The organism is Paenibacillus sp. cl123, from assembly GCF_900101595.1.
Taxonomy (GTDB): Bacteria; Bacillota; Bacilli; order Paenibacillales; family NBRC-103111; genus Paenibacillus_G.
Window position 1 is genome coordinate 474,575 of sequence record NZ_FMYY01000003.1, and the last position, 57,083, is coordinate 531,657.

Annotated in this window: 56 protein-coding genes and 1 tRNA gene (1 of these 57 cut by a window edge); 37 read left to right on the forward strand and 20 right to left on the reverse strand. The window is 55.4% G+C overall.

From position 1 onward, the window contains the following. Positions 1-61: the end of a hypothetical protein gene (locus BLR08_RS08805; RefSeq protein WP_072328801.1), read on the forward strand. 170 nt of this gene lie to the left of the window's left edge; only the last 61 of its 231 coding nucleotides appear in the window; its start codon lies off the left edge, out of view; it ends in the stop codon at positions 59-61. A gap of 125 nt (positions 62-186) precedes the next feature. Here BLR08_RS08805 and BLR08_RS08810 read toward each other — a convergent pair whose 3' ends face one another. Continuing rightward, positions 187-486: a hypothetical protein gene (locus tag BLR08_RS08810; protein ID WP_143014348.1), complete on the reverse strand. Its 300-nt coding sequence runs from the start codon at positions 484-486 to the stop codon at positions 187-189. Positions 487-864: 378 nt separating this feature from the next. Between BLR08_RS08810 and BLR08_RS08815 the strand changes: the two genes are divergently transcribed. Next, positions 865-1,401, forward strand: coding sequence for a hypothetical protein (locus BLR08_RS08815; RefSeq protein ID WP_072328803.1), 537 nt, complete (start codon positions 865-867; stop codon positions 1,399-1,401). Positions 1,402-1,696: 295 nt separating this feature from the next. Here the strand turns inward: BLR08_RS08815 and BLR08_RS08820 are convergent. Further along, positions 1,697-1,769: transfer RNA gene (locus BLR08_RS08820), tRNA-Val, on the reverse strand. Positions 1,770-2,461: 692 nt separating this feature from the next. Here BLR08_RS08820 and BLR08_RS08825 point away from each other — a divergent pair. Next, entirely contained in the window at positions 2,462-3,406 is a 945-nt protein-coding gene (locus BLR08_RS08825; RefSeq protein ID WP_256257451.1) for a hypothetical protein, read from the forward strand. Here BLR08_RS08825 and BLR08_RS08830 read toward each other — a convergent pair. Both BLR08_RS08830 and BLR08_RS08835 read right to left on the reverse strand, forming a co-directional pair. Continuing rightward, a complete protein-coding gene (locus tag BLR08_RS08830) occupies positions 3,386-3,832 on the reverse strand; it encodes a PilZ domain-containing protein (RefSeq protein WP_072328804.1) in 447 nt (148 codons plus the stop codon). The two genes, BLR08_RS08825 and BLR08_RS08830, sit on opposite strands and share 21 nt — an antisense overlap. A gap of 125 nt (positions 3,833-3,957) precedes the next feature. Beyond that, positions 3,958-4,185, reverse strand: coding sequence for a hypothetical protein (locus BLR08_RS08835; RefSeq protein WP_072328805.1), 228 nt, complete (start codon positions 4,183-4,185; stop codon positions 3,958-3,960). 194 nt (positions 4,186-4,379) lie between these two features. Between BLR08_RS08835 and BLR08_RS08840 the strand changes: the two genes are divergently transcribed. Beyond that, on the forward strand, positions 4,380-4,673 hold the full coding sequence (locus BLR08_RS08840; RefSeq protein ID WP_072328806.1) for a DUF1811 family protein: 294 nt from the start codon (positions 4,380-4,382) through the stop codon (positions 4,671-4,673). On the opposite strand, the gene BLR08_RS08845 is transcribed toward BLR08_RS08840, so the two are convergent. Further along, entirely contained in the window at positions 4,670-5,386 is a 717-nt protein-coding gene (locus BLR08_RS08845; RefSeq protein ID WP_072328807.1) for a Crp/Fnr family transcriptional regulator, read from the reverse strand. The genes BLR08_RS08840 and BLR08_RS08845 overlap by 4 nt on opposite strands. 191 nt (positions 5,387-5,577) lie before the next feature. On the opposite strand from BLR08_RS08845, the gene BLR08_RS08850 reads away from it, so the two are divergent. Together BLR08_RS08850 and BLR08_RS08855 are read left to right on the forward strand one after the other, a co-directional pair. Continuing rightward, positions 5,578-6,246: a molybdenum cofactor guanylyltransferase gene (locus BLR08_RS08850; RefSeq protein ID WP_072328808.1), complete on the forward strand. Its 669-nt coding sequence runs from the start codon at positions 5,578-5,580 to the stop codon at positions 6,244-6,246. Between the two features lie 42 nt (positions 6,247-6,288). Beyond that, on the forward strand, positions 6,289-6,804 hold the full coding sequence (locus BLR08_RS08855) for a divergent PAP2 family protein (RefSeq protein ID WP_072328809.1): 516 nt from the start codon (positions 6,289-6,291) through the stop codon (positions 6,802-6,804). Here the strand turns inward: BLR08_RS08855 and BLR08_RS08860 are convergent. From BLR08_RS08860 to BLR08_RS08870, 3 genes are all read right to left on the reverse strand, one after another. After that, complete coding sequence (locus BLR08_RS08860) at positions 6,773-8,407, reverse strand: ATP-binding protein (protein ID WP_072328810.1); 1,635 nt, start codon at positions 8,405-8,407, stop codon at positions 6,773-6,775. The two genes, BLR08_RS08855 and BLR08_RS08860, sit on opposite strands and share 32 nt — an antisense overlap. A 205-nt stretch (positions 8,408-8,612) precedes the next feature. After that, positions 8,613-8,849 carry a DUF3892 domain-containing protein gene (locus BLR08_RS08865; protein ID WP_072328811.1) on the reverse strand — a complete coding sequence of 79 codons (237 nt, stop codon included), beginning with the start codon at positions 8,847-8,849 and terminating at the stop codon, positions 8,613-8,615. 49 nt (positions 8,850-8,898) lie between these two features. Further along, positions 8,899-9,657, reverse strand: a complete 759-nt coding sequence (locus BLR08_RS08870) for an MBL fold metallo-hydrolase (RefSeq protein ID WP_072328812.1) — start codon at positions 9,655-9,657, stop codon at positions 8,899-8,901. A gap of 319 nt (positions 9,658-9,976) precedes the next feature. On the opposite strand from BLR08_RS08870, the gene BLR08_RS08875 reads away from it, so the two are divergent. Together BLR08_RS08875 and BLR08_RS08880 are read left to right on the forward strand one after the other, a co-directional pair. Next, on the forward strand, positions 9,977-10,591 hold the full coding sequence (locus tag BLR08_RS08875; protein ID WP_072328813.1) for a stalk domain-containing protein: 615 nt from the start codon (positions 9,977-9,979) through the stop codon (positions 10,589-10,591). A 97-nt stretch (positions 10,592-10,688) separates the two neighbouring features. Then, a complete protein-coding gene (locus BLR08_RS08880) occupies positions 10,689-10,979 on the forward strand; it encodes a DUF1292 domain-containing protein (protein ID WP_072328814.1) in 291 nt (96 codons plus the stop codon). A gap of 77 nt (positions 10,980-11,056) precedes the next feature. On the opposite strand, the gene BLR08_RS08885 is transcribed toward BLR08_RS08880, so the two are convergent. Then, positions 11,057-11,476: a DUF1885 family protein gene (locus BLR08_RS08885; RefSeq protein ID WP_072328815.1), complete on the reverse strand. Its 420-nt coding sequence runs from the start codon at positions 11,474-11,476 to the stop codon at positions 11,057-11,059. Between the two features lie 134 nt (positions 11,477-11,610). Between BLR08_RS08885 and BLR08_RS08890 the strand changes: the two genes are divergently transcribed. Then, positions 11,611-12,447: a Cof-type HAD-IIB family hydrolase gene (locus tag BLR08_RS08890; protein ID WP_083536780.1), complete on the forward strand. Its 837-nt coding sequence runs from the start codon at positions 11,611-11,613 to the stop codon at positions 12,445-12,447. Between the two features lie 192 nt (positions 12,448-12,639). Here BLR08_RS08890 and BLR08_RS08895 read toward each other — a convergent pair whose 3' ends face one another. After that, positions 12,640-14,109: an aminotransferase class I/II-fold pyridoxal phosphate-dependent enzyme gene (locus tag BLR08_RS08895; protein WP_176835463.1), complete on the reverse strand. Its 1,470-nt coding sequence runs from the start codon at positions 14,107-14,109 to the stop codon at positions 12,640-12,642. 235 nt (positions 14,110-14,344) lie between these two features. On the opposite strand from BLR08_RS08895, the gene BLR08_RS08900 reads away from it, so the two are divergent. Continuing rightward, complete coding sequence (locus tag BLR08_RS08900; protein WP_072328818.1) at positions 14,345-15,526, forward strand: MFS transporter; 1,182 nt, start codon at positions 14,345-14,347, stop codon at positions 15,524-15,526. Positions 15,527-15,618: 92 nt separating this feature from the next. Here the strand turns inward: BLR08_RS08900 and BLR08_RS08905 are convergent, their stop codons facing one another. The 3 genes from BLR08_RS08905 to BLR08_RS08910 all read right to left on the reverse strand — a co-directional run bounded on the left by BLR08_RS08905 (position 15,619) and on the right by BLR08_RS08910 (position 17,517). Beyond that, positions 15,619-16,407 (reverse strand): hypothetical protein, encoded by a 789-nt coding sequence (locus BLR08_RS08905; RefSeq protein WP_072328819.1) that lies wholly within the window; start codon positions 16,405-16,407, stop codon positions 15,619-15,621. A gap of 165 nt (positions 16,408-16,572) precedes the next feature. Next, complete coding sequence (locus BLR08_RS31075) at positions 16,573-16,737, reverse strand: hypothetical protein (RefSeq protein ID WP_176835464.1); 165 nt, start codon at positions 16,735-16,737, stop codon at positions 16,573-16,575. A 156-nt stretch (positions 16,738-16,893) separates the two neighbouring features. Then, entirely contained in the window at positions 16,894-17,517 is a 624-nt protein-coding gene (locus BLR08_RS08910) for a YktB family protein (protein WP_072328820.1), read from the reverse strand. A gap of 202 nt (positions 17,518-17,719) precedes the next feature. On the opposite strand from BLR08_RS08910, the gene BLR08_RS08915 reads away from it, so the two are divergent. The 8 genes from BLR08_RS08915 to BLR08_RS08950 all read left to right on the forward strand — a co-directional run bounded on the left by BLR08_RS08915 (position 17,720) and on the right by BLR08_RS08950 (position 29,586). Then, positions 17,720-18,682 (forward strand): ABC transporter permease, encoded by a 963-nt coding sequence (locus BLR08_RS08915; RefSeq protein WP_072328821.1) that lies wholly within the window; start codon positions 17,720-17,722, stop codon positions 18,680-18,682. Positions 18,683-18,712: 30 nt separating this feature from the next. Next, positions 18,713-19,594 carry a carbohydrate ABC transporter permease gene (locus BLR08_RS08920; RefSeq protein ID WP_072328822.1) on the forward strand — a complete coding sequence of 294 codons (882 nt, stop codon included), beginning with the start codon at positions 18,713-18,715 and terminating at the stop codon, positions 19,592-19,594. 180 nt (positions 19,595-19,774) lie between these two features. Continuing rightward, positions 19,775-21,343, forward strand: a complete 1,569-nt coding sequence (locus BLR08_RS08925; RefSeq protein WP_072328823.1) for an extracellular solute-binding protein — start codon at positions 19,775-19,777, stop codon at positions 21,341-21,343. Positions 21,344-21,447: 104 nt separating this feature from the next. Beyond that, positions 21,448-22,488 (forward strand): response regulator transcription factor, encoded by a 1,041-nt coding sequence (locus BLR08_RS08930; RefSeq protein ID WP_072328824.1) that lies wholly within the window; start codon positions 21,448-21,450, stop codon positions 22,486-22,488. After that, entirely contained in the window at positions 22,485-24,341 is a 1,857-nt protein-coding gene (locus BLR08_RS08935) for a sensor histidine kinase (RefSeq protein WP_072328825.1), read from the forward strand. Before BLR08_RS08930 ends, BLR08_RS08935 begins: the two co-directional genes overlap by 4 nt. Positions 24,342-24,364: 23 nt before the next feature. Next, positions 24,365-25,132 (forward strand): SDR family NAD(P)-dependent oxidoreductase, encoded by a 768-nt coding sequence (locus tag BLR08_RS08940; protein ID WP_072328826.1) that lies wholly within the window; start codon positions 24,365-24,367, stop codon positions 25,130-25,132. Beyond that, positions 25,129-27,249 (forward strand): heparinase II/III domain-containing protein, encoded by a 2,121-nt coding sequence (locus tag BLR08_RS08945; protein WP_072328827.1) that lies wholly within the window; start codon positions 25,129-25,131, stop codon positions 27,247-27,249. Before BLR08_RS08940 ends, BLR08_RS08945 begins: the two co-directional genes overlap by 4 nt. A 30-nt stretch (positions 27,250-27,279) precedes the next feature. Then, positions 27,280-29,586, forward strand: coding sequence for a DUF4962 domain-containing protein (locus tag BLR08_RS08950; protein WP_072328828.1), 2,307 nt, complete (start codon positions 27,280-27,282; stop codon positions 29,584-29,586). A 409-nt stretch (positions 29,587-29,995) separates the two neighbouring features. Here BLR08_RS08950 and BLR08_RS08955 read toward each other — a convergent pair whose 3' ends face one another. From BLR08_RS08955 to BLR08_RS08965, 3 genes are read right to left on the reverse strand one after another with little or no spacing between them, the layout of a single operon-like run. After that, a complete protein-coding gene (locus BLR08_RS08955) occupies positions 29,996-31,063 on the reverse strand; it encodes an ABC transporter substrate-binding protein (RefSeq protein WP_072328829.1) in 1,068 nt (355 codons plus the stop codon). Positions 31,064-31,104: 41 nt separating this feature from the next. Beyond that, positions 31,105-31,872, reverse strand: a complete 768-nt coding sequence (locus tag BLR08_RS08960; protein ID WP_256257453.1) for an ABC transporter permease — start codon at positions 31,870-31,872, stop codon at positions 31,105-31,107. After that, positions 31,805-32,644, reverse strand: a complete 840-nt coding sequence (locus BLR08_RS08965; RefSeq protein ID WP_072328830.1) for an ABC transporter ATP-binding protein — start codon at positions 32,642-32,644, stop codon at positions 31,805-31,807. Before BLR08_RS08965 ends, BLR08_RS08960 begins: the two co-directional genes overlap by 68 nt. 193 nt (positions 32,645-32,837) lie before the next feature. Here BLR08_RS08965 and BLR08_RS08970 point away from each other — a divergent pair, with 193 nt between their 5' ends. Beyond that, positions 32,838-33,722: a stalk domain-containing protein gene (locus BLR08_RS08970; RefSeq protein WP_072328831.1), complete on the forward strand. Its 885-nt coding sequence runs from the start codon at positions 32,838-32,840 to the stop codon at positions 33,720-33,722. A 10-nt stretch (positions 33,723-33,732) separates the two neighbouring features. Here BLR08_RS08970 and BLR08_RS08975 read toward each other — a convergent pair whose 3' ends face one another. Together BLR08_RS08975 and BLR08_RS08980 are read right to left on the reverse strand one after the other, a co-directional pair. Continuing rightward, positions 33,733-34,482: a response regulator transcription factor gene (locus BLR08_RS08975; RefSeq protein WP_072328896.1), complete on the reverse strand. Its 750-nt coding sequence runs from the start codon at positions 34,480-34,482 to the stop codon at positions 33,733-33,735. A gap of 45 nt (positions 34,483-34,527) precedes the next feature. After that, positions 34,528-35,658 carry a sensor histidine kinase gene (locus BLR08_RS08980; protein ID WP_072328832.1) on the reverse strand — a complete coding sequence of 377 codons (1,131 nt, stop codon included), beginning with the start codon at positions 35,656-35,658 and terminating at the stop codon, positions 34,528-34,530. Positions 35,659-35,821: 163 nt separating this feature from the next. Between BLR08_RS08980 and BLR08_RS08985 the strand changes: the two genes are divergently transcribed. The 10 genes from BLR08_RS08985 (at position 35,822) to gndA (ending at position 47,073) form a co-directional block, all read left to right on the forward strand. Then, positions 35,822-36,757, forward strand: a complete 936-nt coding sequence (locus tag BLR08_RS08985) for an ABC transporter ATP-binding protein (RefSeq protein WP_072328833.1) — start codon at positions 35,822-35,824, stop codon at positions 36,755-36,757. Positions 36,758-36,771: 14 nt separating this feature from the next. Continuing rightward, positions 36,772-37,944, forward strand: a complete 1,173-nt coding sequence (locus BLR08_RS08990) for an ABC transporter permease (protein WP_072328834.1) — start codon at positions 36,772-36,774, stop codon at positions 37,942-37,944. Then, complete coding sequence (locus BLR08_RS08995) at positions 37,937-39,091, forward strand: ABC transporter permease (protein ID WP_072328835.1); 1,155 nt, start codon at positions 37,937-37,939, stop codon at positions 39,089-39,091. The genes BLR08_RS08990 and BLR08_RS08995 overlap by 8 nt, the downstream gene beginning before the upstream one ends. Positions 39,092-39,164: 73 nt before the next feature. After that, entirely contained in the window at positions 39,165-39,536 is a 372-nt protein-coding gene (locus tag BLR08_RS09000; RefSeq protein WP_256257466.1) for a glyoxalase superfamily protein, read from the forward strand. 567 nt (positions 39,537-40,103) lie between these two features. Then, positions 40,104-40,700, forward strand: a complete 597-nt coding sequence (locus tag BLR08_RS09010) for a hypothetical protein (protein ID WP_072328838.1) — start codon at positions 40,104-40,106, stop codon at positions 40,698-40,700. A 189-nt stretch (positions 40,701-40,889) separates the two neighbouring features. Further along, positions 40,890-41,906, forward strand: coding sequence for a LacI family DNA-binding transcriptional regulator (locus tag BLR08_RS09015; protein ID WP_072328839.1), 1,017 nt, complete (start codon positions 40,890-40,892; stop codon positions 41,904-41,906). A gap of 2 nt (positions 41,907-41,908) precedes the next feature. Beyond that, positions 41,909-43,177, forward strand: a complete 1,269-nt coding sequence (locus BLR08_RS09020; protein WP_072328840.1) for a nickel pincer cofactor-dependent isomerase, group 22 — start codon at positions 41,909-41,911, stop codon at positions 43,175-43,177. A 14-nt stretch (positions 43,178-43,191) separates the two neighbouring features. Next, the gene (locus tag BLR08_RS09025; protein WP_072328841.1) at positions 43,192-44,736 is read left to right on the forward strand and encodes a gluconokinase; all 1,545 of its coding nucleotides are present in this window, start codon (positions 43,192-43,194) and stop codon (positions 44,734-44,736) included. A gap of 24 nt (positions 44,737-44,760) precedes the next feature. Beyond that, on the forward strand, positions 44,761-45,528 hold the full coding sequence (locus tag BLR08_RS09030; RefSeq protein ID WP_176835471.1) for an SDR family oxidoreductase: 768 nt from the start codon (positions 44,761-44,763) through the stop codon (positions 45,526-45,528). 129 nt (positions 45,529-45,657) lie between these two features. After that, positions 45,658-47,073, forward strand: a complete 1,416-nt coding sequence (gndA, locus tag BLR08_RS09035) for an NADP-dependent phosphogluconate dehydrogenase (RefSeq protein WP_072328843.1) — start codon at positions 45,658-45,660, stop codon at positions 47,071-47,073. Here the strand turns inward: gndA and BLR08_RS09040 are convergent. Continuing rightward, positions 47,070-47,414, reverse strand: a complete 345-nt coding sequence (locus tag BLR08_RS09040) for a hypothetical protein (protein ID WP_072328844.1) — start codon at positions 47,412-47,414, stop codon at positions 47,070-47,072. The genes gndA and BLR08_RS09040 overlap by 4 nt on opposite strands. 175 nt (positions 47,415-47,589) lie before the next feature. Between BLR08_RS09040 and BLR08_RS09045 the strand changes: the two genes are divergently transcribed. Then, complete coding sequence (locus tag BLR08_RS09045) at positions 47,590-48,105, forward strand: shikimate kinase (protein ID WP_090585975.1); 516 nt, start codon at positions 47,590-47,592, stop codon at positions 48,103-48,105. Positions 48,106-48,267: 162 nt separating this feature from the next. On the opposite strand, the gene BLR08_RS09050 is transcribed toward BLR08_RS09045, so the two are convergent. Next, positions 48,268-48,561 carry a rhodanese-like domain-containing protein gene (locus tag BLR08_RS09050; RefSeq protein WP_072328845.1) on the reverse strand — a complete coding sequence of 98 codons (294 nt, stop codon included), beginning with the start codon at positions 48,559-48,561 and terminating at the stop codon, positions 48,268-48,270. A gap of 252 nt (positions 48,562-48,813) precedes the next feature. Between BLR08_RS09050 and aroA the strand changes: the two genes are divergently transcribed. The 7 genes from aroA to ptsP all read left to right on the forward strand — a co-directional run bounded on the left by aroA (position 48,814) and on the right by ptsP (position 57,033). Continuing rightward, the gene (gene aroA, locus BLR08_RS09055) at positions 48,814-50,109 is read left to right on the forward strand and encodes a 3-phosphoshikimate 1-carboxyvinyltransferase (RefSeq protein ID WP_072328846.1); all 1,296 of its coding nucleotides are present in this window, start codon (positions 48,814-48,816) and stop codon (positions 50,107-50,109) included. A gap of 90 nt (positions 50,110-50,199) precedes the next feature. After that, positions 50,200-51,057, forward strand: coding sequence for a C39 family peptidase (locus BLR08_RS09060; protein ID WP_176835465.1), 858 nt, complete (start codon positions 50,200-50,202; stop codon positions 51,055-51,057). 51 nt (positions 51,058-51,108) lie between these two features. Beyond that, positions 51,109-51,546, forward strand: a complete 438-nt coding sequence (locus BLR08_RS09065) for a CoA-binding protein (protein ID WP_072328847.1) — start codon at positions 51,109-51,111, stop codon at positions 51,544-51,546. After that, positions 51,543-52,190 (forward strand): thiamine phosphate synthase, encoded by a 648-nt coding sequence (gene thiE, locus BLR08_RS09070; protein ID WP_256257454.1) that lies wholly within the window; start codon positions 51,543-51,545, stop codon positions 52,188-52,190. The genes BLR08_RS09065 and thiE overlap by 4 nt, the downstream gene beginning before the upstream one ends. Before the next feature lie 145 nt (positions 52,191-52,335). Further along, complete coding sequence (locus BLR08_RS09075) at positions 52,336-53,097, forward strand: hypothetical protein (RefSeq protein ID WP_072328848.1); 762 nt, start codon at positions 52,336-52,338, stop codon at positions 53,095-53,097. Between the two features lie 146 nt (positions 53,098-53,243). Further along, positions 53,244-55,142 carry a glucose PTS transporter subunit IIA gene (locus tag BLR08_RS09080; protein WP_072328849.1) on the forward strand — a complete coding sequence of 633 codons (1,899 nt, stop codon included), beginning with the start codon at positions 53,244-53,246 and terminating at the stop codon, positions 55,140-55,142. Further along, positions 55,135-57,033: a phosphoenolpyruvate--protein phosphotransferase gene (gene ptsP / locus BLR08_RS09085; protein WP_083536788.1), complete on the forward strand. Its 1,899-nt coding sequence runs from the start codon at positions 55,135-55,137 to the stop codon at positions 57,031-57,033. Before BLR08_RS09080 ends, ptsP begins: the two co-directional genes overlap by 8 nt. The last annotated feature ends 50 nt before the right edge of the window (positions 57,034-57,083 follow it).

Consider the following 57,083-nt stretch of genomic DNA (forward strand, 5'->3'; position numbering starts at 1 on the left):
GGATGCGCCGGAGAAGGACAATGCTGGAGTTGTGAAGAGACGCCAAGAAGGAAGTCGTTGATGTATGGGGCAATGAGAAAGCCCCTTCGGGCAGGAAGGGGCTTAAGGAGTATCAGAGGTCGTCTGGTGTTCGACACCGAATGTTTCAGGAACAGGTTGTGCTTATGCTTATACTCCATGCAGGTGTTAGGGAGAAGGAATGATCTGCACGGTCGTATAGGCTTGCCAGTAATCTTCATAGGTAATAAAGGAGTCCTTCACGACGCCGTCTACTATAAATTGCCCTCCGCTGGTTAATGAGAGGCTGGAGAAGTTTACATAGTCCGGATACCCTTCGTATACTTGATCCACCGTTTTTAAGTACAGAGTTTGCGTGCGGAAGGGAGCCGGATTCGGGTCTCTGCTAGTGCTGGCAATCGGAACGGCGTCAAAGGTAGTTCCATCGATAGTAACCTCATATATGGAGCCGTATTCATTTTCATACATAAAGAAGTCGCTCGTGTATGTACTGAATAGGGGGCCGTACAAAAAAACGGCTCTGTCGATTCGAAGAAGACTTGATTGCTCGGCACTGAAGACAGGGACAACAGTCATCAAACACATCAACATAAGCAATCCTGCGGAAATAAGTATTCTTCTCATCCAATCACTCCCAATTTTGGATACGGTACGTATCCATCATAAGCGAGTTGAGGGGAAAGAAATAGGTACTACCATACCATTTTTTGTAAGGTGGTCTGTGCTACAGCTTCCCGAGATGTTCGAGCGTTGCATGGATCAGATGGATCAATAACTCTCACAAAGGTATTCTCATCTTTACAACCTGATATATAATGGTTGGAAATACCAATAAAGGATGTCAATATGAGAAACTTCATGGTTGGGATTGTCGTAGGAGCAGGAATTGCGAGTTTCGGCACGGTATATGCAAATGAAATCGTCAGTATCATAGGCAAAGAGGTTCAAGGCACCTTCCCGATCACAGTAAATGGTCAGAGATTGGCGACTGACGCCGCTATCATCGACGGCACAAGTTACATCTCAGTGAGAGCAGCGGGAGAAGCATTGGATTTGGAAGTGAGTTTCGATCCAAAAACCGGAATCGACATGAAGAATACGATTGAAGCGATGGAGACAATTAGGGTGATTCTGCCTAACCAGAAAACAGATGCGCCTGTGCGGTCGCTTGAAGAACTAGAACGGCTGATTGGGGATGAAAAAAGATCTATCGAGAGCCAGATGGAGATTATGGAATTTATCAAGAGGAGTCTTAACGACCTATACGCAGACAAGAAATCAGTCGAACAAGCCATCAACATTTATAAGGATCAGATTGCTGCCGCGGAGCAGCGGTTGGCTGATCTGGAGCGCCGGAAGACAGAATTGGAAGGTGGAAAATGAGTTTCATTTCGTTGAGAGATAGAAACACTTTATAGCTGTTATGGTATTCATTTTGCCGATAATCGAAATATGGTTAATCGGCAACAAGATCGGGGAGCATTATATTCAATAGGCCGCGTGAAAAAAGTCTTATCTTTCAATGGATTTATTCTTACTTTGCTTAACAGCGGACGCTTTCGGAAAATGTTTAATTCGGAGAAGTTAGGATAACCATTCGCGCCCAATGACGGAAGGACTATGTTGAGAGGCTTGGGGAAAAAGAAAAGAAGCCTTATGTATCAAGGCTTCTCGGTTATGACCTGTAGTGGGCTCGAACCACTGACCCCCACCCTGTCAAGATGGTGCTCTCCCAGCTGAGCTAACAAGTCATATTGATATTCCACTTCTTATCGAATTCTCATAATAAGTTAAGAAGGTATTTATAATATTAGCAAGAACCTAAAAAAATGTCAAGGATAACTTCCTAGAAAAGACAATAAAAAAGCTATTGATAGCCTATACACTCAAGCAGCTGCAACGCGAATATAGGGAGGGTGCCTGTGATATCATGTCCTTACCGCTAGACGTCCGGTGAACAAGAGGCCGGAGAGCCGATTGGGAGTTGAAACAGCGAGTGGAAGCGCCAATCGGCCGCAGGCCGCGCTTTGTTCACCGGACTTCTAAATCCATTCCAATTGGACACAAAGCCCTGGCCACACGCCAGTTTTTTTTCATGCTTTTCCTTGCTATCCGAATTCATGAAAAATCAAACTCAACCGATATAAAAATATAAGACATCATTTCGGTTGGCGGTGCAGGGGATGGAGAACAGTTTCGGATTCGGTTTTGTCGTGGGAGCATTTGTGAGTATTGTATTATGGATATCGTTGATCGGCTGGATACAGCTGTTGCTGAAGTAAAGCGGCTAATGAGCCGTCGTACATCTACACGTGGAATAAATCAGCATTGGCATGACATGTCCATCAGATGCCCTTGATGCACGCATAGGTTCCTCCCTCTCATCTATGATATAATCAATCCATGAAGATAGGCGATGCAGATCAGATAGGAGATGACCCGGATGAAGGATTGGCGGTGGACCATGCAGCAGCAATCTCCGGATGCGAATGAAGAAGACCAGCAAGCAGAAGAGAAACTGGATTGGGGAGAGCAGGAATACGGAACTCACCGGTATCATGTGCGCAGATTAGTGGAGGACTCGATCGCGCTGCTTCCTCTGCCGGAGAAAGCTGTGGTACTGGGGGCAGGCAATCACGGCGATGTCGACCTGCCGGGGATGGCCAAATATTTTCAGCAGGTGACGGTGCTGGATACGGAAGACAACATGCTGGAGGAATGGCTGGAGGCGGGAGGGGGAGCTGTTCGGAATCGCGTACGTTCGCTCTCGCGGGTAGACTACACATGCCTGGATCAAATTTCGTTCTATGAGAAGTTTGAGGAGCTGCTGCTGAGCGAAGCGTCCGCAGCAGAGATTGCCGCTTTTATTCGGGATGCGGGATTCCAGGTACATGGTCACGAAGCTGTGCCTCATTTGAAAAAATCGTTTTCTTATGTCGTCTCCTCGGGCGTGCATACCCAGTTATTTTATCCGGATGCGCTGCTGCAGTTTCATAGCTATATGGGACGGTACGCAGAGACGGATGTCCGGCAAATTTTGGAGGCTCTGGCGTATTTGCGGAATTCGCTTGTTACAGACTACAACAAACTGCTGCTTTCGCTGCTTAAGCCGGCCGGCCGGTTGGCTGTGTGGACCGATGTCATCGTGCTTGATGCGGAGAAGAGCTGGATTGCGGAGGAGTTGTATGAAAACAAGACGGACGCGGAGAGGACAAGCTTTTTGTTCGAGGCGTTCGGCAAATATGGGATGGAGGCCGCCGTGCTGGGGCTGAAGGATCTGTATGATAAAATAAAACCCGATCAGCAGCTGTTTCGCAGCTGGATCGGGCAAGCGGATTCGGGCAAACGATATTTGAGCGTCGGCCTCTCAGGCCAAGCACGCGGTTAGAGGGAAAAACCTCGCCGCTTCCTCCGGCGTTAGAAAGCTGCAGCTGGTCATCGGCGTTACCTTGCGAAGTCTGATGGCCAGTTGGTTCAAAGTTCCGGCCAGATCGGCCGTGTCGGTGTCGTCGAGCGAAAATTGAAGGCTGTACTCGCAGTGACCGGGCTCCGGCAGCGAGGAGCGAACGATGACGCCGTAAGGACGAAGCTCCTTGCCCATACATAGAAATTTAAGCTCAGCCAGCAAATTATGATCATCCGGAAGAGGCGCATGCGTATAGAAGCGGGCGCCTCCTGCGCTTATGTCGATAATAGCGGCCTTGTGCAGCTTCGGATGTTGATCTATGTGATCGGTTCCTATAATTTTCAAGTCGGCGCCTAATGGCTGCGGCAAGTTAATGCGAAAAAAACTTCTTTTGTTATCCAAGCTCATGTAGACAACCTCTGCATCTAAATGTTAGGAAAGAGTGAAGCTCGCGTTGCTCATGTCTACTATAGCGTAATTGCTTCCGTAAGGCAATCGAAATCGGCTGCTTGGCCGGACATGCTAAAGCCGCTCTAGTAGAGCGGCAATTCGATGCTGACATTCGGATTTTTACTATGCAGGACGGCATTGTTGCCGATTACCTCAATACGGTCGATCAAGGCAAGGTCGGATTGTTCAGCGGAGGCCGTTTGGGAAGAGGTGCGCTCCAGTAAGTTGATCAACTGGGGAATCGCTTTCTGATCGCTTGAAATAAAGCTTACGGGAATTTTCTGATTCTGAAAGAGCAGTTCCGTTGTCATTCGGGATATTCCTCCTTATAATGATCGGATACCCTCATTATACCATTTGTTACTGTTTATATCGACTAAAATAATGTTACATAACCTGACAAGCAAATTCGGAAGGCGACATCATTTCGACAAAAAATGCCGAAGGGCTGCTGGAAGGGAAGGCTAAGCCAGTCCAATCCGGGCCAAGACAAGGAGAATGAAGAATGAAGAAGCTGTACAGTCAAATGACCGAAGCGGAGCTGCAGGAGGAGATGCGTCTGGCAAGAGCAGAGCTGGAACGGGCTGAATTTCCCAGTCAGCGCGCAGTGGCGGAGCGCAAGCTGGTTACCGCTGGGGCGTATCTGCTCAATCCGGCGGATTACGGCCCTGGCTTATACAAGGTGGATGGCGTCCAGATTCCCTTTGAAGTGGCCTATATCAACGGCATTATGGCCTGGGGCAAGCTCGGTGACGGTACGGAAGCCAGCTTCCCCATTTCCATGCTTACGCGGTTTTAGATTCGGCACATATCTTTGGGGCAATTTTCGCATTGGCAGATCGTTTTGAGCTCATCCAGCTTCTTGATGATGATCAGACTGCCGTTCATCGCCAAAATCCCGGAGGTTTTCAAATCGCCGAGCATGCGGTTCACGCTTTCGCGGGTTGCGCCGATCATGTCGGCCAGCTCGCTGTTCGTGAATTTCTTGGTGATCAGAATTTCGTCTCCCTGCTCCTTGCCATACGTGTTGCACAGACGGATCAAGGTGGAGCATAACGCTCCCGGCTTGCCGAACATCATGAGATCGCGGAACTTCGTTTGCGTCATCCGGTGCATCAAGCCCATCCACTTCATGAACTCGACGGCCAGATCGCCGTGCTGCCATAAAAGTACCTCCAGATCCTTCTGCTGAATAACCCCCACGATGCTGTCCTCAGTTACCTCTGCATTAAAGCTGTTCACGGAATGAACGAAAGGATCGACCTGCCCGAACAAATCCCCTTTATTATACACGTATAAAATATAGCTTTTGCCCTCGTCATTGCTTTTCGTCAGCCGGATGCGGCCCTGCTTCAGAAAATACAGCCGGTCTGCCGGGTCGCCCTCCCAAAACAGGTGGCTGCCGGCCTCCGCTTTCATATCGTACATAATCTCCTGAATCTTAAGCAAGTTGCTTTCGGAGAAGCATTCCGTATTCGCGACGTGCAGCTCAGGCTGCTCCGCATATTTCATGATGGATTCCTCCGTTCCTATACCATACTAACGCTTGCTGCTTCTACATTAACGCATATACGACCCGCGGGATGTGATGTGCGTCACAGGCAACAGGGAAGATTGCTCAAACTGTGATCTAACTAACATGCAAAACGCTTTCGGAGGTGTATAGTTGGGCTAGAATTCACCTTTGACGGAGGAAGTGAGTCATGATGCTGACCGGAGTTATTTTGGCGGGAGGCACGAAACGAACGATACGCGGAAGTTCTGCGGATCTGCTGCCGCTCGCCTCGGAGACGGTGCTGGAACGTCAGATTGGGGAAATGAGCAAGCTTTGCGGAGAAATGATTATCGTGACAGGGGAGCCAAGGCTTTACTTGGAGCATGTCCCGCGCTCCGTCAGGATTATTACTGATTTTTACCCGAATCGCGGTCCTCTCGGAGGGTTGCACGCCGCGTTGGCTTTATCGAAGTATGCCTACTTGTGGGTGACGGGGAGCGCGATGCCATTCGTGTCCGCTGAGCTCGCGCGGCTGCTCTTGGAGCATGCCCAGCTGTTTCAGGATGAGGCGGTGCTGCCGGAAGTGAAGGAGACGCCGTTTCCTTTGCACGGCATATACAGTCAATCTTGCTTGGAGAAGCTGGATCCATTGATGGAAGGTAACACTGCGGTTCTCAAGTGGGAGGCTTTGCTTGGGAGGATCAGCTACCAGATCATGTCTGCGGAGAGAATAAGGAGTCTGGCGGAAATTCCCGAGGGCTTCGACCTGCGCATCAAAAACGAAGAGCAGTATGCGCAAGCGCTTCAATTGTGCCCGTTCCCCGGATCTGCGATCCATAATTATTGGCAGCGGGGTAAGGAGCTGACCCTCGAATAGATCCCATACGTCCGGCTCATGCTAACGGAAGAGGTGATGTGCATGAACCGGGCGTTATGGACGTCCTTAATAGGAATTGGTGCAGCACAATTGCTGAAATTGACGCCGCGTATGGGGGAGCCGCAAGCCTGGGCCTGGCCCGATCTGACGGCGACGGGCGGCATGCCCAGCTCCCATGCTGCAGGCGTCGTCTCTTTGGCGTCGTACTTGGGCTTGAAGCACGGCTTCCGGTCGGATTCCTTCGCAGTGGCTTCGCTGCTGGGACTGATCGTGATGTACGATGCGATGGGCATACGCCATCATGCCGGGCTCATTGCCACCGAGGTGAATGGCTTGGAGGAGACGGTAGCGAATTTGACGAAAGATCATCCGCAGCATCAGCACGAGCGAAGCGACAAGCTGCTGGAGGAACGATTGGGTCATATGCCGATAGAAGTGTTGTGCGGAGCTCTGCTTGGCGCCGCTGTCGGTTGGATCAGCTATGCAACCGAGCCGTCAGCGTCCCGACGAGGCGCATGGACGAACCTTATACGGAAATGGTCGTTCTCTCTTCCTTGATTCCCGTCTCATGTCCGCGGTCGATGCTTACCGCGGGCATAGTGATGGTAAACTTGGTTCCGGAGCCGATGAAGCTTTCTACCTCGATCGTCCCTTCATGATCCTGGACGATTTTATGGCAGATCGACAGCCCGAGGCCGGTTCCGGAATCTTTGGTCGTATAGAACGGAATGAATATTTTGTCCAGCTCCGCCTCAGGAATACCTTTCCCCGTATCGCAAATTTCGATGACAGCCTTGCCGTTCTGCCCATTGAGATGAATGTCGATAAATCCTTGCTCTGTCATGGCCTCAAGCGCATTTTTGGATAGATTGAGCAGAAGCTGCAGCATCTTGTCCTGATCCATCAGCATCCGGATATCCTGATTATCGTGAATAAACTGAATTTTATGTCCAAGTCTGGTTGCCTCCGGCTCCAGCAAGGAGATAACGCGATTGATGCAACTGTGGATGGATTGTATCCGGTATTGGGTCACATGCGGCTTGGAAAATTGCAGAAATTCAGCTGTCAGCATACTCATTCGGTTGATCTCATCCATAATGAATTCATACCACGGCTTAATGTTGTAATTGCCCGCCCGCGAAAGCTGCAGAAAGCCTTTGACGGTTGTAAGCGGATTGCGAATTTCATGAGCCATCCCCGATGCAAGCTCCCCGACCACTCTCAGCTTCTCGCTTCGCAGCATATGCTCTTCCCGCTTCATCCAACTGTCCCGCTTCATAATATATAGCCGATGCTCTGCCGTTGACATCAGATCGTCCTTGGTTTGTCCGTCTTCGGGAAAGCAGGCCGTGCCGAAATTAATTTCAATCCCTGTCAGCTTGGGGAATTCCGCCGCCAGGAGCTGGGTGATGGTGCCAAGCGTTTGCTTGGTATTCTGCGATTCCATGACAATGGCGAACTCGTCTCCGCCGTAGCGGCTGATCAGAGAGCTTTCGGGAAACATAATACGCAGCAGCTGGGCCGCCTGCTTCAGAATGTCGTTTACCCCCTGGAAGCCATTGGTTGTATTTAGAGATTTCAGATCCTTGCAGTCGGCGAGTACAAGCACGATCGGTTTGCGCTCGGCGACAATTTTCTCCATCCGAAGATGGAACTCCTGGAAGTTGTACAGCCCGGTCAAGGGATCATGCGTGCTGAGATGCTTTTTTTCATGGGCGAGCAGCTGTTTCTGACGTTCCACATCCTCGAGCAGCTTGCCGAACATAAAGGCAATGATGAAGCAGCTTGCAGACGCGAACATTTGCTGGACGAGCATGGATATGTTCGGGGGATGATAAGTCAACGAGAGGATCAGGTAGGCAGCAGACAACAGAGCGCTCCATATCGCCGCAGTCCGGAGCTTGGGCATCACGCGGTACAATTGGCCCATGTGAAGCAAATACAGAGGCAGACACCAATCGGAAGCGCTGACCGCGTGAAACGGCATCAGCAGAATGACAGGGGCGACATAATATCCAGGTATAGAGCGGGGGACGAGGAGGCTTATCATGTAAAGCAAGGCCGCCGCAGCGAGCAGCGGAGTGTTTAATGCAGAGTCGTTCACCAGGGACCACACGCCGACCAGAGCACAGTAAATCAAGAAGATAGAGTGACCTTTCATGACTCGGGCTACAACTCCCATTGCAATAATTATTTGTACGTATGTAAAGAAATTCTGTGCCCGCCGGTAAAATCCTCCTAGACTCTCCCAATTTATCCGGATTTTCTTCTCGGCGGAAGCTTAGCTTCCATCTCTTGCTGGAGCGTCTGCATACAGCAAAAACCCGGCTGGATAGCCGGGTCAGGCAAGCAGGATTCGGGTTGTATCAGAATCCGGGTAAATTATCCAAATTGTTGGTAGGGTCGCCGTCTGCGTTGGAGCGCAGATGCTCGTCTCCATCACGGCCGCGGAATACGTTGACGCCTGAAATTTGTCCGTTTTTGGCCATATGCTGAGCTTCCACATAGTCGACGACCAGCCCTGAAGTCAGCTTCAGTTCCACGATATCGCCATCCCCGTTTTTGCGTACGGCTACGACCTGCTCTTGTTGTTGTTCAGCCATAGTTGAATCGCCTCCTTATGCAGCTTAGGATGCGCTTTCTACAGGCTTCTTATTCCACGGGAGAAGGAGGGGAGAAGCTATAGGTCTTGAACTGTTCGACGAACGACATCAGACCCGTGCGGCCGGCGAATTCGGGCATCCGGTCGGAGTAATGCATCAGCAGTACTTTCCGCTGCAGCTCCTCCGGCAAAGTAAGCAGCTCCTCCAGCGTGGCATGAACGATTCCCGGCGGCTGCAGCTGGCAATCGTGGAGAAAGAAGGAGCATCCCTTCGCGTGCAGTTCCACCAGCAACTCCCGGTTGAAGATACAATCCGCACTATAGAAAATGTAGCCGTTCAGCAGCAGCGAAAAGCTGGGTTTTCCCTGTATATGTATATTGGGAATCAGTGTGACAGTCAGATCCTGCCTAATATGCACAGGCTGTCCCGGCTCGAGAGGAACTACGTCAAAATAGTCGCTTAAGGCGGTGATGCCTTCGGCCCGATTCTCCAAGCCGCCCCGGAGGGAATGCTCCCAGAGATCGTTCACTAGAGGGAGCGGCACATACAGGCGGATACGCCTCTTGTGCGTGTATTTATTCTGAAAGGCAAATTCTTCAAGGCCGCCTATATGATCCGCATGAATATGCGTGATCAGAATGCCGTCCACGGCTTCGAGAGGAACGCCGATATCGAGCAGTGCGCGGGACGCGGTAAATCCGCAATCGATCAACAGCTTGTAGCCGTTCAGGTGGAGGAGAGCGTTATTATTATAGAAGGATTTAGCAAATGCGCTTCCTGTGCCGATCATTTGAAGTTGCAGGCTCACAAGCTTACCCCCACTCAGTTTTCTTAACCTAATCTATCACGCCTATCGGTGTGGATTCAAGCGGGTTATGTCACATTTTGGTTAAATTTGATCTTCAATTAGTTCACTTTCCCGGGAAAGAAGCATGCGTTTTATTTGAGGATTCGACATTTATGGAATCTCCATATTTTGTATAAGCTTTAAATGGAAACCCTTTCAATCACAACATATGGGTATGATTTTCGGGAATACAATTAAAAAAACGAAAATCTGCGCAACTCTTGCACCGGTGCAGAGTATAACCTAACAAATGCAAAAAGATGATGGAGGTTGCTTGCTAATGAAAGTACCGCGATTGCTAACGATGATGCTCTCGCTTTCTTTATTTGGCGCCACTGGCGCGCTCGCCAGTTCCATGTGGGGCGATTTCGAAGGTTACGCCAAGGTCAGGCTGATTGTTAATGAAGAGGAAAAAGAATTCGGCTCGAACGAAGTGCCCGGCTTTCTCGTAAAGGGGAGCGCGGTGCTTCCGGCACGGATCTTATCGGAGAAGCTGCAGTCGATTGTAAAATGGGATAACGAAAGCAAAACCGTATCCGTGTACAAGCCCAATGTACATATGGTTGTCGCCAAAACGGTAGGAGACGATTATTCCATCCAGAAGCCGTTCGGCGGGGTGAAGAAGGGGGACCGGCTGGATTTTGCCGTCTTCGCGCAGGTGGATGGTTTGAAAACGCCCATCTATTCGTTCCGGATCGCTATCGTATCGCCTAGCGGCGAACAAGTGAAGGCGCGTGAAGAGATCGTAGACGGACCTAAGAGCAGCTTCTGGTATACGTGGCCGTTTAACGTGACGTTCAGCGAATCCGGGCCGTATAAGGTTGTTTTCTCCATCAAACCGTCCTCGGACAGCGAATATGTCGCCGTTTCCCAGAAATCCATTTTGTCGGATTGATGGCTGCCGTGTTGCCCGCGGATTCATTGACTTGCAATTGGGATGCGTGGTACGATACGGGGGAGTTATCAATAAATAGATGAAATGAGGTTGTACCATGAGCGATCACATTCATGACGCTTCCTGCGATCATGATCACGAAGAAGAAATTTTTATCGTGACGGATCAAGACGGTGTGGAACATGAGATGGTGATGGTGTACACGTTTGAAGCCAGCGAACGCGCCTATGCCGTGCTTCTCGATCGTAACGATATGGAAGCTGACGGTGTTATATTCCGAATTGAAGAAGAGAATGGCGAAGCTTTTCTGGCCAGCATCGAGGATGAGGAAGAATGGGATCGCGTTGTCGCTATCTATAACGAGATCATCGAAGAGCAGGAACAATAAGCTCGCAGCGGAAAAACCCTTCTTGCCTAGGACAAGAAGGGTTTTTCCGGCTGTCCCGGACTTCGGCTGCCGAAGGCTTATTTACGGGGATTGAAGTACATGACGCGTCCGTTGAACAGATGAAGCTCAGCTTTCCACAGCTTGCCCAAATATTTGCTGAATTCATTGCCTTTGGACTTATCTCCGTGCGTGCTGTCGTCAGGCAGCACCATCTGAACATACTGCCGCGTGGTGTCATTGACGGTTTCCGTGCCAACGCCCATAACTATGTATTTGTACAGCGGGTTGATGCCTTTCAGGTAGAACCACTTGCCCTCCGCCTCGGGCTTGGTCTCGATCGTATAAGGAAATCCGGCATCGTCATACTCCCAACCGAGCTGGGTGCCGGTTTTCGCGAGCTGTTCACGGTAATGCTCGAGCTGCTGACGAAGCTCATCCAAGCTTAAGGAAGAAACGGCGGAGCCCTCTACAAATTTAATATATGCGCTTTGCGCCATGACCCATACACCTGCCTACTTATGAACTAAAACGATTTCATGAACATCATAGCATTAAGAAATAGCAAATACAACACTTGGCAGCCGCTGCAGCTTGGGAGCGGGAACGAAGAAGAAAGCGGGTGGAGAGAAGCATGGAGCTTATTTTTGCAGGTTATTTGCTCGTAACGGATATGGATGGTACGCTGCTGGACAAGGGCAAGGAAATCAGCAGAGAGAATCAGGAAGCGATCGAAAGGTTCGTGCGGCTGGGGGGGCGCTTCACGGTGGCGACCGGCCGTATTGTCGGGCCCGCCGGGCATTTTGTGCGTCAGCTGCCCGTTAATGCGCCTGCCATCCTGTATAACGGCGCGATGATCTATGACTATGGCAGGGCGGAACCGCTGCATCAGACGACGCTGCCGAAGGCTGGAGCGGAGGCGCTGCGGGATGTGCTGGAGGCTTTCCCGGGCATTGGCGCGGAGGTCTATGTCCAGGGCGAGCCGTATCCGTATACGATCCGGGACAATGCGATGACGGCCAGACATAGAAGCATCGAGCAATTCCCGCTCCAGGCGGCAAGGGAGGTTACGGACATTCCGGCCAACTGGCTTAAAATTTTATTTGCCTGGGAACCGGCGGAGCTTGATACGGCCAGCGAGAGCATGGTTGAGCTCACCCGGCATGCCGGGATCGAATGGGTGCGCTCCGATGACCGGTATTTCGAGATGCTGCCGCAAGGGGCGACCAAGGGAGATGCGCTGGAGCTGCTGCTCGGACTGGCGGGAGTGAAGCCAGGCAAGTGCATCGCCATGGGCGACCATCTGAACGATCTGGAGATGATCAGGCGCGCCGGCATTGGGGTTGCGGTGGGCAATGCCCATCCGCTGCTGCTGGAGGCTGCGGATCATGTGTGCAAGCCCCATACGGAGCATGCAGTCGCCGACGTCATCGACTGGCTGGAGCAGCGAATTCGGGCGGAACAGCCTTAAGCGGAGCGATTGGCGATGTGAACAGAACAGACGGAAAAAGCCGTTTGATCTCCCGTAGAAGGAGGCAAACGGCTTTTTTGCGGTGCGTCGTCTGGCGCTGCGCCCGCTATAACGGCGGGTAAAGCTCTGCAAGGCAGCCGGACCGGCGTTAGAAAGGCTCCGCCTGTGAGGCGAGGCCGCGGGACTCGTCCATTAGAAAATGGCCGGCGTCTCGACAATCACCTTCACATATTCGATGCTGCGGTCTTCAGGACCCTTCACCGGCAAGCCTACTTCGATATGCTCGGTGATATAGTCGATCAGATCCTGCGAGATGACCTCGCCCGGAAGCAGGATCGGAATGCCCGGCGGGTACACATAAATAAATTCGGCGATGATCCGATCGGCCGATTCCTTGAACGGGATCAGCTCGGTGTCGCCATAGAAGGCGTCGCGCGGCGATAAGGTCAGCTGCGGAATTTTAGGGATTTTGATAATCAGCTCATTGGCCTGCCGGATCGTATAATTTTCTTCGGACAGCCGCCGGAGCGCGGTCAGCAGAATGTCGATATTATCACGGGTGTCCCCAGGCGTGACGAGGCAGAGAATATTGTACATGTCGCTGAGCTCGACTTCGATGTTGTAGTGCTCCCGCAGCCAGTTCTCCGCGTCGTAGCCGGTGATGCCCAGATGGCGGACATGAATGTTAACCTTCGTCGGATCGCAGTCGAAGGTAGCTTCGCCGCCCAGGATTTCGCGGCCGAAGCATTCCAGACCCGGGATGGCATTGATCTCCCGCCGGGCGTAGTCGGCCAGCTCGATCGCCTGCTCGGCCATTGCCCGGCCGTTCAGCGCCAGATGCCGGCGAGCGCAGTCGAGCGAACCGAGCAGGATGTAGGACGTGGACGTCGTAGTCAGCATACTGATGACCGTCTTGGCCCGGCGCACATTAACCCGTCCTTCGCGGATATTCAGCACCGAGCTCTGCGTCATGGAGCCGCCGAGCTTATGGACGCTTGTCGCCGCCATGTCGGCGCCGGCCTGCATGGCCGAGATCGGCAGTCTGTCATGGAAATGAATCAGAACGCCATGCGCCTCATCGACAAGGACTGGAATATTATAGCTGTGCACAATATCGACGATTTCCTTCAAGTCGGCGCAGACGCCGTAGTAGGTCGGATTGATGACCAGCACCGCTTTGGCGTCGGGATGGCGCTCCAGGGCGCGCTTTACGGAAGATGTCGTCACTCCGTGATCGATGCCCAGATTTTCGTCCCGCACCGGCTTGAGAAATACCGGCTTGGCGCCGGCGAAAATGATAGCCGCCATAATCGATTTGTGTACATTGCGGGGAACGATGATTTTGTCCCCCTCGGAGCATACGGTCAAAATCATGGTCATGATAGCGCCGCTTGTTCCTTGAACGGAGAAGAAGGTATGATCGGCGCCGAAGGCATCGGCGGCAAGCTGCTGCGACTGCTCGATGACACCGGTCGGTTGATGAAGATCATCGAGCGGCGCTATATTGATCAGGTCGATGGACAGCGCGTTATCGCCGATAAACTCCCGGAATTCGGGGTCCATGCCCACACCCTTCTTATGTCCTGGAATGTGAAACTGCACCGGATTGCGCGCAGCATGCTCTTGCAATGCGGTGAACAGGGGAGTTTTCGTCTGATCCACGGTTATCCCTACCTTTCATATGCATAATAGATGGGTACAGATTTGGTGCAACTACAAGCAAACATATCGAGTATAGCAAAATGCGACACGGATGCAAGCGATTTTTGGCCGGGGGCCTGTCGAACAGAGGAGTATGTCGATTTTGTTAACCTTGTCCCCGTTCATTTCCATCCGCAAAAAAGATGTGGTACATTTAAAATGCTTATTTTAAAAATGCAAAGGCAGTGTGATTGCGATGGATAAACGAATTCTAGTTATTATGGTGCTGATCATGACCGTATTTATCGGCTTCGGCATCATTATTCCCGTTCTTCCCGAGGTTGTAACCGGTTCAGGCGCCGACAGCTTTCATCTTGGCATGCTGCTCTCGGTCTACTCGCTCGTTTCTTTTCTTATGTCTCCGTTCTGGGGCGCGTTGTCGGATCGTATCGGAAGACGGCCGATCATTATGATCGGGACGCTGGGCTTCAGCCTGAGCTTTTTTGTATTCGGGATGGCGGGCGACAATTTGCTGCTTATGTATGTATCCCGTATTTTGGGCGGCTTGTTCTCCGGCGCGGTGACCGCCTGTGCGGTAGCTTATGTGGCGGATATTACATCGGAGGAAAACCGGACCAAGGGGATGGGCATGGTCGGGATGTCGATCGGACTCGGATTTATATTCGGTCCGGCTCTGGGGGGCCTGCTTAGCGGTTACGGCTACGAGGTGCCATTTTTTACGGCGGCGGCATTGGCGCTTGCAATGTTCGTATTCGCGCTCTTCATGCTGAAGGAATCCGTCACGGCGGAAAATCGCCAGAAGTCGCGTGAGGCCAAGCAGTCCAGATGGGCGGCTTTCGTCGGCTCGTTGAAATATTTGTATGTGCTGTCGTTCTTCGTCTCGTTCTCGCTGGCCGGCTTGGAGGCTACGCTGCTGTTGTTTGAAAGGGACGCGATCGGAGCGACGCCGACCCAGCTCGGCTTGATGTTTGCGGTAAGCGGGATTGTCGGAGCATTGATCCAGGGAGGGGTTGTCCGCAGGCTGATCAAGGCGGGCCAAGAGGCGAGAGTTATCGGACTTGGTCTGCTGCTGTCGGCGCTGGGCTTTGTACTTATCCTCTTCTCCAGCAGCTTGTTGACCGCTTCGATTTATCTAAGCGTCTTTGCAGCCGGCAATGCGCTGATCAGACCTTGCGTAACTTCGTTGATCACGCAGAAGACGAAGGTGGGGCAGGGAGTCGCTTCCGGGCTCAGCTCCTCAATGGACAGCCTGGGGCGAATCGCCGGTCCGCTGCTTGGCGCCGGCATCTACGATTACAGCCACAATATGCCGTTCCTGATCGGCGCCGCGCTGTCGGTAGCTGCACTGTATCTGCTCTACCGCTTCATGGTGCTGGACCGCAGCGACGCGCTGCAATCCGGCAAGCTGGCTTCCTGAGCCTAAGTCGATAGACCGCCTGACGTTAAAAAAGCTGCCGTACCCGAGACTATTGTCAACGGGCGCGGCAGCTTTTTTGCCGGTAGATTCGGCTATTTCTTCGGCTTCGCGTTTTCCGAATGCTTCCGGTCTACCGCCTTTTCAATCCAGGGAGTCAGCTCATCTTTAATTTTTCCGATCAGCTGTTCCTTGGTTATCCCTTTGCCGGCGGCAATCTCCGTGAGTGACTTTCCTTCTTTCAGCTGAGCCTTCAGTTCGTCCTCCGTCATGCCCAGAATGGAAGCGAGCTTGTCCGGAGCCGGCAGCATCCTGCTCTTATGTCCGGGACCGTGTTTGCCGAGCTTGGTCAGATTGTGGTTGACCAGAAACGTCAAGTGCTTTTCCAGCTTCTCCTTCATCAGGGCGGCCTGGTCGGCAGTGAGTTTGCCGGAAGCGACAGCTTGATCCAGCTGGGCGATGCGCACCGCCTTGAGCTTGGCGATGAGATCGGCTTCGCTGACGCCTCGCTCCTGAGCGACTTCAACCAAGGTTTTGTTTTGAAGAGATATCTTCAGCTCATCCTTGGGGATGCCTAGCACCCCGGCGGCTTCTTCAATAATGGCTTGGGGCCCATGATGCTTGCCGGCACCCTCTTTTTTGGCCTCTGCCTTTTCTTTGGAGGTTTTGTCCTGCTCCTTGTCTTCGCCTCGGCCAAACCAGCTTCTCGGCGAGCTTTGGCCGGCGGTATCTTCCGAGGCTTCGTCAGTGCCGGCTGAAGGAGCGGCGACTGCCTTATCTTCGGCACTCGCCGAGCCGATTCCGCCGTACAATGCGCCTCCGCCCAGAAGCAGTGTCAGAGCAAGGGTGGAGATGATCACTTTGCTGGCATGCGTAGACTTCATAATATCCCTTCCTTTCCTATATAGTAAGATCTGGTTAGATGCAACCAACTGTAGCATAGGCAGGAAGGATTAAACGAAGCTTAAGACAAGCTTAGGTCTGCATAAAATTTTGCTTAAAAATAAAAAAGGGACGAAAAATCGTCCCTTTCTTGCATGAACTATAGATCAATCCGGAATATCTACCCAAGTGCCGTCCGGGCGCAAGCACACACGGTCAGGAGGGTTGGAGCCATCGACGATGCCAATCTTTACGCAGCTGGAGAGACCGGTTTCAAACGCGATTTGCTCGTGCTGTAAAACTTCTGGTTTTGTATAAAGTTGCTTCGACAAAATAATCACTCCCTATATATCTTTTGATACAATCTGTATCGAAATTGATTATAAGGTATTTTATTGTCATTGTAAAGTAGGTCGGAAATTATTTTATTTCACGGAAAAATAACGCCATAACGCGAACGGTATCCGATTATGGCGTTTTTGGAAATGCTACAGTTTGGCAAGTTGATACAAAGGAAGGAGCTCGGTAAACGTGCGTTTGACCAGCTCCAGAAACGCCTGGCTCTCAAGCTGCCCCGCCTCGCTTGCGGCAACCGTCCGGCCTATCAGAAACTCTACCTTTTTCACGTCGCGGAACCGCTCTAATGCCCGAATCAAGTCTGTTTCACTAAGCTCACCGAGCGAGACGTGCTCTTTCTTCATATGATCGAATGACAGCTTCATATCGGCAGACAGCGCGGTGATCTTGTCCAGCTCCCGGATATACGCCTTGGCGATAGTTTGTTTGCTGGGCAGCTCGTAGATCAGCGCAAGCCATATAAATACATGATCGTCGAACAATCCGATCTGAAAGTGGGGATGCTGCTTATAGCCCCGCTTGTTGCCGGCGAAGGCCATCCAGGTATCGACCGGGGCGTTGATCGTGCGGCGCGCATGCTGGGCGATATGCAGAAACAGCTCTTCGCCGGTCTGAACGGACAGCTCCTGCAGCAGCTCGCCGCCCAACTCCTTGAACTTGGGCTGAATCCGCTGGCGGATCGCTTCCATGCGTCCTTCCAGCCCCTCTATATGAAACGTGTCGAAATCCTCCTGAGTAAATCCGCTGAATGCCATGCTGCTCCTCCTCCATTATCCTGTGGTGCTTGTCTCTCTAGCACATCTACTCAACTATATCATACAAGCCGCCGGACGGGCACGCCTGACCGACCCAAAAAAAACACAAGTGAGTGAAAAGGCATTCCATTGTTGAATACGGCGTCTACGGGGTACGATAAGGCTACAAACAACGAAGCTAATCGAGTTAGGAGGAAAGCGTATGGCGGTCGACGCGCAAGCAGTAAAACCATTGCAAGGCCGTGCGCAAGAAGGGAAATTCAAAAGCCTGCTTCGCACCATCTGGAAATATAAAGCGCTTTATTTGATTTCATTGCCGGGCATCATTTACTTTATTATTTTCAAGTATATTCCTCTGCTAGGCTCAGTCATCGCATTTCAGGAGTACAACATCTTTAATGGCTTTACGGGAAGCGAATGGGTAGGGCTGGAGCATTTTCAACGGATGTTCGCGCATTATGACTTTCTGAAAATTTTAAATAACACGCTGCTCATCGGCTTGTACGATCTTGTATTGGCATTTCCCGCGCCGATCGTGCTGGCGCTGCTGCTCAACGAGCTGCGACTTGTCCTGTACAAGCGTGTGCTGCAGACTGTCGTTTATATGCCGCATTTCCTCTCATGGGTCATTGTCAGCGGGATCGCGATCGGCATCCTGTCGCCATCCACGGGCGCGGTTAATCATTTCCTCGTGTGGCTAGGCTTCGAACCGGTTTATTTCCTCGGCGAAGAGTCGTGGATTCGGACCGTGCTGATCGGCTCGGGCATTTGGCGGGATTCCGGTTACGGCACGATCATTTATCTGGCCGCGCTCGCGGGCATCAATCCGGATTTGTACGAAGCGGCCGAGGTGGACGGAGCGGGACGCTGGCGTCAGACGATCTCCATCACGATCCCGGCGCTTATGCCTACGATCATGATCCTGTTCCTGCTGCACATCGGGAAATTTCTGGACTTCGGCTTCGAACGCGTCTACGTGTTCCTGAATCCGCTCAACAAGGAGAACGGCGAAATTCTGGATACGTACATCTATCAGGCCGGCTTGCTGGGCCAGCAGTTCAGCTATACGACGGCCATCGGCTTGTTCAAATCGGTTGTCGGTTTGCTGATGATCGTGGTCGGCAACTTTATCAGCAAAAAAACGACAGGCGAAAGCTTGTATTAATCCACTTGGACAATCGGAGGTGAACCTGACATGAATCGAAAACCTACAGCGGGCTGGCAGACGTTCAACGTATTTAATATTCTCTTCCTGACAGCCCTGTCGCTGGCGATGTTTCTGCCCTTCCTGAACGTGCTGGCGCAGTCCTTCAGCAGCTCGGAGGCGATCGTGAACGGGAAAGTGTTTTTCCTGCCCATCGAATTTACCTGGATCAACTATCAGTATGTATTCAGCGACGCGGCCATCTGGCGCTCCTTCGGCATCACCGTATATATCACGGTCGTCGGTACGCTGATCAACCTGATCGCTACCGCTTCCCTGGCGTATCCGGTGTCGCGGCAGGAGTATAAAGGCCGCAACGTCATCGTCATCATGGTATTGATTACGATGGTGTTCAGCGCGCCGCTGATTCCGAATTTCATCCTGATGAAGGCGCTCGGGCTGACCAATTCCTTATGGGCGCTGCTCATACCCGGCGCGATCAGCGCGTTCAACTTCTTCGTCATGAGATCCTTCTTCATGCAAATTCCCGGCGAGATTATCGATTCGGGACGCATCGACGGCTGCTCGGAGATGCGGATGATCTGGAGCATCGTGCTGCCGTTGTCCAAGCCCGTTATGGCATCGCTCGGGATTTTCTACGCGGTCAACCACTGGAATACGTATCAGAGCGCTCTGTACTACATCAACAAACCGGCGCTGTATCCGCTGCAGGTGAAGCTGCGCCAGATGATCATGTCCGATGATATCAGCATCGATCCGGCAGCTTCGCAGTTCAGCGCGCTCGCTCATATGGACCCTGAGGGCATCAAGATGGCCACTATTATTGTCGCTACCATCCCGATCATCATCATTTATCCGTTTCTGCAGCGGCATTTTGTCAAGGGGATGATGGTCGGTTCGGTCAAATCATAACCCGCTTCAAGCGGGTGGACGGAAGCAGAGGAATGAATTGGCGATGAGGAAGCATTCTAAAAAAATGACAATCCGAACTAAATTCACTCCCTTGTGACTCCCTGGCTGCGCTCGTACAATGAGGCTATGAAAGCGCTACAACCTGGAATCATCCATTACTTACAAGAAAAGAGGGGTACTATGAAAAAATGGGTTTCCGCATCGGTGGCTACGGTGATGAGCGTCAGCTTGCTGGCCGCTTGCTCCAGTAAGCCTGCTGAAGAGCCAAATACGCAAGGCGGCTCCAAACCGGCCGAAAAAACGAAATTCTCGATTTCTCTGCGCACGTTGAATTTCGGTCATGTCGAGAAATCGCCGAACATCAACGAGGACAAATGGGTGAAGAAGCTGGAGGAGATGACGAACTCGGATCTCGATATCGTGCTTGTCCCGCACAAAGAATATGAGCAGAAGATGATTCAGATGTTCGCCACCAACGATATCCCGGATGTCGTACAAGGCAGCGGCGGCGTCAACGGCAAGGAAATGGCGGGATCGGTCAAAGCCGGCGTATTCATGCCGCTGGATGACCTGCTCAAGCAGCATGGACCTAACCTGCTGAAGAAAATTCCGAAGGACGCCTGGGACAACGTATCGTACAACGGTAAAATCTACGCGATTCCGGAATACTTGTCCAACCCGTCCCGCCGAGCCACCTATATCCGCAAGGACTTGCTCGACAAAGCCGGACTGCCGGTGCCCAAGACAGTTGACGAGTATCTGAACGTGCTCCGTAAGTTTAAGGAAATGGGCGTCGAGAATCCGTACATGGGCCGCGAAAACTTCAAGTACGCGGATACATTCTTTGGAGCGTACGACGTGTATCCGTACCTGTCGATGTTTGAGCAGCAGGGCGATCAGATTCTGCCGAAGTTCTTCGACACCGAGAATATGACGAAGGCGCTGCAAACCTACAAGACGATGTTTGACGAAGGTTTGATCAGCAAAGAATTTGCAACGATCAATGCGACGGTATTCAAAAACACGATCCTGGCCGGTAAAGCGGGCATCTTCTCGATGAATGCCAACGAGCTGATCCAGTGGGAAACGCAGCTGAAGGCGAATGTGCCGACAGCCAAGCTGGAAATTATTCCTTCCCCGGTTGGTCCTGACGGCAAAGGCGGATATTACCTGTATGGCCCTGTGCCGCGCGCTTACTTCATCAACAAAAACGTGAAGGACCCGGCCAGCATTATCAAGTTCTATGACTGGATGCTGTCGGAGGAAGCCGAGAAGTTCTTCACCTTCGGTATCGAAGGCGACACATTCAAAACGGTGGACGGCAAAATCGAATACAAGGCGCCGACAGATCCGCAAGCGGTCGACGAAGAGCGCTACCGTCAAGCTTTCTTGTGGCTCGTACAAGATACGACGTATAATAAAGGAACGCTCAGCCTGACGGAAGAAGGCAAGAAACTGATGTCGGTCTACGACACGACGCTGGCGAACGAAGGCCGCGATGGCATCAATTTCGAGCCGCGGCTGGACGCTTTGATGAAAAACCCGGATATTTCGCCGCTGTCTGACCAGGCGCCGCCGGTTGTGTTGCAGCACATGGTGAAAATGGTGTATGGCAAGGAGCCGATCTCCGATTGGCCGAAGGTGCTTGAAGAATGGAAGTCCAAAGGCGGCAATGACGTAATCAAAGAAGCTAGCGAGAAATTTAAAAACAAGGATGCCGGCACATCGGTTTCGATGCCGCGCAAATAACGCTCCCCGGGAGCAACCGCCGTCTCCTCACGAGCTTTCAGCCGTGGGGAGCGGCTTTTCCATAACAAAACAACATACGATTGAACAGAAAAGGGGGCGTTCCCATGTACCGCATATTGATCGCAGACGACGAACCGATGATCCGCAAAGGGCTGCAAAAGCTGGTCGAGCAAGCAGAGCTTCCGATCGCCGACATCCGGACAGCCGAGAACGGAGCAGTGGCGCTGCAGCGGATTCAGGAGGAACGCCCTGATTTTTTATTCACGGATATCCGGATGCCCAAGCTGGACGGACTGGAGCTGTGCCGGCTGGTGGCGGAGATGGACGCAGACATTCAGATCGTCGTCATTTCCGGCTATGGAGATTTTGAATATGCGCAGAAATGTTTGTCTTACGGCGTGAAGGAGTACCTGCTCAAACCGGTCAACAAAAAGGCTTTGCATCATGCGCTGGAGAAGCTCGTGAAGCAAAAGAGCAAGCAGAGCTCGGAGACGTTCGTTGCGGTGACGAAGCTGGAGAAATGGGCGGATAGGATGGAGAACGCCGTCTGGATGCTGCAGGAGGCCGAGTTGGATGCGCTGCTGGAGGACATGCGCCAAGAGCTGACAGGCAGCCGGCTGAAGCTGCACCGGCTGGTCGAGGTGCTGCGGGAGCTTTATACGCTGATGCATAAGCGGCTGCATGTCCGGGAGATTTATCTGCAGCAGGATGAGCTGAGCCTCGCGGATGCGGACAATGAGCAGGAGGCATGGGGCCGGTTCGACAAAGATGTGCGCGACCGGCTGGCCGAGCTGAAGACGAAGCGCAAGGGCAAGCTGAAGGACCCGGTGGAGGAAGCGAAGCAATACATCGAGGAGCACCTCGCCGAAGAAGTGTCGCTGGAGGAAGTGGCTGACTTTATCGGCTTGAACGCGTCGTACTTCAGCCAGCTGTTCAAGCAGTCGTCGCAGGAAACCTTCGTCCAGTACCGCACCAGGCGCCGGATGGAGAAGGCCAAGAAGCTGCTGGAGCTGCCGCACTGGCGAATCACGGACATTTCGGGCGAGGTCGGCTATGCGGATCATCCGCACTTTACGAAGACATTCAAGAAATATGCGGGCTGCCTGCCTTCGGAATACCGACAGAAGCTGGGCATCAAGTCATGAAGCGGAAGACGCTTTCCGGGCAAATCTATTTGTATTTCATGATCGTCATCATTCTGTCGCTCGCGTCGGTCGGCACATTCTCCTACATCCAGTCGTCGCAGGCTCTGGATGAGCAGGTGACTCAGTATATGGAGCAGATGATCGATAGCGCTACTTATCAGACGGACATTTATTTGCAAACGTACGAGCTGTTCAGCAAGTCGTTCGCTTCCAATCCGGATGTCCGGAAGTTTATCGAGATTGCGCGGGACGACGCCTACAAGTACTACGAATATTCGACCAGCATCAAGAAGTTTGCGCAGGAATCGGTCGCTCCGTACAAGCAGCTGCATATGGTTTATGTCGTGGGCAGGCATGGGCGCGCGGTCATCTATGAGAATCAGAACGTGATTAATTTCGATCCGGTGCTCGCTGAGAAAAACTTCGATAAGCTGATGGCATCTACGCCGGACGGCGGCCAAATCAGCTTGCTGAACATGAGCATGCGGGAGGAGGATCGCGGCACGGTCGTCACGATGGCGATCAAGGTGTTCGGCTCCTCCTACGGCGATTATAACAACGGCATTGTCGCCACCGAGATCAAGCTGGCCGAGCTGGCCAAAATCTGGGATCGCGTCAGCTTGGGCAAAAGCGGATCTTACTTCATTATCGACGACGACGGCAATTATATTTATCGTCTGTCTGTAAGCGAGCAGAAGCCGGATCAGCCGCAGGAGGACGCAGAGCTGGCTTCGCTGCTCCTGTCGAGCGGCAACAACACGCTGATCCACAAGTACAACGGAGAAGAGCGCATGTTCGTCTCGCGGAAGTCGAGCTATTCCAACTGGAACCTGGTCGCTTCGATGCCAGTTGAAGAGCTGCGCCGCCCGGTTTCGACGATCCGGACGACGACGATCATCATCGGCTTGGTTACGCTGGCAGCGGCGCTGTTGCTCGCTTCCCGGTTCGGCCGCTCCATCGTGGCTCCGATCCGCGAGCTCAAGGAGAGCATGCGCGAGACGGAGAAAGGAAACTGGCAGCATATCGACGAGATTAGCCGGACCGACGAGATCGGCGGGCTGATTCACAGCTATAATCTGATGGTCACGCGTTTGTCCGAAATGATCGGGCGGGTGTACGAGGCTGAGCTGCTGCAGCAGAAAAACGCGCTGGAGCTCGGGCGATCGGAGCTGGAGCGCCAGCAAGCCGAGTTCCAGTCGCTGCAATTGCAAATTAACCCGCACTTCTTGTACAACACGCTGGAGACGATCAATTGCTATGCCATTGTTCAGGATTCGAATGAGATCACCGAGATGGTAGAAGCTATGGCGTTTATGCTGCGCTACTCGGTACAGACGAATCTGGAGGAAATTACGGTTGCCAACGAGCTGAATCATGTCCGTAATTACATGATCATTCTCCAGCACCGCATCGGCAGGGAATTTGAGATTGACGTGGCTGTTCCTCCGGGACTGTTGCTGGAGAAGATGGTCCGGCTGACACTGCAGCCTCTGATCGAAAACATTTTTCAACATGCGTTCCCCGACGGGCTGGAGGCCCATCACTTCATCCGGATCGATGCGAGCAAGCAGCGAGGTTTATTCCTGGTGACTGTGGAGGACAACGGGGCGGGGATAAGTCCGGAGAGGCTCGAAGAACTGCGGAGCAAGCTGGAGCAGAACCGTCTGGCGGCGCCCGAGGACAGAGAAGGACGCCGCGGCGGCGGAATCGGACTGATGAATGTGCACCGGCGCATCCAGATGGTGTTCGGGGAAGCGTATGGGTTGTCGATCGACAGCGAGATGGGCAAGTGGACAAAAATTACGATGACGATGCCGGAAACGGATCGGCCCAAAATGGGAACCAAAAAATGAAAACAATCATGGGAGGAATTACAATGAACATCGACTTGACAGGTAAAATTGCTTTGGTTACAGGCTCCAACGCAGGCATCGGCCGCGCTATCGCCATCGCGTTGGCAGCAAACGGGGCGAAGGTGGGCGTCAATTGCTTGAATAATGTTGCCCAAGGCCAGGAGGTCGTGGCGGCGATCCAGGCGGCAGGCGGGGAAGCGGTCCTGGTGCAGGCGGACGTAACCGACGCGGCTCAGATCGACCGGCTTGTCTCCGAGGTGGAGCAGGCGCTTGGCGGCACGGTAGATATCCTCGTGAACAATGCGGGACATCTGGTTCAACGCGTACCGAACGCCGACATGACTGAGGAAATGTACGAGCGCATCCTGAACGTCAACCTGAAGAGCACGGTGTTTATGTGCAAGCGGGTATTGGCCGGTATGAAAGAGAAAGGGAGCGGCCGCATCGTCAACATGACCTCGGTAGCTGCGCATAACGGCGGCGGCCCGGGCTCCAGCATCTATGCCGCGAGCAAGGCGGCCGTCATGGCCTACTCCAAGGGATTGGCGAAGGAAGTGGCGGGAAGCGGGATTACGGTCAATAACGTATCTCCGGGCTTTATCGGCAATACGATGTTCCACGCGACCTTCACCCCGGATGCGGCGCGCCAGGCTACGATAGCAGGCATCCCGCTCCAGCGCGAAGGCACTCCTGAGGACGTAGCCGGAGCTGTGGTGTACCTCGTGTCGGAGCTTGCTTCGTACGTAACCGGGGAGACGATCGAGATCAACGGCGGGATGATGATGCGATGAGTTTATCCGTTGGAGAAAAACGAGAGACTTATGCGTGGGCCGCAAGCGCGGCCCGGGCGCTGCAGGCGGAGCTCGACAGGCTGAGCGCGGCGGGAAGCTTGACGATTCCGGTCGAGCCCGGCGGCTGGTGGCATCAGTATGTATGCCCGGTTCATCATACGGAGCTGCTGTTCGATGAGGAGGAGTTGCATCCGCTTGCGTTTCAATGTCCGCACGGCTGCCGGATCGAAGGAGAGGCTTATCGGGGCGCCTGGCTGGTGTTCAAGCATCAGTCGCTCGCACGGAGCACGCTGCAGGCTGCGGCCGTCTATGCCGGGACCAAGGATGAAACCTATGCCCGGCTCGGTAAGCGGCTGCTTGTGGAGTATGCGGCGCAGTTTCCCTTGTACCCTGTCCATCCCGACGCGCAGAGCTGGATGCTGAAGGGCAGAGCGTTCCATCAGGCGCTCACCGAGGCGATCTGGGCCACTACGCTGCTTCGCGCTTATCTGCTGCTGCTGGATGAAGGCGTAGCCTTCACGGAGGAGGAAGACCGTACGATCAGCGTATTTCTCGAGATGCTGGCGACCAGCATGACGGAATACCGTCATATTTTAATACATGAACGCGGCAATGCTGAGAACAACTATACGGCATGGCTGAACGCTGCCTTATCCTGCGTCTATGCGGCGCGCGGACAGCGGGAGGAGCTGGAGGGGCTTATCCGCGACAAGGGAGGCTTCCTGCATCACTTGTCGATCGGAGTGAAGCCCGATCAGCTCGAATTCGAAGGCAGCGTGTACTATCATATTTTCGTGCTTCGCGCGTATCTGATCTCCGCCGAGATGGCGGAGCGGTTCGCGATCGACCTGTACGAGGCACAGGGCGAGCAGGGGCAATCGCTGCGGGGTATGTTCGAGGCGCTGGCACTGCTTGCTGACGATAACGGGGTGCTGCCTGCCCTTCATGACGGTCCGCTGGAGCGGTTGCCATATGCGCGGGAGATCGCCGAGATCATGGAGCAGGGATTGGCCCGCTACAGACTGCCGCTTCTCGTGCCGATTCTATTGGAAGCCAATAGGCAGATGGGCGCGGTGGAAGCCGGGCATTGGGGGCTTGAAGGCTTGCTGTACGGGCAAGGAGAGCTTGAGTTTGAGCTTGAGCAAACGAGCGGGGGAGCGGAAGAAGCGGCTGCGGCGAGTGCTTTGGCACCGGGCGGCAGAGACAGGCGTTCGGTTCTCTGGGCGGAATCGGGCTTCGCAGTCGGCCGGGCAGCCGGCAGCAAGCTGAGCTTCCTTGCCGATTTCGGCGAGCATGGTGGCTCTCACGGGCATTTCGATAAGCTGCATGTTTCGCTCATGCACAGCGCAGGCGCTCTGACGCCCGATCTGGGCATGGTGCCGTACGGCTCGGCCTTGCGCAAAACCTGGTTCGCGGAGACGGCTTCTCACAACACCGTGTCCATAGGCGGCGTTTCGCAGACTGCACATACAGGCCGGTGCGTCCGATTCGAGGATAGCGGCCAGCATGTGTATGCGTGGCTGCAATCGACGGAAGCTTATCCGGGCTGGCGACTCGACCGGCATCTGCTGCTGACGGAGGGTTGGCTGCTGGATTGGTACGAGGTGGAGGCTGTCGATGGGCAGGAAGCCGATATCGAGTGGTGGCTGCACCCGGTTACCCCGGTGGCGGCGGCCTGGACTCAGGCGAGTCCGCAGCCCGAAAGCGGCGGGGAGCTGCAGACTTATCCTCTGCGCATCCAAGACGAGGAGCAGCGTCTCCCGGTAACAGGAACATTCGCCGCGCCCGCAGCTGACGGTTCGGAAGGCTTCGCGGCCACCGCGTCCGTTCGCTATGAGGTGGCAGAAGGCGAAGCGGTCACGCATACGGCTGTAGTAGGGGCGGATCAAGAGCTGCTGCTTGTCAGAACACCTGGCACTTCCGTCGATCCGAGCGTTCCGCTAACCGCCTTGCTGCATAAACAGCATGGAACCAAGGCCGCATTCATTCATGCTTTCCGCGCTTGCGAGGATGGCTGCAGCCTAACCGCTTTATCCGGCAGCCGGCTGGAACTGGAAGCTTCCGGAAAGCGCTGGACGATAAGCCTGTCGCCGGATGGCGAGCTGCAATGGGCATAATACCGGAGCAATCGGAGGAGAGAATGAGCGATGAGTGAGCACGCACCGTTATATGAGCCGCTAAGCGGTATGCTAACCGTTCAATACGAGCCGAATGAGGAGACGGTCCTGCTGGAGAATCCGCCGCGGTTCACCTGGATACCGGCACAGCTCGATCAGGACCGCTATGTGCTTCAAATCTCGGCGACGGAACGCTTCGACGAGCAGGGGACGCGGACGATACAGCCGATCCCCTACAATCTGTACACACCTGACGAAGCGCTTGCATCCGGCGTCTATTATTGGCGTTACGCGCTGCTGACAGAGGAGGGCGGCCGCACGGCGTGGAGCCGCATCCGCCGTTTCGAGGTTCCGCCGGGGCTGCCCGAGACGCCGCTGCCGGACAGAGCTATACGTTATGAAGCCGCGTCGTCCGCCCACCCCAGGCTATGGCTTGCGCCGGACGAGGTCGCGGCATTCCGCGAGAAGCTGGCGGCTGATCCGTCTTGCTGCGGCTGGGACGTCTTCTACAAGAAATCGGTCCTTCCTTGGGCCGAGCGAGATCTGATCGCCGAGCCGCTGCCGTATCCGAACAATAAGCGGGTAGCCAAGCTGTGGCGGCAAATGTATATGGATTGCCAGGAGGCGCTGTATGCGATCCGGCATCTCGCCGTGGCCGGCAAGCTGCTGGACGATCAGGCTCTTCGGGACAAGGCTAAGGCATGGCTGCTGCATGTCGCCTCATGGGACCCGGAAGGCACGACGAGCCGCGACTACAACGATGAAGCTTCCTTCCGCATCGCAGGAGCGCTCGCTTGGGGCTATGACTGGCTGTACGAAAGCCTGAACGAGGAGGAGCGCTCGGCGGTCCGGTCCGTGCTGCTGACGCGGACACGCCAGGTGGCCTTCCATGTGATCGAGCGCTCGAAGATCCACCACGTGCCGTTTGACAGCCATGCGGTACGTTCGCTGTCCAGCGTGCTGGTCCCTTGCTGCATCGCGATGCTGAACGAGGAGCCGGAAGCTCGCGAATGGCTGGATTACACGCTCGAATATTACGCGGGTCTGTATTCGCCTTGGGGCGGGGAGGACGGAGGCTGGGCGGAAGGGCCGATGTACTGGACGACGGGCATGGCTTTTGTAACGGAAGCGATGAACCTGGTGAAGAAATATACCGGAATCGACTTTTACAAGCGGCCGTTTTTTGCCAAAACCGGAGATTTCCCGCTCTACTGCTTTAGTCCGGATACGCTGCGCGCCAGCTTTGGCGACCAGTCCACGCTTGGCGATCCGGTCAGCCTGAAGACGGGCTTCAATGTCCGACAGTTTGCAGGGGTCACCGGCAACGGCCTATACCAATGGTATTTCGACCGGGTGAAGGAAACGGATACCGATTCGGAGATGAAATTTTACAACTACGGCTGGTGGGATTTCCGCTTCGACGAGCTGGTCTACCGGCATGATTATCCGCAAGTGGAGGCTGTACCGCCTACGGAGGAACGCATCGACGGGATCAAATGGTTCCGCGATATCGGCTGGGTCGCGTTCCATGCGAATATGGCCGATCCCGAGCGTCATATCATGCTGCTTGCCAAAAGCAGCAAATACGGCTCGGTCAGCCACAGCCACGGGGATCAGAACGGGTTTCTGTTGCATGCGTACGGCGAGCCGCTCGCTATCGAAAGCGGCCATTATGTAGCATTCGGCAGCACGATGCATATGAACTGGCGCAAGCAGACCCGCTCCACGAACAACATTCTCGTGGACGGCCTGGGGCAATATGCCGGGACGAACAAGGTGCTGAATATGGCTGCCCAAGGCAAAGTTGAAGCCGCGGAGCAGAGAGCGGGCTATGCGTATGCGCGCTTCGACGCGACGGCGGCCTATAAGGAGAACGTGCCGTATATGGAGCGCTACGTGCGCGAGCTGTATTTCTTCGGAGGGTCCTATGTTGTCGTCGTCGACACGGTCGATCTGGCGCAGCATGGAAAAGTCGATTGGCTGTTCCAGACGCTGTATGAGATGAAGCTGCAAGGTCAAGGCTTCCGGGTGCAGGGGTGCAAGGCCGATATGGACGGACGTTTCGTCTACTGCTCCTCGGGTGAGCTAGAGCTGTCGCAGGAAGAAGGCTTCCCGGATGTCGATCCCTCCGAAATCGAGGGCCTGCCGAGGCATTGGACCCTTCACGCCGCAACCCGAGAGGCGAGGAGTCATCGCATAGCAACGCTGCTGGTGCCGATCAAGCATGGCAAGCCGAAGTATGTGTCGCATTTTATGGATGATCAAGGTCATGGCGTGCATCTGTATTTCACGGAGGACGGCGTGACCCATAAGGTGGAAGTGCCGAAGCCTTATTGACTCTTCAGTATGCCGGCAGTCTGAGTACTAACCTTTATCAAGTCGATAGTCTGAGCGTGGAACCGCTGTTTTTTGCTCCTTCGGGGCAGGGACGGCGGTTTTTTCTTAGGAGGCAAGAAGGCGCGGATCAAGCTTAGCGTTAGCTCACTCGCCCCGTGGATATTGGCGTGCGTTTGGCGGTTTTAAAGCCCACGGGCGGGCTTAAACCTGATGAACACGCAAATAAAAAAAGGCTCCGGTTCGGAGCCTTTTTCCAAGCTGGAGAATGATACCCCGAGGGTATCCCTCCCTTAACGAGCCGACCGGATCATTTGATGCCCGATCTGCCCGTCCAAGGGCCGCTGAGTTCCGCTAGCGTGCCCCGACTCTCGTCATCTGTCCGTAAGAGCGGCGGGAGAGCCGGTGGGGACTACTTGCTGGCTTTAACCTCTTGCAGCAAAGAGAGGTCGAGGAATTTGCCGAGGTCCAGCTCCTCTTTTTTCACGTCCTTGATATAACCCGCGTCGATGGACACCTTGGCCATTTCCTCGACGGCTTCTTTGCTCACATCGGTCGTCAGATTCAGGTGGCTGAGCGCGGCCTTGATCAAGTTGATATCCATGCCTTTGCCGCTCAGTTCCTTGAGACGGTTGTTGATCAGTTCGTACGATTTGTCCGGATTAGCCTTGATGAAGTCGATCGCTTCGGCGTTCGCCTGGATGGCCTGCTTGGCGGCTTCGCGATGCTGCTTGAGGAACTTGTCGCTCGCTACAAGCAGCGTAAGCGGGTAGTTGCCTTTGTTCGGCGGCACTTGGTCCCAAGGCACGATAACTTTGCCGATGCCTTCCTGCTCCATCTGCGTGCCCCACGGCTCAGGAATCAGGGTGGCGTCGATTTCCTTCTGGCGCATGGCGATCAGCGTATCGGCAGGAGCGCGGGCAATGATCTGTACGCCGGTTTTGTCCGTCGTCACGCTCAGGCCATTTTCTTTCAGCAGCAGACGGAGCGATATTTCATTCGTGCTGCCTTTGGTCGGGATCGCTACCGTTTTGCCGACCAGGTCCTTTGGCGAGTTGATGCCCGAATCTTTACCCGCTACAAGTACGGCGCCGCCATTGTTGGAGCCGGAGATGATCCGGAAGTTTTTACTTTTCAGAAACTGGTTGGTGGCCGGGCCGGGACCGACATAACCAAGGTCGATCTGATCGGTTGCGATGGCCGTGGAGAAGTCGGAGCCATTATCGAATGCCTGCACTTCGATCTTCACGTTCTCGCCCCAATATTTCTTGAACAAGCCTTGCTCCAGCGCCACGTAGCCGGCGGCATGGGTCACATTCTTGAAGATGCCGAGCCGGATCGTGGAGGGCGCGGTAGAGGCCGAACCTCCTCCGGCTGCGCCTCCGCTTGGTTCCGGAGCAGGCTGCTTGCCGCAAGCCGTTAGAACCAGCGAGGCTCCCAAAACGATTGCCAGTATGGATGACCATGTTTTTTTCTTCATGTCTCTCTACTCCTTTTTGATTGCCGATACGTTCAATCGGACTAAGATTTGGTCGGGCCTGCCAGCCCGTAGCGCACAAGCAGCTTGTCCTCGAGGCGCTTGAAGCAGAAGTGGTCGGAGATCGTGCCGAGTACGGCGATGATGATGACGATACAAAGCATCAGGGCCGTATCTCCGAGACTGCGTCCATCCTGCAGCAGCTGGCCCAGTCCTACGCCCTTGGCGATCAGCTCTCCCGCGACCAGCGCCCGCCAAGCGAACGCCCAGGCTACCCGGACCCCTGTCATCATGTGGGGGAATGCGGCAGGCACCATGATCTGGTAGAACATCCGGAAGCCGTTGCCTGTGCCGAGCGTCAGAGCCGCTTTCGTGTAAATGGCCGGAATGTTCTTGATCCCTGTGCGGCTGGACATGGCCATCGTCCAGGTCGCTCCCAGCGTGGTGATGAATATAACCGAGAAGTCGTTCATCCCGAACCAGATGATGGCGAATGGCAGCCACGCGATGCTGGGAATCGTTTGAAGCGCGACAACGAGAAATCCGATCGTATCGTCGATCAGGCGGTAACGCGCGAACAAAAATCCGAGCACGGTGCCGACTGTAATCGCGATAAGGAAGGACAGCAGCAGCCGCCTGATGCTCTGCAGCGTCGCCTCGAGCAGCTGCCCGTGGACGAAGCCGTCATAGAAAGCCTGGAACGTCTGCGTCGCGGACGGGAACTTCCAGCCCCAGTCGAATAGTCTAAATCCCGCCTCCCATGCCACTAGAAGCAGGATTAGAAAGATCGTTCTTCTTAAGGCTGTACTCATCGCCGGTTTCCTCCCTTACTACTTTCTCCAATTCGTCGGCCAAAGCTTCCATAATATGAGCTTCCACATGATGCAGCACCGGATCGGCTTGGTTACGCGGGCGGGAAGCCTGGACGGCAAACTCCTTCTTGATGCTGCCCGGACGGGTGGACATCACGAGCACCCGATCGGAGAGAATGACGGCCTCCCGAATATTATGGGTGATAAATAGAATGGTTTTGCGCGTCTTCAGCCATATTTCCTCCAGATCCTTATGCAGGATCAGGCGGGTCTGCTCATCAAGCGCGGCGAACGGCTCGTCCATCAGCAAAATATCCGAATCCATGGCCAGCGCGCGCGCGATAGCCGCCCTCTGCTTCATCCCCCCGGACAGTTCATGCGGGTAACGGTCCGTGAACTTGCTCAGGTGAACGGCTTTGATATGCTCCTTGGCGATCGCTTCTCTTTCGGCCTTGCCGATTCCCTTTTGCTTCAGTCCGAATGCAACGTTTTCCAGCACGGTCAGCCATGGGAAAAGCGCATGCTCCTGGAACACCACGACCCGGTCCGGTCCCGGACCGCCGCAAGGCTTGCCGTTTACGGTGATCGTCCCCTGCTCGGCCTTCTCCAGACCTGCGACCAGGTTGAGCAGCGTGGACTTGCCGCAGCCGGAAGGGCCGAGCAGCGAGACGAATTCCCCTTTGTTGATCGTGAGAGAAACGTTCTGTATCGCCGTATAAGGGGCGGAACCCCGCTGCTGGAACGTTTTGCTGACGTTGCTGATTTCGATCAACGCAATCACTCCTTCTTGCTTCTTCTGGATGCTTGAATCCCGAATTTATTTTCAAACTAATTCTATAGGAATTGGGACAGATGTCAACTTGAATTTTTAGAAGGAAATTCTCAACTTTTGTCGAATATTTTACCATCGCTCATTTTATCACAGAAAGGGATGAATCCGCATCAAACGATATCAACGCGTGATCATGACGGCGGGCATCATCAGCGGCGCTTTCGCCGCCGGCGTATATGCACAGGATGTGCTGGAGCGGGTGGATGCCTATCTGCGGCCTGATTTTCAAATTGTGATCGACGGAGAAGCCGTACGGATGGACAGTCCGGTTCTTGTTTATAACGATACAAGCTATTTGCCGCTCAAGGAAATCTCGCAGCGCCTCGGCTCCAGCGTATATTGGAAAGGCGAGACCAAGCAGATCTACATTAACACCCGGGTCAATACGGAGCAGCGTCAGGAGAGTCCGAATGAGACCTATGACTCGATTGAGCTGAACAACGCATATTCGGCCATGCTCAGCTACCTGGGGGCGGAATATCCGGTCCTGATCACTTCGAACATCAAGTCGGGCAGCTACGGGAGATATTACCGGGAGTCGGACGTGAAGCGCATGGGAGTGGATACGAGCGGTCTTGCCAAAGCCAAGGACCGTCTGACGGACCAAGTGTTCGTTCATGAGAACGAACTGCAGAAGAGATGGCGTCAGACGCCTACCCAAGTCTATACCGCAGGGTACGAGGCCTATGTCATAGCGGATGAATCCCATCCGAAGAAGACGGATATTTTGCGCAAGCATATCAAGAATATGGAGAAAGCGACCTACGGGGATGCCGAATTTACGATCAAGCCGGTGATGGTGCAGAAAGTGGACGGCAAAGAAAATACGTACGATTTCCTGTATCAGGAAACGGTACGTATGCTGAAGGTGTATGTCCCGCCTATTGTTCGTTACAAAATCGCGCGTCTTGTTATTAATCAAGACGTATTTAATCCGGATTCTCTCGTGGTGAACATCCAGAACACGACCGATCTGGAGAACGAAGCTTTGAAGCGGGAGCATCCCGAGAGCAAGTAAGCGGATGCGTTCATCGCCGCTCGCCGTCCCGCCAGTACATTATCGCAATCTGTGTCCGGTCCCGGACGCCTAGCTTGCTTAAAATGTCCGTTACATAATTTTTCACCGTACCTTCGCTCAGGAACATATCCTGGGCGATTTCTTTATTGGAACGGCCCTCGGCGATATGCTCGACGACCTGCAGCTCCGTCGCCGTCAGCCCGTAGGGCTGGAGCCGGGACGAATGACGGCCGGCGGCCGCACGGGCTTCTCCTGCGGGAGAGGCTTGAGCCTGATCCTGAACCCCAGCCCCGGCCTGAATGGTGTCATGCTCGGGAGAAGGGTTGACCGGCCGCGCTTCCGGCTGAATCCAGCCGGTCAGCTTGCGGGCGATATCCGGATGGATCAGCCAGTCGCCCTGATGAACGGCTTTGATCCCCTGCACGATGCGCTCCGGAGGGATGTTTTTGAGCAGGTAACCGCTCGCGCCGTTGCGCAGCGCATCGACGATGTATTCGTCGTCGTCGAAGGTCGTGAGGATGAGCACGCGTGTAGCAGGAGAAGTCTGCTTGATCCGCAGCGTCCCCTCTACGCCGGAGCAGCCCGGCATCCGGATGTCCATCAGCGCGACATCCGCTTGGCCGCCGCCCGTCACATAGGCGTGAGCCGCGTCGCTGCCCGCGAACGTGCCCGGGACGGACAGCTCGGGATCAAGCTCCAGTATCATTTTCAAGCTCTCGCGAATAAACGGATCGTCATCGACGATTATGACTTGGATGATGAAGACCATCTCCTTTCTTCGAACCCCGTACGGCTTTCCGAGCCGCTATCCCCCCGCATGCAGCGGGAGAGAAGTCACGACCGCGAACGAATCGTCCCCCCGCAGCTGCAGGTCTCCGCCCACCAGCCGTACTCTTTCCTCCATCCCGCTTAAGCCAAGCCCCTTGCGAAGAGAAGCCAGATCCGGCCTCCGGCCGTTGTTGGATACCGTCATCACGACCTGAGCGGGGGCATAATGCAAATGGATGCCGATCTCGCTGGCTCCCCCATGGCGGATCGCATTGGTCACCGCTTCCTGCGCGTTGCGGTACAAAATGATCTCCAGGCTCGGATAGATCGGCCGGGGCAATCCTGATATATGATGCCGGACTTCAAGCCCGTGGTCGGCCGCCAGATTATCGATCAACCGGTGAAGCGAATAGCTCTGCAGCTCGGCGTCGGCCGGCTTCAGCTTGCGGACGGTATGACGGAGCGATTCCATGCTGTCCGTCAGATGATCGCGAACCTGCACAGTCAGCTCATGCGCCCGTTCCGGCTGTTCGGGCATCAGGCGGACGGCGGCTTCGAGCATCATCTTGGAGCGGATCAGCTTGTGTCCCAGCTCGTCATGAATGTCGCGGGCGATGCGCGTCCGCTCCTCCGCTTGGGCGAGCTGCTCGACCTTGCCGGCGTATTCTACAAGCCGGCTTCGGGCGGCGTCCAGCTCGTAAGCTTTGCTCCTTAACTCGTCATACACCCGCTCAAGCTGCTTCTTCTGCTCGCCGGTATCGGTCAGCCGCAGCAGCAGCCCGCCGGTCGTCAGCGCGCACAGGTTTGCGGCAGCGAGCAGCCGCCAATCGTCCGTCCCGTGCAACGACGCATTCAGTCCTATCAGATGAACGGCTAGCTGCACCGGATGAAGACGCCCCTTGCTGTGCAGGGCCGCGGAGATCAGCGTGGAGAAGTGGCATAGGAACAGCAATCCGCCGTAAAGATGGCTTAGTCCGATGAGAGCTAACGTCTCTATCGCGGCGGCCATAGGCTGGAGCCGGTCCGGCAGCCGGGACTGGCGCAGGCGGTCCCAGGCGAACAGCAGCAGCAGCAAGCAGGTAAGCTGCCCCATCTCGGATAAAGGGACAAACCATGCCGTGCCGACAGCGGGCAAAATAAGCAGCAGGTAACGCAATCTAACGAGCATAGCCTTGTCAACGCCTCCTTCGCCGATTATACCATAAGGGGTTCTGTACGCCGAGGTGACTTTCGTCATTCGTAAACAGGTGACCTTTGCTACCTGTGCGGGGCGGCGGAATCCCGTACAATCATGGTATAGAAAGCTGAACCAAAGTGAGGAGCGTGCGGCAATGAGCTTTGTGGAAATCGAACAGGTGGTCAAACGATACGGGGGGAGCATCCCGGTCGATCATCTGAGCTTGACGATACGCCAAGGGGAAATATTCGGCCTGCTCGGTCCGAACGGCGCCGGGAAAAGCACGACGATCAAAATGCTGTGCGGTCTGCTTGACATCGATCAGGGGTCTATCCGGGTGGAGGGCATCTCGATCCGGGAGCGTCCGCTGGATGTCAAAAGGCGGATCGGCCTTGTCCCGCAGGACCTGGCTTTGTACGAACGGCTGACGGCGCGGGAAAATGTCGCTTTTTTCGCCAGGCTGTACGGCTTGCGGGGCGCGCTGCTTCAGGAGCGCGTGGACGAAGCGTTGTCTTTTGTCGGTTTGGGCGACCGGCAGCATGAACGCCCTGGTGCTTATTCTGGCGGAATGAAGCGCAGGCTGAACATCGCCTGCGCCATCGCGCATCATCCTAAGCTGATCATTATGGATGAGCCGACGGTCGGGATTGATCCGCAATCCCGCAATCATATCCTGGATTCGGTGCGCCAGCTGAACCGCATGGGATCTACCATCATCTATACCAGCCATTATATGGAAGAGGTGGCGGCGCTCAGCACCCGGATCGGCATATTGGATAAAGGTCATCTGATCGCTCTGGGCACCCAGGAAGAGCTGCGGGCCCAGCTTGCCGAGGAAGAGAGGCTGGTCGTTCAAGCGCCGCGCGTATCCCCGGAAGCCGTCCGGGAGCTGAGCGCTCACCCGCGTATCCGCCGCGTAGCGGAATGCGAGGGAAGGCTGGAAATTCATGCCCGGCCGGGCCAAGCTCCGCTGCAGGATGTGCTTTTCATTCTTTCGAAGCATGAGGTGGCCATCGAGTCCTTGACCCGAGTGGAGCCTGACCTGGAGGCGCTGTTCCTGTCCCTGACAGGGCGGACGCTTCGGGATTAGAGGGGGCGAGGCCGATGCAGACCGTATGGCTGATCGCATGGAATCAGATGAAGATGGCGGCACGGGCCAAAGTCGTGATGATCGTCCTGCTGGTATTGCCGCTTCTGCTGATCATGATCCTGGGGGCTGCGCTTTCCAGCAGTTTTGATGAAGGGAATATCAAGCTGAAGCCGGTGGACGTTACGATCGTTAGTCTGGATCAAGGCTACTGGAACGACCGGCTGATGGCCTTTCTGACCGCGCCCGGCATGGAGGAAGTGATGAAGGTTGGGGAGGGAGGCTCCCGCGAGGAAGCGGTCGAACAGCTGCGGACGGGGAGGGCACAGTTTGCCGCAATTATTCCGGCGGGCTTCGGGCAAGCTCTGATGCAAGGAGAAGGAGCGAGCTGGGAGCTGATTGCCGGCAAAGAAAGGGAACAGAATCTGCTTGCCGAAAGTATCTTCGGCAGCTTTCTGGACACCGTCAACGGCATGCAGGCTGCAGTGCTGACGGCGGGCGCGCCGCAGGCGGGCTCATGGCTTGCCGATCCCGGAGCCGCGCAAGACAGGCAAGCTTATGTCGAAGTCGGCCAGCTTGGAAAACGAGACCGGCAGTACACGGCCATTCAGTATTATGCTGCCGCCATGCTGATCATGTTCATGCTGTACTCCGGCATGATGGCGGCCATCTCGCTCGCGGAAGAGCGGGAGTCGCATACGCTGGCCAGATTGTCCTCCCTTCCGGTGACGATGAACCAGATTGTCGGCGGCAAGATATGGGGTTATGCGCTGCTTAGTTTGCTACAAGCGGTCGTTATCATTGGATTCACCCGGTATGTATACGGGGTCGATTGGGGAGATCGGTCATTGCTGCTGGCCGGCAATTGCATCGCGCTTGTTGCGTCGTCGATGAGCATCGCGATGCTGCTGACCGTCCATGCAAGGACGATCAAGGCGGTAACCGGCGCTTTTCAGATTATCATTATTGCGATGACCCTAGTAAGCGGAGGGTTCATGCCGGAACTTCCCGCGGCGCTGCAGCTGCTGGGTAAGCTTACCGTCAACTATTGGGGCATGCAAAGCATCCTGCATCTGATGACGGGCGAGCAGGCGGCGGCCGAAGGACCCTTGCTGGTGCTCGGCGCGTTGGCCGGATTGCTGGCGATTGTCTCGGGATTGACGTACTGGAGGGTGGGATACCGTGAATAGCTTGATTATTGCCGCCAATCTGACTAAGCGAACGATCGGCAACTGGAAGGGCATGCTGCTGTATATTTTCATGCCCGCGCTGGCAGTATCGCTCATTATCGGACTTCTGGGCTCAGGCGGGCAGCAGGCAGTAGCGATATACTATGTGAATGCGGACGAAGGGGCGGCCGGCGCGCACATGATCCGGGAACTGTCGCGAAACGCCAAATACGAATTAACCGAAGCCGGCGACGCAGACAAGCTGAAGCAGGCCGTCATCGGACGGAAGGCCGCTGCGGCGTTCGTCATTCCGTCCGGCTATACGGCGGCGCTGCTGGCGGGGAAGACGGACATTCCGAAGATCCGGCATTATGAACTGACGATGAGCGAAGGCTCTTATTCGCTGCGGATCGCCCTCGACCAGATGACAGGGCGTATCCGGAGCAGCGCGGAATTGCTGACTTCCGCCGGAGCGGGCGGGCGAGAGGCGGCATTTGCAAGAATGCTGGAGGAGACGGAGAAGCATCGGATCACCTATACGCTGACAGACTACGGTTGGTATGAAAACCCGGCGCTCGCATTGGCTACCGGCATCATGATCTTATTCATTATGGCTTTGATCGGCCATTCTGTAGCGGTGATCGTCGAGGACCGGAGGCAGCATACGATGATGCGGATGTACGCCGCTCCTGTCCGGGCGTCCGAGATCGCCTTGGGCAATTTCCTGGGCAGCTTTCTGGTCGGACTGCTGCAAATTGTTATCGTGCTTGCGTTTACCCGCTTCGCGCTCGGGTTCGACTACGGGCTGTCCTTTGGCAGTCATCTGCTTGTCATGCTGGCTTTTCTCTTCGCCGTGCTGGGGATTGCCAGCACCATCGCCGGACTTGTGCGCCATAGCGAAAATATCGGGGCGCTTCAGAGCATGATTTCGACTCCGATGTGCATGCTCGGCGGCTGCTTCTGGCCGGTGTCGATCATGCCGGAATTTATGCAGAAGGTAGCGAGCTTCGTACCGCAGAGCTGGGTGATGGATGCGGTCAAGCGATTGGCTACCGGCCAGGGCATATCCGACCTTGCGCTGCACTTCGTTGTGCTGCTGCTGTTCGGCTTTGTGCTGGGCGGCTTCGGTGCGGCCGTGCTGGGGCCGGCTTCGCAGGAATCCGGTTGAGCGGCGGCGAAGTAGTAAGGCAATGCCCGGCCAGGGGAGAAATAATGCCGGGAAAGCAAAGGAGTGAGCGGCCATTCAAGTCCGAACTGTAACGCCTATTCTGCGCATGTTCGACGAAGAGAAGACCCGGGCCTTCTACGTAGACTACCTGGGCTGCGAGATCGATTGGGAGCACCGGTTCGAGCCGGATTTTCCCCTGTATATGCAGGTGAGCCTTGGAGGTTGCGTGCTGCATCTGTCGGAGCATCACGGCGACTGCAGTCCGGGGGCTGCGCTGCGGCTGGCTGTCGGCGATGTGCGGGCGCTCCATGCGGAACTGTCGTCCAAGTCCTATCCGTATGCCCGTCCGGGAGTAGAGTCGGCGCCTTGGGGAACGCTGGAGCTGACGGTGACCGACCCGTCGGGGAACAGGCTGGTGTTCTACGAACCGTCGGCCGACGATTAAGATTCGCTTGGAAACCAGCGGTCAAGCGAGTCGGCGGTGGGTGGCGGGCAGACATTAGGCTCGGGAAGCCGGATGTCCAGCGTTGCCGAACGAGCCCTGCCGCGTTGGAATGAAAAGAATATCCGGAGGCCGGGGACCGGCTGCCGAGAGCCTGGCGGGCAGCCGCCGGGCTTATTTGGCGTTATAACCCCAGACTGCGAATCGAGCGAGGGTCTGGAGGCCGACCAAGCAATTGGCCCGAGGACGGCGGGACAAGAAGCAGCCGGCAAGACAGCCGCCCTGGAAGGGCGGGCATGACAGCGCTGTCAGGAGGGCAGGCCGGGCAAAAAAATAGGTGTCTTATCCGCAAAAAAAGTCAATAATCCAAGTTGCTAAAACATATGATTCATAATAAGATATAACTAAGAAACTGAATAGTCAGAAAATTCATTCGAACCATCACGTTTCTCATTTATCCGGTCCCAGCCCACCTTCCCAGAGCCGACGCCGGAAGGGACCTGACCCGCCACTTGCCGCAGCAATCGAAGCAGCCTGTTTACACCGTTATACCTTGAGGGAGGGATTGCCGTGAGTAAAAGTCATGAAGTAGAATATTGCAACCTTGAGTTACGATTTGACCGTCGGCTAATCCGTAACTTCATCAAAACGCTGATTCAAGAAGGGTATTCGCTGTACTGGAACGAAAGCGACCAGCAGTTCATCGTCTCGATCCGCACCGGCCGCAAGCTCGTGAAGCTGAAGTTTCAGCGGATCGGCGAACGCTATAAAATTGTCGGCAACTATTCCTTCAAGGATGAGAAGCTTGCTGAGCTTATGGAGAAAATGATCGGGGATACCCGGGGGCATGCCGTAGTCAAGCGGTTCAAGGATCGCCAGATCCTTATCGAGAATATCATGTTTGGAGAAATCATCCGAATGGTAGAAATTTCGGGGGTGGAACATAAGGTGCTATTTCAAAAAGAACCTGTTGTTACCTTGGAGGAAATGATGCAGGCTTTCCGCTCCAAGCGTCCGGACGAGAGAATCCCGGTACTCAGGCTTGAGCTTGATTACGAGCTGGCTGTGCTGCACGAAGCGCTGGAGGAAGGGGACGCCCCGAAAGTTACCGCGTGCAAAGAGAAGCTGAAGGAGTTGCGGCATGAAATGCTACTGCTGGAAATGTAAGACCCGCTTGAGGCGCAAGGCCTCCCCGTAGTCAGACTTGTTCTGAGGAGGGGAGGCCTTGCGTGCGTTTGCGGAAGAGACAGGCGCTCCGGGATACTCCGCGATACTTCCGGATGCTCCGGTATACATAAAAACTGAGGATTGTTAACGTGTGCATAACATGATATGATAAAGTGGAGAGGTGGTTACATGAGCGATGTGACGATCAAGGATATCGCCCGCATGGCTGGGGTTTCCCATACGACCGTCTCCCGCGCGCTCAATGACAGCCCGTTGATTAATCCGGAGACGAAGGAAAGAATCAAGTCAATCGCCGGGAGCCTGAATTATACGCCCAATTACAGCGCGAAAAGCCTCGTGCTTGACCGCTCCTACAATCTGGGGCTGTTTTTCACCACCTTGCATCAAGGAACCTCGTCAGGATTTCTGTACGCGGCTCTGCGCGGGGTCAACGACGTGATCAAGGATGGGTACAACCTGATTGTACGGGGGATTGACGATTACAAAAGCTTCCATCATGTGAACCGCAAAAGCTTCGACGGCATCATCGTCATGAGCCAGAGCGCGGCCGATCAGCCGTTCATCGAATATGCTTCGCAGCGTTCGATTCCACTCATTGTGCTGAACCGCCAAATAGAGATGGAGGGCGTCTGGAACTTGATACCCGACGATCAGAGCGGCGCATACCGGATGACCGAATACTTGCTGCAATGCGGCCACCGCCGCATCGCCATCATCGAAGGAAAGCGCGGCTTCAAGTCTTCTCACGCCCGGAAGGAAGGGTATCTGGAGGCGCTTCGAAGCGCAGGCATAGAGCCTGAGGAAGAGCTGTTCATCCGCGGGGAGTATGACTTCGAAAGCGGCTACCGCGCGATGATGCGCATCCTGGAGCTGGCCGCGAGGCCAAGCGCCGTGTTCTGCAGCAGCGACGACATGGCGCTCGGAGCCGTGAAGGCAGCCGCGGAGCGGGGCTTGCGCGTGCCGGACGACATCTCGGTCGCCGGCTTTGACGACACGCTGTACTCGGCCTTTATTACGCCCGCCTTGACGACGGTTCGCCGGCCTATCGAGGAGATGAGCCGGGCCGGAGCGGAGAGGCTGGTCGCTTTGATCGAGAAGAGGCATGTGGAAGACCATAACCGAATGTTCCGCACGGAGCTCGTCATCCGCGACTCCGTCAAATCGTTACTCGAAGGAGACGAATAACCATGAGCGTATTAAGATCGCTGCTGCAAGACATACCTATTCCTCAGATGGTCCGCATTAGACAGAAGTTCGACGGCACCAAGCTGGATAATCCGGTCCGGAACTTGAAGGACGAGCTGGGCAAGCCCGGCGCCATCGACCGCATCCGGCCGGGGCAGCGGGTCGCAGTAGCTGTGGGCAGCCGGGGAGTTGCGAATATCGCCGACTTTACCCGCGCGACGATCGACGCCATCAAGGCCGCCGGCGGGGAGCCGTTTATCGTGCCGTGCATGGGCAGCCATGGCGGCGCTACGGCCGCCGGACAGACGGAAGTGCTGCATCATCTCGGGGTGACGGAGGAGTCCATGGGCGCTCCGATTCTTTCTTCGATGGAAGTTGTCGAGATCGACAAGCTGCCGAACGGATTGCCGGTGTATGTGGACAAATACGCCTCGGAGGCGGACGCCATCGTCGTCATCAACCGGGTCAAGCCGCATACCGCGTTCCGGGGACGGATCGAGAGCGGCATCATGAAGATGATCGCGATCGGACTGGGCAAGCAGAAGGGGGCCGAGGCCTGCCACCAGCTCGGCTTCAAGTACATGGCGGAGAACGTGCCGGCCATGGCCAAGATCATGATCGACAAGCTGCCGATCGTGTTCGGCGTAGCGCTTGTCGAGAACGCCTACGATGAAACCTGCATGGTCGAAGTGCTGCCTGCCGAGCAGATCGAGGAACGCGAGGTCGAGCTGCTGGAAATCGCCAAATCCCGCCTGCCCAAAATTTTGTTCGAGCAGATCGACGTGCTTGTCATCGACTACATCGGCAAAAATATCAGCGGCGACGGGATGGACCCGAATGTGACGGGCCGTTATCCGACCCCGTATGCGCATGGCGGACCTGATGTCTCCAAGATGGTTGTGCTCGATCTGACGCCTGAAACCAAAGGCAACGCCAACGGCGTCGGGACGGCCGATTTCACGACTCAGCGGCTGGTGGACAAAACCGACCTGGCGGCAACCTATGCCAACGGCTTAACATCGACCGTATGCGCGCCGACGAAAATCGCCACAACGCTGGAGAATGATTACTACGCGATCAAGGCGGCTGTCAAAACCTGCAATATTCTGGATTATACCCGCTGCCGGCTGGTACGCATTCAGGACACGCTGCACCTCGGCGAGATTGAAATTTCCGTTAACCTGCTGGAGGAAGCCAAGCTGCACCCGGATATCGAGGTGCTGACGGAAGCGTATGATCTGACGTTCAACGAGGAAGGCAACTTGAGATAAAGGAGCGCTGTTACGTGCAAAAGCCATACATCATCGCCGCCGATATCGGAACGACCAGCGCGAAGACGCTGCTCTTCGATAAAAGCGGCCGCATACTGGCCTCTCATGCGGTGGAATACCCGCTGCATACGCCAAGGCCGGAGATCGCGGAGCAGGACCCGGAGCAAATATTCCAAGCGGTGCTGGCCGGCATCCAGGCTGTCGTACGGCAAGGCGCCGTGCGCGCCTCGGAGGTGCTGTGCGTCTCGTTCAGCTCGGCGATGCACAGTCTTATTGCGGTCGACGAAGCCTGCCGCCCGTTGACAGCCTGCATCACATGGGCCGATAACCGGAGCGTCGGGTATGTGAAATCGCTCAAGGAACGGGATACGGGACACGCGATTTATATGCGTACAGGCACTCCGATCCATCCGATGAGTCCGCTGCTGAAGCTGATGTGGTTCCGCGACGAGCGGCCAGATCTGTTTGCTTCGGCCCACAAATTCATCGGGATCAAGGAATATGTATTCGCCCGCCTGTTCGGCCAATATGTGATCGACCATTCGCTGGCGAGCTGCACCGGCTTGTTCAATCTGCGGCAGCTGGACTGGGATGTAGGGGCTTTGGCCGCCTGCGGCGTGCGCAGGGAGCAGCTATCGCAGCCTGTGCCGACGACGCATATCGTGCAGGGCCTGCAGCCTGCCGACGCGGCTCAGCTGGGCATTGCGGCGGATACGCCGTTCGTCGTCGGCGCGTCCGACGGCGTGCTGGCCAATCTCGGCGCTGCAGCCTTTGAGCCGGGCGTCTATGCGGTTACGATCGGGACGAGCGGAGCGGTGCGGGGCGTCGTGCGCGAGCCGATCACCGATCCGAAGGGCCGGCTGTTCTGCTACGCGCTCAAGGAAGATTTCTGGGTCGTCGGGGGAGCCATCAACAACGGCGGCATCATGTTCCGATGGGTGCGCGACCAGCTGGCGACGGCGGAGGCGGAGGAAGGCCGGCGGCTCGGCATGGACCCGTACGACTATTTGAGCCGGCTCGCTTCCGAGGTGGCTCCCGGCTCGGGCGGTCTTGTTTTCCTGCCGCTGCTGGCAGGAGAACGGGCGCCGTACTGGAACGCCAATGCGCGGGGCGTTTTCTTCGGCCTGTCGCTCTATCACCAGAAGCCTCATATGATCCGCGCCGTGCTGGAGGGCGTGATGTACCGGATTCATTCCGTTGTCGGCGCGCTCGAGGAGCTTAGCGGCCCTACGCGGGAGATTCGGGCTTCGGGCGGCTTCGCGCGCTCGCAGGTATGGCTGCAGATGATGGCCGACGTACTGGGCAGCCCTGTCACTGTGCCTAATACGATCGAAGCGTCGGGGGCCGGGGCCGCGCTGCTTGGGCGGCTGGCTACAGGGGAAATTGCAGACTTCTCGGGAGCGCATGAATGGGTGCAAGTGCACCACCGGCTGCAGGCGGATGCCGAGGCGGGAGAGGTGTACCGGCAGCTGACGCAGATCTACGGCCGGGTTTATCACCAGCTGAAGGACGAGTTCGACGCGATTGCGGCATTTCAACAAAAATATACGCTTACGTGAGCGGGGAGGAAATGGATCATGGCTATGAATTTATTCGATCTGACAGGCAAAACGGCGGTCATTATCGGGGGGAATAGCACGCTGGGCGGCTCGATGGCCGTCGGCCTCGGCGGACATGGCGCGGATGTGGCGATTGTGGGCCGCAACCAGGACAAGGCTCGCGAGGTGGCTGAAGCGGTCGAGGCGGCCGGGGGCCGGGCGCGCTGCTTCTCGGCGGATGCGACCAGCACGGACGATCTGAAGCGCGTGCTGGCCGAGGTGCTCGAATGGACGGGACGCTGCGACGTGCTGATGAATTGTCCGGGCAAAAACAGCGCAACGCCGTTTTTCGATATCCAGATGGAGGAATGGGATTCCATCATGGATGTCAATTTGAAGAGCGTCGTACTTGCCTGCCAGATTTTTGGGAAACATATGGTGGACAGCGGTCAAGGCGGCAGCATCATCAATATTTCCTCGGTGTCTTCGGAGCCTCCGTTGTCTCGCGTGTTCACGTATTCGGCTTCCAAGGCTGCCGTCAACAGCGTAACCAAGTTTCTGGCCAAAGAGTTCGCACCGGCAGGCGTACGTGTAAATGCCATCATTCCCGGGTTCTTTCCGGCTGAGCAGAACCGCAAAATTTTGTCTCCGGAGCGGATCGAATCGATCATGAAGCATACGCCTATGAACCGTTTCGGCGAAGCGGAAGAGCTGCAGGGAGCGGCCGTGTATCTGGCTTCCGAGAAAGCCTCGGGCTTCGTCACCGGATCGCTGCTGCGCGTCGATGGCGGCTTCGGTTCCATGACAATCTAGGATCAGCTCTTGAAATTCAATTGAGAATAACTGATAATGGGTTCTAAAGCAGTCCTATGCATGGTCTGTTTCAGTGTGGCCGCATAGGGGTAATAAATATGGGATTATGAGGAAGGAAGAGAAAACCAAATGTCCAAACAGCAAATCGGCGTAATCGGTCTGGCCGTCATGGGTAAAAACCTGGCACTGAATATCGAAAGCCGCGGTTTCACCGTGTCCGTATACAACCGCTCCCGTGAGAAAACGGATGTGCTTCTTGAGGAAGCCAAAGGCAAGAACCTGGTTGGTACATACAGCATCGAGGAGTTTGTAGCGTCTCTGGAAGTTCCGCGCAAGATTTTGATCATGGTGCAAGCGGGCTTCGCGACGGACGACACGATCAATCAACTCGTTCCGCACCTGGATAAGGGCGATATTATTATTGACGGAGGCAATGCGTTCTTCCCCGATACGCAGCGCCGCAACAAAGAGCTGGAAGCTCACGGCATCCGTTTCATCGGAACAGGCGTATCCGGCGGCGAAGAAGGCGCGCTCAAAGGGCCTTCGATCATGCCGGGCGGCCAGAAGGACGCGTATGAGCTCGTAGCGCCGATCCTGAAGGCGATCTCCGCCAAAGTCGGCGACGACGCATGCTGCACATACATCGGACCGGACGGCGCGGGCCACTATGTGAAGATGGTTCATAACGGCATCGAGTACGGCGACATGCAGCTTATCTGTGAAGCTTATCAACTGCTCAAGGACGTGCTGGGCGTCGATACGAAAGAGCTGCACGAAATTTTTGCGGAATGGAACCGCGGCGAGCTCGACAGCTACCTGATCGAGATCACGACCGATATTTTCACGAAGTACGACGAAGAAACCGGCAAGCCGATGGTGGATGTCATTCTCGATTCCGCCGGGCAAAAAGGTACGGGCAAATGGACCAGCCAAAGCTCGCTGGATCTGGGCGTGCCGCTGTCCATCATCACAGAGTCGGTATTCTCCCGCTTCCTGTCCGCGATGAAGGAAGAACGCGTCGCGGCAAGCAAGGTGCTGAGCGGGCCTCAGGCCAAGCCGTATGACGGCGATCGCGCGGCATTCATCGAGTCTGTCCGCCAGGCGCTGTATGCCAGCAAAATTTGCTCCTACGCCCAGGGCTTCGCCCAAATGCGCGCGGCCAGCGAAGAGTACGGCTGGGATCTGGATTACGGCAGCATCGCAATGATCTTCCGCGGCGGCTGCATCATCCGTGCCCGCTTCCTCCAGAACATCAAGGACGCTTACGACCGCAATCCGGAGCTCCGCAACCTGCTGCTTGACGATTACTTCAATCAAGTGATCACGAACTATCAAGCTGCCTGGAGATCCGTCGTAGCGACAGCCGTAGCAAGCGGAATCCCGGTTCCCGCTTTCGCCTCGGCTCTGGCGTACTATGACAGCTACCGCACGGAGCGTCTGCCTGCCAACCTGCTCCAGGCGCAGCGCGACTACTTCGGCGCTCATACTTTCAAGCGTCTGGACAAGGAAGGCACGTTCCACTATCAGTGGATTCAAGAGGACTAGAGGCGAGGCCCCGTTTCTCGTCCGGTCCGGCTCGGATGCAGGCCGTGTGAAGCTTCCTGCAGCCAGCTTTTCAGCCGGTCGGCCTCTTGATCGAAGCCGTTGCGGCGCTGGATCAGCATAAGCGCAATTTCAGCGAAATAACGGAAATTTTGAAGCAGGCGTGGCTGGGAAAGATCCATTAAGTTGGGGTCTTCCTCAGCCACCTTTTTTTTGATATATTCCAGTATCCAAACGATCTCCTCCTTGCACAGCGGCCGGGACGGGTCCATAATCTGGTCCAGCTTCATCACGGTCAGGTCCGAGCCGGAAGCTTGCTTGCGGGGCAAAGCGCTTTGCATCATATTCATTTCTCCCTTCTGAACTTAGGCATTATCAGCTTGACTGTTCTGGCTGGAATTTATTCACATCCATCATATGTTTTGGCGAAACTTTCTATTCATGTTTGGCAAGCTATGACGGGGCTGTGATAGAATAAGTAATAGAATAAGCATCGCGAAAGCCCGGGAGTGTGTGACATTGACCAAACGCAATCTTGTATTAATAGGCATGATGGGAACGGGAAAATCTACTGTAGGCCACGAGCTGGCCCGCCGACTGGGGCTGGCGTTCGTAGACTCGGATGCGGCTGTTGAAGCTGAGCAGGGGATGACGATCAAGGAAATGTTTGCCGCCCTGGGCGAAGCCGCCTTCCGGACGGCGGAGACAGCTGCGCTGACGGCTATTCTGGCGCGGGAAGGCCAGGTGGTCGCCACAGGCGGCGGGGCCGTGCTGGCCGAGGCCAACAGGACCGCCATGAAGGACGGAGGTTTCGTCGTCGCCTTGGCGGCCGGAGCGGAGACGATCATCCGGCGGGTGAGCGAGGATCGAAATCGTCCGCTGCTGCAGGGCGATGTGGGGGAACGCGTGCGGGCCATTATGGAAAGCCGCCGGCATGCCTATGACTTCGCCGATCTGCGCATTGACACAGACGGGCGGAGCGTAGAGAATATCGCGGATGAAATTTGCCGCCGCTGGCTGGGGCATGATTGCTAGCAAACGGCTGGAAGACGAATGCCCAGGAGGGGCTGCCCCAGGCCGGCTGCGTCTGCCGGGGCGTGCCTCGGCATGCAGCCTTCTGGTTTTTTGGAGCGTTCTGTGCGCGCTCGGCGCATAGGCGCATAGTACCCGGAGCTGAACGTGTACGGGACGAGGGGCTTACAGCGCCTCCCACTCCAGCATGCCGCCCGTCATATTTTTCAAATTCGTCATACCTTGCGCCTGCAAATATTCCAGGGCGCGGCCGCTGCGGTTGCCGCTGCGGCATACTAGAATCGTTTCGCCATTCTGTGGAATATCGGACAGCCGCTCGGGCAGCTGCATAAGCGGGATATGAAGCGCTCCAGGGATAATGCCTTGGGCGACCTCCTCGTCTTCACGGACATCGACGATATCGAGTTTTTCTCCGTTGGCCAATCTTTGTTTGACTTCTGCCGGCGTAATCGTTTGCATGGACGGTAATTCCTCCTTCAGCTTGACGGCCGCTGCAGGCCGATTGCCTTAATCATACTCAGGATCGGGAAAGCGTGTCAAACCAGCCTGCCTGGCCTGGATGGCGGGGCTCGGCGGAGCGCACGAGTTTTTTCGGCGGAGGAAGAAGGGGAACCTGCGAATCATGTCGAATATGTCGGGTGACGGCTGTATGCTGTAAAGAACGTGGTACTAGAACACAAGTGAAATAAGTGAAGGAGCGAATACATACTGATGAAAGCGATCGTCAAACCGACGCCTCGATTGGAAGGCACGATTAACGCATTATCTTCCAAAAACTATACGACCCGTTACTTGCTTATCGGCGCTCTGGCCGATGGGACAAGCACCGTTCATTATCCGGCCCACAGCGAGGACAGCGATGCGATGCGCCGCTGCATCCGCGATCTGGGGGCTGTCATCGAAGAGGATGACGAGAAGATGACGATCCGCGGCTTCGGCAGCCATCCGAAGCATGTCAGCGAGCTGAACGTCGGAAATGCCGGCGCTGTGCTGCGCTTTCTTATGTCGGTTGCGGCTTTCCTGCCGGAAGTGACGTTCGTGAACACGTACCCTGATTCGCTCGGCAAACGTCCCCATGACGACTTGATCGACTCCCTCCGCCAGATGGGGGTTGAAGTCGAACATCGCGATGGCAAGCTGCCGATTACGATCCGCGGCGGTAAGCCGCGCGGCGGCAAGCTGACAGTGTCCGGCAATATCAGCTCCCAATTCCTGAGCTCGCTTCTATTCGTCGCCCCGCTGCTTGAAGAAGATACCGAACTTACGGTGCTTCACGATCTGAAGTCGAAGATCATCGTCGGCCAGACGCTGGAGGTTATTGCGCAAGCAGGCATCCAAATCGAAGCGTCCGAGGATCTGATGTTTTACCGGATTCCGGGCAGGCAGCAGTACAAGCCGCAAAGCTATACGGTTCAAGGCGACTACCCGGGCTCGGCCGCCATCCTCGCCGCCGCTGCGGTGACCCATTCCGATGTGAAGGTGCTTAGATTGGCTGAGCAAAGCAAGCAGGGAGAGCGCGCCGTGGTGGACGTGCTCCGCGAGATGGGCGTCAACCTGACGCATGACAATGATGTGGTGCATGTCCAGGGCAATCAAACGCTGAAGGCCGGAGAGTTTGACGGCGATCATTTCACGGATGCGGTGCTGGCGATGGTGGCTGCCGCCGTGTTCGCCGAAGGCACCTCCCGTTTTTATAATGTAGAAAATTTGCGGTACAAGGAATGCGACCGCATCACGGACTATTTGAACGAGCTCCGCAAGGCTGGCGCCGATGTGGAAGAGCGTCAAAGCGAAATTATCGTACACGGCCGGCCGCAAGGCGTGGCTGGGGGCGTTGAGATCAACGCGCATTACGATCATCGTGTGATCATGGCGCTGACGGTCGTCGGCCTTCGCTCGGAGAAGGGGCTTGTCATCAACGATGCTCATCATGTGGCCAAGTCTTATCCCCAGTACTTTGATCATCTGCTGTCGCTTGGCGCCCAGATCGAACTGGTCGAGGACTAAGCGAAGAGCTGCGGACTGCCGTTACCGCGATGCGTCGCTTTTTGACAGCCAGAGGTTTCATTTCAGTACGCGACAAAGGCGGTGAAGCTCGTGACCATACTGTGGAAAGGCATCCAGGTCACGCTCGGATTTTTCTTGATAGGCGGTCTGCTGTTTGCCAGCGGTGTTTTTGCCGTGCTGCTGTACGCCAAAATGACCGGGCAGGACGAATGGATGCGTCCTGCCGTTCACGCCTTCGAAGCGAGCTTGCAGGCCGGCTCGGATCAACAGGCCGATGCAGCGCCCCCGGAGCCGCTAACCGCCGCCGGCGCTGCATCGGCAGCAGCTGCGGCTGCTCAGCCTAAGCCCGCCAGCGTGATGCTGGAAGCGCCGGTCGTCCGGCAGCTGCCCGAGCTCCCATCCGGCTGCGAGGTCACGAGTCTGACGATGTTGTTAAAGTTCCGCGGCCTGGAGAAGACGAAGATGGAGCTGGCTGCTGAGATGAAGCGGGACCCGACGCCGATCCGGTACAACAAGGACGGCTCCATCGCCTATTGGGGCAATCCGAACACCGGCTTTGTCGGCGAGCCGACAGGCAAAGCGAAAGGCTTCGGGATCTATCACACGGCGCTGTTCGAGCAGCTGAAGCAGCATGTTCCGACGGCGGTAGATTTGACCAGGCAGCCGTTCGACAAGCTGGAGGATCACCTGCGAAGCGGCATACCGGCTGTCGTCTGGACGACGATCGATTTCCAGGTTCCGAAGAAATGGGTCGTATGGGATACGCCTCTCGGTCCTATCGAGACGACCTTTATGGAGCATGCGGTGCTGCTCGTCGGTTTTGATGAAGAAAACGTATATGTAAACGATCCTTTATCCGGCCGCGGCAAGCTTAAGCTGAACAAAGCGCAGTTTATCGCCACCTGGGAAGCGATGGGCCGCCAGGCGATCAGCTATACGAACGGGTAAGGAAGGGTAAGCTGAACATACAAAAGCCCGAATTAAAGGAGTGCATTCCACATGGCATTTGAAAATCCTTCGCGGGACCGGATCAAACAAATATTGACGGATGCTCGCCAGGTAGCGGTTGTCGGCCTGTCGGACAAGCCGGACCGGGTTTCTTACATGGTGTCCGAGGCCATGCAGAAGAAGGGATATCGGATTATACCGGTTAACCCTATGGTGTCCGGCTCTATCCTTGGTGAGGTCTGCTATGCCAGCCTTAAGGATATTCCCGGTGAGGTCGATATCGTCAACGTATTCCGCCGCAGCGACCAGGTAGTGCCTGTGGCCGAAGAAGCCGTCGCCATCGGAGCCAAAGTTCTCTGGCTGCAGCTTGGCGTCGAAAATGAAGAAGCGGCTCGGATCGCGTCGGAGGCCGGGCTCGAAGTCATCATGGATCGCTGCATCAAGGTGGAGGATTCCATCCTGCTGCCCGGAGGGAAGGAAGTCAAGTGAGCGGAACGTTGACTCATGATCTGTCCCTGTATCTGGTCATGGATATTGCTTCGTGGGAGCAGCGGACCGCTGTGCAGATCGCTGAGGCGGCTCTGGCCGGAGGCGTGACGATGCTGCAGCTGCGCGAGAAGAAAGCGCCGCTCAGACAAGTGCTCGAGACAGGGAAAGCCATCCGCAGAGCATGCCGGGAGCATGGGGTGCCGTTTATCGTCAACGATCGGGTGGACTTGGCTATCCTGCTGGAAGCGGACGGTGTGCATGTCGGTCAGGATGATCTGCCGGCATTGGACGTCAGGAGGCTGCTCGGGCCGGACGCGATCATCGGCGTTTCCGCCGGCAGCATGGAGGAAGCCGAGTGGGCCGTCTCCCAGCAAGCCGACTATTTGGGCGTAGGAGCGATTTATGCTACCTTGACTAAGGGAGATGCCGGAGCGCCTATCGGCACGGGCCTGATCAGCCGGTTGAAGGCCCGCTGGCCTCAGCTTCCGCTTGTTGGCATAGGGGGCATTCAACCGGGCAACGCAGCGGCTGTGATTCAGGCGGGTGCGGATGGCATAGCTGTTGTGTCTGCCATATCCCGCCAGTCTGACCCCGGGAGCGCGGCTTTTGGCTTAGCCGATCTGGTGAAGAAGAGCAAGGCTTAGTACGACAGCGCCGCAGGGCAAATTTGTTAGGAATCCCGTAATAAAATAAATCCTCCTTGAAGACAATAAGAAAGGCTTTCGGACGGACACGCTGATGGCGGCTGCTGCCGGAAGACTTTTTGCTAGAGCTTAAGGAGGATTTCGCATGTTCACTAATCAATTCCAGAACAATTTCCAGAATCAAGCTTCCGGTGCCAATTCCCAATATCGCGGTATCGATAGTAGATATCAACCGGTAGGCTACGTGCAGTCGCAGTATAACCAATCGCTGAACCCAAGCATGAACAACACGTTTGCATCCGCAATCAGCCAACAGCCGCAAAGCTACCAGCAATTCCAAAGCCCGCAAGCTTATCACACGGCCAACTACCGCGGCGATCAACAAGGCCATGATTCCTATTTGCGCTCCGATTCCACACAGCCGGCTCAAAGCCAGTTCGGTATGGGCGCGAGCAGCTTCCAAAGCAATAACGTCTTCGCAGCATCCGGCATCCAAAACCAAGCAGTGACGGCTAACCAGTCTTACAACACGCCGTACCAAACGACCCAATCGTTCCATACGGCCAACTACCGGGGCTCTCAGCCAGGTCATGACGCTTATCTGCGTTCGGATTCTACACAACCGGCTCAAAGCCAATACGGCATCGGAGCTGCCAGCTTCTCGAGCAGCGCTCCGTTTGTTTCTTCCGTGAATTCGAATTTCGGCCAGCAGCAGTCGTTCAGCAACAACGCATTTGCTCAATCCCAAAATCAATTCCAAAGCCCGCAGTCTTATCACACGGCCAACTACCGCGGCAACCAGCCGGGACATGACTCCTACCTGCGTTCGGATTCGAGCCAAACCGCTCAAAGCCAGTACGGCGCCGGTTCGATGAGCGCGGGCTATATAAACAAATTTCAATTCTAGAACGACGAAACCCGCATGAACGAAGCGAGCCGCAAGGCTCGCTTTTGCGCGCTTAAGGCGAAGGGGGATCGTTGACAAATATAGGGTTAGCGCTTACCATCGTAGTAGTCGGGGAATGTGTCTATAGAAGGGAGGCTCCAGCGCCTTTGAATTGGATGGGAAACCTGCAGCAGCTGGGAAGATCGTTGATGCTGCCAACCATCACTTTGCCTATAGCGGCGCTACTGCTCCGTCTAGGCACCCTGCCGTGGGAGCAGGTGTACATGCCCCAGATCGGGGAAATCTTCATTACATTCGGAACCATTATCTTTACATATTTGCCGCTGATCTTCGCCGTCGGGGTGGCCCTTGGCCTGACGGAAAGCGCGGGTATCGCCGGCATGTCAGCCCTTATCGGGCATTATATGTTTGCGCACACCTTGCAGCGTTATCTCGGCGAATCCTTCCAGCTCGGCGTTCCCGGGGGGATATTGGTCGGGTTGATCGCTGCGATTATTTACCACCGGGTCAAACATATTCAGCTCCCGGAAGCCATACAATTTTTTGGAGGGCCGCGCCTGGTTCCTTTATTTATGGGGCCGGCGATGTTTGTGCTGGTGCTGCTTACTATCCAGCTCGGCCCCCTGATGAATGCGGGTATGCAGAAGCTGACCGATATGCTGTTCAGTCTGGGAGGCTTCGGCACTTTTCTGTACGGGGTTATCCACAGACTGCTTGTCCCGTCCGGTCTTCACCATGTGTTCAATAATTTCTTCTGGTTTCAGTTAGGCAGCTATGACAACCAAGGACAGCCGGTGTTCGGAGACCTGCCGCGCTATTTTGCCGGAGACCCTACCGCGGGCATCTATATGGCCGGGCTGTACCCCATCATGATGTTTGCTTTGCCTGCCATCGCGCTGGCGATTATTCAAGAGGCGCGGGAGGATTTGAAGCCGAAGATCCGCAAAACGTTTCTGACGGCTGCGTTTGCCTGCTTTCTGACCGGTGTGACCGAGCCGATCGAGTTTGCGTTCCTGTTCGTAGCTCCGTATCTTTTTTTCGTGCATGCCATTTTATCCGGCTTATCCATGTGGATCGCCTTCAAGCTCGATATCCATCACGGCTTTTCTTATTCGGCTGGAGCCATTGATTATTTGATCAACCTGCATCTTTCAACGAACGGTTGGCTGCTTATACCTGTCGGGCTGGCGTACGGCGTCTTCTACTACGTGCTGTTCCGCTGGGCCATCCGGACGTTCCGTCTGCCGACGCCAGGCCGCGAGGAAGGCTCTCAGCTGGAGGAATGGGCCGGAGATATCCCTTACCGCTCCCCGCTTATTCTGGAGGCGCTGGGAGGCAAGAACAACCTGAAGAGTCTGGAAGCGTGCATCACGCGCCTGAGGATCACGCTGGAGAACGATAAACTGATGGATACCGCTGCTCTTCGCCATCTGGGCGCAGCAGGCGTCATTTCGCTCGGGGGAGGCAACGTCCAGGTTGTATTCGGCACCTACTCGGAGCTGATTCGCGAGGAGATTAACAAGGTACTCCGTAAGGATATTCATCAAGTGCTGTTCAGCTCTCCGATGCAGGGGCGGATGATTGCGTTGGAGGATGTGCCCGACAAGATTTTCGCCGGCAAAATTGTCGGCAACGGCGTAGCCTTTATTCCGGACAAGGGGGAGCTGGTCGCTCCTATCGCGGGGCGCATCATGCACGTCTACCCTACGCTCCATGCCTTGGGCATTGAAACGGAGGAGGGACTTCAAGTGCTGCTTCATATCGGGATCGATACGGCCCAGCTTCAGGGCAAGCATTTTACTTGCTTTGTAAAGGAAGGCGATGAGGTGGAGGCCGGTCAACTGCTAGTTCGCTTCAATCTGCAGAAAGTCAAACAAGGCTCCAAATCGCTGGCGACTCCGATGCTGATTACGAACGCGGACGCCGTCAAGGCATGGAGCTTTGCGCCTTATAAAGCGGTGAAGAAAGGCCAGGCCTCCGTGATGTCGGTCGTTCTTAAAGATACCGCTACAACAGGAACAAGGGGAGGGAACGTTTTTGGTTAGGGGGATCGGAGCTTCATCCGGCATTGCGATGGGCAGGGCTTTCGTTATTCCGACCTGGGAGTGGGACTTTCCCGACAAGCTGATCGATGTTACGGATTTGGCTTATGAGTTTGAGCGCCTGTACGACGGCATTCGCAGCTCCAAGGACGAGATTGAACAGATCAAGCAGGAATTCGTCAGCGTTCTGGGCGAAGAACAGACGCAAATCTTTGACGCGCATCTTGCCATTCTTGAGGACCCTGTGTTTATGAATGAAGTCCAGGGCATTATGCAGCGTCAATACAAGGCGGCCGAAGTAGCGGTTAAGGAAACGATCGAAAAGTTCGTCAATATGTTCGACCTGCTCGATGACGGATACATGAAGGAAAGGGCTTTGGACATCAAGGATGTCGGCAATCGGCTGCTCAAGCATCTCCTCGGAGCGCTCGAGGAAACCTTGCCGCCCAAGGACGAGCCGTATGTGCTGGTTGCCAAAGAGCTGATCCCGTCTCAGATGGTGCATCTGGACGTCACGCAAACGCTTGGTCTTGTTACCATGATGGGCGGTAAAACCTCGCATGTGGCGATTATGGCCAGAGCGATGGGGGTTCCTTACGTGCTGGGTCTTGAAGGCAAGCTGGCGGAGCCCATTCAGACGGGGGATTACCTGATCATCGACGGAGAGGAAGGAACCGTCTACGTCAATCCCCCGCGGCACGAAATCGAGCGCTACGAGCGCATGCAAGAGACGTGGAGGAAGCAGCAGGATCAGCTCCAGCAGCTGGCCGGTCTCCCTTCCCAAACGCTGGATGGACTGAATCTGCACTTGGCGGCTAATATTAGCTCGATCAAGGAACTGGAGCAGTCCATCGCCAAGGGGGCGTCGGGGGTCGGCTTATTCCGCACGGAATTTCTCTATATGAACCGCGCCAGCTTCCCCGAGGAAGAGGAGCAGTTTGAAGTGTACCGCGAGGCGGCCGAACGGCTCGGAGGGAAGCCGCTCGTTATCCGCACGCTCGATATCGGGGGCGACAAGCATCTCGATTACCTGGAGCTGCCCGAAGAGGAGAATCCGTCGCTCGGATACCGGGCAATTCGTCTTCTGCTGGATCGGGTTGATCTGTTCAAGACTCAGCTGCGCGCAATTTTGAGGGCGAGCCACTACGGCAGCATTAAAATCATGTATCCGATGATCTCGACGCTGGAAGAGCTTCGCCGGGCCAATGAGGTGCTGAGCGAGGTGAAGGAGGAGTTGGCTGCGGAGGGTGTTCCTTTCTCCGAGCATGTTCCGGTGGGAATTATGATCGAGCTTCCCGCCGCTGTGATGATCTCGGATTTACTCGCGCAGGAGGTCGACTTCTTCAGTATCGGAACCAATGATCTGGTGCAGTACGTGCTTGCCGTCGACCGGATGAATGAGCAGGTCGCTCATTTGTACGATCCGTTTCATCCGGCTGTTCTTCGTCTGCTGAAGATCACTGCGGACAATGCCAAGGCGGGCGGCATTCATGTGAGCGTATGCGGAGAGCTGGCCGGCGATGTCCGGGCGCTGCCGTTATGGATGGCGCTTGGGATCAAGGAGCTCAGCATGTCCGTGTCCTCGATTCTGCGGATGAAAAACAGCCTGATTCAAAGCCGGCATAGCGATGCCGCCAATCTGTGGAAGGAGCTGGCGGTTTGCTCCAGCAGCGCGGCGGTGCTTCAAGTGCTGGGCCGGTATTGGGAGACGGGTCTGGCGCAAGCGCCGGGTAACCATGAGCGGCCGAATGAGCCTTCGAAGGAACCGTTAAATGAACCTTCGAGAAAACCGTTGGATGAACCGTCTAAGCAGTCGGATAAATCAACAGAAAAAACAACGGATGACCCGTCTGGAGCTTCGTCCGAATCGTCTTCGGCCAGCGGGTGCATCTGACAAACATGGCATGGAGCGGCCGCAGCTTCGAGAAGCCGTCGCCGGCGTCT

Coding starts and splice junctions, on each gene's coding strand:
- BLR08_RS08850 (WP_072328808.1), top strand. CDS start 5,578: ATGATGCTGACCGGAGTTATTTTGGCGGGAGGCACGAAACGAACGATA.
- BLR08_RS08950 (WP_072328828.1), top strand. CDS start 27,280: ATGAGTGAGCACGCACCGTTATATGAGCCGCTAAGCGGTATGCTAACC.
- BLR08_RS08970 (WP_072328831.1), top strand. CDS start 32,838: ATGACGGCGGGCATCATCAGCGGCGCTTTCGCCGCCGGCGTATATGCA.
- BLR08_RS08930 (WP_072328824.1), top strand. CDS start 21,448: ATGTACCGCATATTGATCGCAGACGACGAACCGATGATCCGCAAAGGG.
- BLR08_RS08940 (WP_072328826.1), top strand. CDS start 24,365: ATGAACATCGACTTGACAGGTAAAATTGCTTTGGTTACAGGCTCCAAC.
- BLR08_RS08910 (WP_072328820.1), bottom strand. CDS start 17,517: ATGGCATTCAGCGGATTTACTCAGGAGGATTTCGACACGTTTCATATA.
- BLR08_RS08955 (WP_072328829.1), bottom strand. CDS start 31,063: ATGAAGAAAAAAACATGGTCATCCATACTGGCAATCGTTTTGGGAGCC.
- BLR08_RS08885 (WP_072328815.1), bottom strand. CDS start 11,476: ATGGCGCAAAGCGCATATATTAAATTTGTAGAGGGCTCCGCCGTTTCT.
- gndA (WP_072328843.1), top strand. CDS start 45,658: ATGTCCAAACAGCAAATCGGCGTAATCGGTCTGGCCGTCATGGGTAAA.
- BLR08_RS08905 (WP_072328819.1), bottom strand. CDS start 16,407: ATGAAGTCTACGCATGCCAGCAAAGTGATCATCTCCACCCTTGCTCTG.
- BLR08_RS08860 (WP_072328810.1), bottom strand. CDS start 8,407: ATGAAAGGTCACTCTATCTTCTTGATTTACTGTGCTCTGGTCGGCGTG.
- BLR08_RS09030 (WP_176835471.1), top strand. CDS start 44,761: ATGAATTTATTCGATCTGACAGGCAAAACGGCGGTCATTATCGGGGGG.
- aroA (WP_072328846.1), top strand. CDS start 48,814: ATGAAAGCGATCGTCAAACCGACGCCTCGATTGGAAGGCACGATTAAC.
- BLR08_RS08890 (WP_083536780.1), top strand. CDS start 11,611: ATGGAGCTTATTTTTGCAGGTTATTTGCTCGTAACGGATATGGATGGT.
- BLR08_RS08920 (WP_072328822.1), top strand. CDS start 18,713: ATGAATCGAAAACCTACAGCGGGCTGGCAGACGTTCAACGTATTTAAT.
- BLR08_RS09050 (WP_072328845.1), bottom strand. CDS start 48,561: ATGCAAACGATTACGCCGGCAGAAGTCAAACAAAGATTGGCCAACGGA.
- BLR08_RS08810 (WP_143014348.1), bottom strand. CDS start 486: ATGTATGAAAATGAATACGGCTCCATATATGAGGTTACTATCGATGGA.
- BLR08_RS08945 (WP_072328827.1), top strand. CDS start 25,129: ATGAGTTTATCCGTTGGAGAAAAACGAGAGACTTATGCGTGGGCCGCA.
- BLR08_RS09075 (WP_072328848.1), top strand. CDS start 52,336: ATGTTCACTAATCAATTCCAGAACAATTTCCAGAATCAAGCTTCCGGT.
- BLR08_RS09040 (WP_072328844.1), bottom strand. CDS start 47,414: ATGATGCAAAGCGCTTTGCCCCGCAAGCAAGCTTCCGGCTCGGACCTG.
- BLR08_RS08925 (WP_072328823.1), top strand. CDS start 19,775: ATGAAAAAATGGGTTTCCGCATCGGTGGCTACGGTGATGAGCGTCAGC.
- BLR08_RS08815 (WP_072328803.1), top strand. CDS start 865: ATGAGAAACTTCATGGTTGGGATTGTCGTAGGAGCAGGAATTGCGAGT.
- BLR08_RS08985 (WP_072328833.1), top strand. CDS start 35,822: ATGAGCTTTGTGGAAATCGAACAGGTGGTCAAACGATACGGGGGGAGC.
- BLR08_RS08840 (WP_072328806.1), top strand. CDS start 4,380: ATGAAGAAGCTGTACAGTCAAATGACCGAAGCGGAGCTGCAGGAGGAG.
- BLR08_RS08825 (WP_256257451.1), top strand. CDS start 2,462: ATGAAGGATTGGCGGTGGACCATGCAGCAGCAATCTCCGGATGCGAAT.
- BLR08_RS08880 (WP_072328814.1), top strand. CDS start 10,689: ATGAGCGATCACATTCATGACGCTTCCTGCGATCATGATCACGAAGAA.
- BLR08_RS08960 (WP_256257453.1), bottom strand. CDS start 31,872: ATGAGTACAGCCTTAAGAAGAACGATCTTTCTAATCCTGCTTCTAGTG.
- BLR08_RS09015 (WP_072328839.1), top strand. CDS start 40,890: ATGAGCGATGTGACGATCAAGGATATCGCCCGCATGGCTGGGGTTTCC.
- BLR08_RS08865 (WP_072328811.1), bottom strand. CDS start 8,849: ATGGCTGAACAACAACAAGAGCAGGTCGTAGCCGTACGCAAAAACGGG.
- BLR08_RS09020 (WP_072328840.1), top strand. CDS start 41,909: ATGAGCGTATTAAGATCGCTGCTGCAAGACATACCTATTCCTCAGATG.
- BLR08_RS08980 (WP_072328832.1), bottom strand. CDS start 35,658: ATGCTCGTTAGATTGCGTTACCTGCTGCTTATTTTGCCCGCTGTCGGC.
- BLR08_RS09065 (WP_072328847.1), top strand. CDS start 51,109: ATGGCATTTGAAAATCCTTCGCGGGACCGGATCAAACAAATATTGACG.
- BLR08_RS08935 (WP_072328825.1), top strand. CDS start 22,485: ATGAAGCGGAAGACGCTTTCCGGGCAAATCTATTTGTATTTCATGATC.
- BLR08_RS08845 (WP_072328807.1), bottom strand. CDS start 5,386: ATGAAATATGCGGAGCAGCCTGAGCTGCACGTCGCGAATACGGAATGC.
- BLR08_RS08875 (WP_072328813.1), top strand. CDS start 9,977: ATGAAAGTACCGCGATTGCTAACGATGATGCTCTCGCTTTCTTTATTT.
- BLR08_RS08855 (WP_072328809.1), top strand. CDS start 6,289: ATGAACCGGGCGTTATGGACGTCCTTAATAGGAATTGGTGCAGCACAA.
- BLR08_RS08830 (WP_072328804.1), bottom strand. CDS start 3,832: ATGAGCTTGGATAACAAAAGAAGTTTTTTTCGCATTAACTTGCCGCAG.
- BLR08_RS08835 (WP_072328805.1), bottom strand. CDS start 4,185: ATGACAACGGAACTGCTCTTTCAGAATCAGAAAATTCCCGTAAGCTTT.
- BLR08_RS08900 (WP_072328818.1), top strand. CDS start 14,345: ATGGATAAACGAATTCTAGTTATTATGGTGCTGATCATGACCGTATTT.
- BLR08_RS08990 (WP_072328834.1), top strand. CDS start 36,772: ATGCAGACCGTATGGCTGATCGCATGGAATCAGATGAAGATGGCGGCA.
- BLR08_RS08915 (WP_072328821.1), top strand. CDS start 17,720: ATGGCGGTCGACGCGCAAGCAGTAAAACCATTGCAAGGCCGTGCGCAA.